This window comes from Dechloromonas sp. ZY10 (genome assembly GCF_041378895.1).
GTDB lineage: Bacteria > Pseudomonadota > Gammaproteobacteria > Burkholderiales > Rhodocyclaceae > Azonexus > Azonexus aquae.
On sequence record NZ_CP144212.1, the window covers coordinates 501,641 to 557,594 of the forward strand.

General features: G+C 65.2%; 52 protein-coding genes (2 of these 52 cut by a window edge). 22 read left to right on the forward strand and 30 right to left on the reverse strand.

The features are described from left to right. A protein-coding gene (locus VX159_RS02355) for a spermidine synthase (protein WP_371324386.1) crosses the window boundary here: on the forward strand, positions 1-53 show its final stretch. The gene continues 1,468 nt to the left of window position 1, outside the view; 53 of the gene's 1,521 nt are visible here — the last part of the coding sequence; its start codon lies off the left edge, out of view; the stop codon is at positions 51-53. Between the two features lie 95 nt (positions 54-148). Here VX159_RS02355 and VX159_RS02360 read toward each other — a convergent pair whose 3' ends face one another. The 6 genes from VX159_RS02360 to VX159_RS02385 form a co-directional block, all read right to left on the reverse strand. Continuing rightward, positions 149-1,477 carry a sigma-54-dependent transcriptional regulator gene (locus VX159_RS02360; RefSeq protein WP_371324387.1) on the reverse strand — a complete coding sequence of 443 codons (1,329 nt, stop codon included), beginning with the start codon at positions 1,475-1,477 and terminating at the stop codon, positions 149-151. Further along, positions 1,467-3,332 carry an ATP-binding protein gene (locus VX159_RS02365; protein ID WP_371324388.1) on the reverse strand — a complete coding sequence of 622 codons (1,866 nt, stop codon included), beginning with the start codon at positions 3,330-3,332 and terminating at the stop codon, positions 1,467-1,469. Before VX159_RS02365 ends, VX159_RS02360 begins: the two co-directional genes overlap by 11 nt. A 34-nt stretch (positions 3,333-3,366) precedes the next feature. Then, entirely contained in the window at positions 3,367-4,125 is a 759-nt protein-coding gene (locus tag VX159_RS02370) for a sulfite exporter TauE/SafE family protein (RefSeq protein ID WP_371324389.1), read from the reverse strand. Between the two features lie 221 nt (positions 4,126-4,346). After that, complete coding sequence (locus VX159_RS02375; RefSeq protein ID WP_371324390.1) at positions 4,347-5,651, reverse strand: dicarboxylate/amino acid:cation symporter; 1,305 nt, start codon at positions 5,649-5,651, stop codon at positions 4,347-4,349. Between the two features lie 49 nt (positions 5,652-5,700). Beyond that, positions 5,701-7,125 (reverse strand): aspartate ammonia-lyase, encoded by a 1,425-nt coding sequence (gene aspA / locus VX159_RS02380; RefSeq protein WP_371324391.1) that lies wholly within the window; start codon positions 7,123-7,125, stop codon positions 5,701-5,703. Between the two features lie 198 nt (positions 7,126-7,323). Then, positions 7,324-9,207, reverse strand: a complete 1,884-nt coding sequence (locus VX159_RS02385; RefSeq protein WP_371324392.1) for a methyl-accepting chemotaxis protein — start codon at positions 9,205-9,207, stop codon at positions 7,324-7,326. Positions 9,208-9,624: 417 nt separating this feature from the next. Between VX159_RS02385 and VX159_RS02390 the strand changes: the two genes are divergently transcribed. From VX159_RS02390 to VX159_RS02405, 4 genes are all read left to right on the forward strand, one after another. After that, positions 9,625-10,839, forward strand: a complete 1,215-nt coding sequence (locus VX159_RS02390) for an MFS transporter (RefSeq protein WP_371324393.1) — start codon at positions 9,625-9,627, stop codon at positions 10,837-10,839. Positions 10,840-10,845: 6 nt separating this feature from the next. Beyond that, positions 10,846-11,355 carry a single-stranded DNA-binding protein gene (gene ssb, locus VX159_RS02395; protein WP_371324394.1) on the forward strand — a complete coding sequence of 170 codons (510 nt, stop codon included), beginning with the start codon at positions 10,846-10,848 and terminating at the stop codon, positions 11,353-11,355. A gap of 184 nt (positions 11,356-11,539) precedes the next feature. Then, positions 11,540-12,388 carry an HDOD domain-containing protein gene (locus VX159_RS02400; RefSeq protein ID WP_371324395.1) on the forward strand — a complete coding sequence of 283 codons (849 nt, stop codon included), beginning with the start codon at positions 11,540-11,542 and terminating at the stop codon, positions 12,386-12,388. Between the two features lie 55 nt (positions 12,389-12,443). Continuing rightward, entirely contained in the window at positions 12,444-14,336 is a 1,893-nt protein-coding gene (locus tag VX159_RS02405; RefSeq protein ID WP_371324396.1) for a potassium transporter Kup, read from the forward strand. 54 nt (positions 14,337-14,390) lie between these two features. Here the strand turns inward: VX159_RS02405 and VX159_RS02410 are convergent, their stop codons facing one another. The 3 genes from VX159_RS02410 to VX159_RS02420 all read right to left on the reverse strand — a co-directional run bounded on the left by VX159_RS02410 (position 14,391) and on the right by VX159_RS02420 (position 17,720). Further along, entirely contained in the window at positions 14,391-16,013 is a 1,623-nt protein-coding gene (locus VX159_RS02410; RefSeq protein WP_371324397.1) for a methyl-accepting chemotaxis protein, read from the reverse strand. Positions 16,014-16,251: 238 nt separating this feature from the next. Then, a complete protein-coding gene (gene rfaE2, locus VX159_RS02415; RefSeq protein WP_371324398.1) occupies positions 16,252-16,740 on the reverse strand; it encodes a D-glycero-beta-D-manno-heptose 1-phosphate adenylyltransferase in 489 nt (162 codons plus the stop codon). Between the two features lie 47 nt (positions 16,741-16,787). Continuing rightward, positions 16,788-17,720 carry a MerR family transcriptional regulator gene (locus VX159_RS02420; RefSeq protein WP_371324399.1) on the reverse strand — a complete coding sequence of 311 codons (933 nt, stop codon included), beginning with the start codon at positions 17,718-17,720 and terminating at the stop codon, positions 16,788-16,790. Between the two features lie 110 nt (positions 17,721-17,830). Between VX159_RS02420 and VX159_RS02425 the strand changes: the two genes are divergently transcribed. The 10 genes from VX159_RS02425 (at position 17,831) to VX159_RS02470 (ending at position 27,953) form a co-directional block, all read left to right on the forward strand. Then, complete coding sequence (locus tag VX159_RS02425) at positions 17,831-18,412, forward strand: glutathione peroxidase (protein ID WP_371324400.1); 582 nt, start codon at positions 17,831-17,833, stop codon at positions 18,410-18,412. After that, on the forward strand, positions 18,409-19,746 hold the full coding sequence (locus VX159_RS02430; RefSeq protein ID WP_371324401.1) for an NAD(P)/FAD-dependent oxidoreductase: 1,338 nt from the start codon (positions 18,409-18,411) through the stop codon (positions 19,744-19,746). The genes VX159_RS02425 and VX159_RS02430 overlap by 4 nt, the downstream gene beginning before the upstream one ends. Further along, entirely contained in the window at positions 19,743-20,504 is a 762-nt protein-coding gene (locus VX159_RS02435) for a DUF1365 domain-containing protein (protein ID WP_371324402.1), read from the forward strand. The genes VX159_RS02430 and VX159_RS02435 overlap by 4 nt, the downstream gene beginning before the upstream one ends. Next, complete coding sequence (locus VX159_RS02440) at positions 20,504-21,688, forward strand: class I SAM-dependent methyltransferase (RefSeq protein ID WP_371324403.1); 1,185 nt, start codon at positions 20,504-20,506, stop codon at positions 21,686-21,688. The genes VX159_RS02435 and VX159_RS02440 overlap by 1 nt, the downstream gene beginning before the upstream one ends. Then, positions 21,657-22,271: a chalcone isomerase family protein gene (locus VX159_RS02445; RefSeq protein ID WP_371324404.1), complete on the forward strand. Its 615-nt coding sequence runs from the start codon at positions 21,657-21,659 to the stop codon at positions 22,269-22,271. Before VX159_RS02440 ends, VX159_RS02445 begins: the two co-directional genes overlap by 32 nt. A gap of 1 nt (position 22,272) precedes the next feature. Next, the gene (locus tag VX159_RS02450; protein ID WP_371324405.1) at positions 22,273-23,508 is read left to right on the forward strand and encodes an MFS transporter; all 1,236 of its coding nucleotides are present in this window, start codon (positions 22,273-22,275) and stop codon (positions 23,506-23,508) included. Further along, positions 23,505-24,038, forward strand: a complete 534-nt coding sequence (locus tag VX159_RS02455; protein WP_371324406.1) for a DUF3833 domain-containing protein — start codon at positions 23,505-23,507, stop codon at positions 24,036-24,038. The genes VX159_RS02450 and VX159_RS02455 overlap by 4 nt, the downstream gene beginning before the upstream one ends. After that, the gene (locus VX159_RS02460) at positions 24,035-24,796 is read left to right on the forward strand and encodes an SDR family NAD(P)-dependent oxidoreductase (protein ID WP_371324407.1); all 762 of its coding nucleotides are present in this window, start codon (positions 24,035-24,037) and stop codon (positions 24,794-24,796) included. The genes VX159_RS02455 and VX159_RS02460 overlap by 4 nt, the downstream gene beginning before the upstream one ends. A 1-nt stretch (position 24,797) precedes the next feature. Then, positions 24,798-25,223, forward strand: a complete 426-nt coding sequence (locus tag VX159_RS02465; RefSeq protein WP_371324408.1) for a nuclear transport factor 2 family protein — start codon at positions 24,798-24,800, stop codon at positions 25,221-25,223. An 81-nt stretch (positions 25,224-25,304) separates the two neighbouring features. Further along, positions 25,305-27,953, forward strand: coding sequence for an ATP-binding protein (locus VX159_RS02470; RefSeq protein ID WP_371324409.1), 2,649 nt, complete (start codon positions 25,305-25,307; stop codon positions 27,951-27,953). Here the strand turns inward: VX159_RS02470 and VX159_RS02475 are convergent. The 3 genes from VX159_RS02475 to VX159_RS02485 form a co-directional block, all read right to left on the reverse strand. Beyond that, the gene (locus VX159_RS02475) at positions 27,894-29,621 is read right to left on the reverse strand and encodes a putative bifunctional diguanylate cyclase/phosphodiesterase (RefSeq protein WP_371324410.1); all 1,728 of its coding nucleotides are present in this window, start codon (positions 29,619-29,621) and stop codon (positions 27,894-27,896) included. The two genes, VX159_RS02470 and VX159_RS02475, sit on opposite strands and share 60 nt — an antisense overlap. A 92-nt stretch (positions 29,622-29,713) precedes the next feature. Further along, complete coding sequence (locus tag VX159_RS02480) at positions 29,714-29,962, reverse strand: hypothetical protein (RefSeq protein WP_371324411.1); 249 nt, start codon at positions 29,960-29,962, stop codon at positions 29,714-29,716. A gap of 93 nt (positions 29,963-30,055) precedes the next feature. Further along, the gene (locus tag VX159_RS02485) at positions 30,056-30,532 is read right to left on the reverse strand and encodes an Lrp/AsnC family transcriptional regulator (protein ID WP_371324412.1); all 477 of its coding nucleotides are present in this window, start codon (positions 30,530-30,532) and stop codon (positions 30,056-30,058) included. 123 nt (positions 30,533-30,655) lie between these two features. Between VX159_RS02485 and leuA the strand changes: the two genes are divergently transcribed. Further along, positions 30,656-32,335 (forward strand): 2-isopropylmalate synthase, encoded by a 1,680-nt coding sequence (leuA, locus tag VX159_RS02490; RefSeq protein WP_371324413.1) that lies wholly within the window; start codon positions 30,656-30,658, stop codon positions 32,333-32,335. A gap of 205 nt (positions 32,336-32,540) precedes the next feature. On the opposite strand, the gene VX159_RS02495 is transcribed toward leuA, so the two are convergent. The 6 genes from VX159_RS02495 to VX159_RS02520 form a co-directional block, all read right to left on the reverse strand. Further along, on the reverse strand, positions 32,541-33,806 hold the full coding sequence (locus VX159_RS02495; RefSeq protein ID WP_371324414.1) for an ATP-binding protein: 1,266 nt from the start codon (positions 33,804-33,806) through the stop codon (positions 32,541-32,543). An 82-nt stretch (positions 33,807-33,888) separates the two neighbouring features. Then, positions 33,889-34,734, reverse strand: coding sequence for a class I SAM-dependent methyltransferase (locus VX159_RS02500; RefSeq protein WP_371324415.1), 846 nt, complete (start codon positions 34,732-34,734; stop codon positions 33,889-33,891). Beyond that, a complete protein-coding gene (locus tag VX159_RS02505; RefSeq protein ID WP_371324416.1) occupies positions 34,731-35,519 on the reverse strand; it encodes a DUF3025 domain-containing protein in 789 nt (262 codons plus the stop codon). The genes VX159_RS02500 and VX159_RS02505 overlap by 4 nt, the downstream gene beginning before the upstream one ends. Beyond that, on the reverse strand, positions 35,516-35,941 hold the full coding sequence (locus tag VX159_RS02510; protein WP_371324417.1) for a hypothetical protein: 426 nt from the start codon (positions 35,939-35,941) through the stop codon (positions 35,516-35,518). Before VX159_RS02510 ends, VX159_RS02505 begins: the two co-directional genes overlap by 4 nt. Positions 35,942-35,965: 24 nt before the next feature. Further along, on the reverse strand, positions 35,966-36,997 hold the full coding sequence (pyrC, locus tag VX159_RS02515) for a dihydroorotase (protein WP_371324418.1): 1,032 nt from the start codon (positions 36,995-36,997) through the stop codon (positions 35,966-35,968). A gap of 108 nt (positions 36,998-37,105) precedes the next feature. Next, positions 37,106-37,963 (reverse strand): formyltransferase family protein, encoded by an 858-nt coding sequence (locus VX159_RS02520; protein WP_371324419.1) that lies wholly within the window; start codon positions 37,961-37,963, stop codon positions 37,106-37,108. A gap of 247 nt (positions 37,964-38,210) precedes the next feature. Here VX159_RS02520 and VX159_RS02525 point away from each other — a divergent pair, with 247 nt between their 5' ends. After that, the gene (locus VX159_RS02525) at positions 38,211-40,271 is read left to right on the forward strand and encodes a TonB-dependent receptor (RefSeq protein WP_371324420.1); all 2,061 of its coding nucleotides are present in this window, start codon (positions 38,211-38,213) and stop codon (positions 40,269-40,271) included. 59 nt (positions 40,272-40,330) lie between these two features. Next, entirely contained in the window at positions 40,331-40,834 is a 504-nt protein-coding gene (locus VX159_RS02530; RefSeq protein ID WP_371324421.1) for a hypothetical protein, read from the forward strand. 12 nt (positions 40,835-40,846) lie between these two features. Here the strand turns inward: VX159_RS02530 and rsmI are convergent, their stop codons facing one another. Further along, entirely contained in the window at positions 40,847-41,686 is an 840-nt protein-coding gene (gene rsmI, locus VX159_RS02535; RefSeq protein WP_371324422.1) for a 16S rRNA (cytidine(1402)-2'-O)-methyltransferase, read from the reverse strand. A gap of 50 nt (positions 41,687-41,736) precedes the next feature. On the opposite strand from rsmI, the gene VX159_RS02540 reads away from it, so the two are divergent. From VX159_RS02540 to VX159_RS02555, 4 genes are read left to right on the forward strand one after another with little or no spacing between them, the layout of a single operon-like run. Beyond that, positions 41,737-42,099 (forward strand): YraN family protein, encoded by a 363-nt coding sequence (locus VX159_RS02540; RefSeq protein ID WP_371324423.1) that lies wholly within the window; start codon positions 41,737-41,739, stop codon positions 42,097-42,099. Between the two features lie 7 nt (positions 42,100-42,106). Then, a complete protein-coding gene (locus VX159_RS02545; protein WP_371324424.1) occupies positions 42,107-42,421 on the forward strand; it encodes an HIRAN domain-containing protein in 315 nt (104 codons plus the stop codon). 45 nt (positions 42,422-42,466) lie between these two features. Continuing rightward, on the forward strand, positions 42,467-43,057 hold the full coding sequence (locus VX159_RS02550; protein WP_290894398.1) for a phosphoheptose isomerase: 591 nt from the start codon (positions 42,467-42,469) through the stop codon (positions 43,055-43,057). After that, complete coding sequence (locus tag VX159_RS02555) at positions 43,057-43,704, forward strand: BON domain-containing protein (RefSeq protein ID WP_371324425.1); 648 nt, start codon at positions 43,057-43,059, stop codon at positions 43,702-43,704. The genes VX159_RS02550 and VX159_RS02555 overlap by 1 nt, the downstream gene beginning before the upstream one ends. A gap of 57 nt (positions 43,705-43,761) precedes the next feature. Here VX159_RS02555 and VX159_RS02560 read toward each other — a convergent pair whose 3' ends face one another. From VX159_RS02560 to VX159_RS02610, 11 genes are all read right to left on the reverse strand, one after another. Continuing rightward, on the reverse strand, positions 43,762-44,661 hold the full coding sequence (locus VX159_RS02560; protein ID WP_371324426.1) for a DMT family transporter: 900 nt from the start codon (positions 44,659-44,661) through the stop codon (positions 43,762-43,764). Beyond that, positions 44,658-45,371: an ABC transporter ATP-binding protein gene (locus VX159_RS02565; protein WP_371325482.1), complete on the reverse strand. Its 714-nt coding sequence runs from the start codon at positions 45,369-45,371 to the stop codon at positions 44,658-44,660. The genes VX159_RS02560 and VX159_RS02565 overlap by 4 nt, the downstream gene beginning before the upstream one ends. Continuing rightward, the gene (locus tag VX159_RS02570; protein WP_371325483.1) at positions 45,371-46,153 is read right to left on the reverse strand and encodes an ABC transporter ATP-binding protein; all 783 of its coding nucleotides are present in this window, start codon (positions 46,151-46,153) and stop codon (positions 45,371-45,373) included. The genes VX159_RS02565 and VX159_RS02570 overlap by 1 nt, the downstream gene beginning before the upstream one ends. A 40-nt stretch (positions 46,154-46,193) precedes the next feature. Continuing rightward, positions 46,194-47,492: a high-affinity branched-chain amino acid ABC transporter permease LivM gene (gene livM / locus VX159_RS02575; protein ID WP_371324427.1), complete on the reverse strand. Its 1,299-nt coding sequence runs from the start codon at positions 47,490-47,492 to the stop codon at positions 46,194-46,196. Continuing rightward, the gene (locus VX159_RS02580; protein WP_371324428.1) at positions 47,492-48,406 is read right to left on the reverse strand and encodes a branched-chain amino acid ABC transporter permease LivH; all 915 of its coding nucleotides are present in this window, start codon (positions 48,404-48,406) and stop codon (positions 47,492-47,494) included. Before VX159_RS02580 ends, livM begins: the two co-directional genes overlap by 1 nt. Before the next feature lie 61 nt (positions 48,407-48,467). Continuing rightward, entirely contained in the window at positions 48,468-51,632 is a 3,165-nt protein-coding gene (gene putA, locus VX159_RS02585) for a bifunctional proline dehydrogenase/L-glutamate gamma-semialdehyde dehydrogenase PutA (RefSeq protein WP_371324429.1), read from the reverse strand. Between the two features lie 104 nt (positions 51,633-51,736). Beyond that, on the reverse strand, positions 51,737-52,834 hold the full coding sequence (locus VX159_RS02590) for a branched-chain amino acid ABC transporter substrate-binding protein (protein ID WP_371324430.1): 1,098 nt from the start codon (positions 52,832-52,834) through the stop codon (positions 51,737-51,739). 16 nt (positions 52,835-52,850) lie between these two features. Then, the gene (locus VX159_RS02595; protein WP_371324431.1) at positions 52,851-53,531 is read right to left on the reverse strand and encodes a GntR family transcriptional regulator; all 681 of its coding nucleotides are present in this window, start codon (positions 53,529-53,531) and stop codon (positions 52,851-52,853) included. Between the two features lie 526 nt (positions 53,532-54,057). Further along, complete coding sequence (gene tpx / locus VX159_RS02600; RefSeq protein WP_371324432.1) at positions 54,058-54,558, reverse strand: thiol peroxidase; 501 nt, start codon at positions 54,556-54,558, stop codon at positions 54,058-54,060. 220 nt (positions 54,559-54,778) lie between these two features. After that, a complete protein-coding gene (locus VX159_RS02605; RefSeq protein ID WP_371324433.1) occupies positions 54,779-54,934 on the reverse strand; it encodes a hypothetical protein in 156 nt (51 codons plus the stop codon). Between the two features lie 71 nt (positions 54,935-55,005). Next, positions 55,006-55,954, reverse strand: the 3' portion of a protein-coding gene (locus VX159_RS02610; protein ID WP_371324434.1) for a catalase. 488 nt of this gene lie beyond the right edge of the window; 949 of the gene's 1,437 nt are visible here — the last part of the coding sequence; its start codon lies beyond the right edge, outside the window; it ends in the stop codon at positions 55,006-55,008.

Sequence of the window (55,954 nt, forward strand, 5' to 3'; positions counted from 1 at the left end):
AGAACATGATTACTGAATTCCGCTTCGGACGCGGCGCGGAAGAAGGGGAGTAGGGGGCCTGGCGGGAGCGCGGAGTGGGTGGTTTTTACTGCCGCCCACGGTCGACCGTGAATCGGGGTAAAAAACGGAGCGCCGCTTGCGGGGCCGCTTACTCCCCCAGCCCGTACTTGCGGATCTTGTCGTGTAGCGTGGTCTTGGCCACGGCCAGGGCTTCGGCGGTGCGGGCGAGGGTGCCGTGGCGGCGCAGCGCATCGGCGATCAGCGCGCGTTCGAAGGCTTCGACGGTTTCGGCGAGCGGGCGCGGGGCATCGCCCTGCGGCTGGCCGAAAGGCGGCGAGCCGGCTTCGATGCCGAGCACGCAGCGGTCGGCGACGTTGCGCAGTTCGCGCACATTGCCCGGCCACTGGTAGCCGACCAGTTGCTGCAGCCGGCCCGGCGTGGTCGCCGGTTCCGGGCGCTCGTGGCGGGCGGCGGCCTGTAGCAGAAAATGTTCGAACAGCAGCGGAATGTCTTCGCGGCGTTCGCGCAGCGGCGGCAACGGCAAGGTAGCGACCGAGAGCCGGTAATAGAGGTCGGCGCGGAATTTGCCCTGGTCGGCGAGGCCGAGCAGGTCTTCCTTGGTCGCCGCGACGATGCGGATGTCGATCGGAATGCTGGTGTTCGAGCCGAGCCGTTCCAGGGTTCTTTCCTGCAGCACGCGCAGCAGCTTGATCTGCATCGGCAGCGGCATGGTTTCGATTTCGTCGAGGAACAGGGTGCCGCCGTTGGCGTGCTCGATCTTGCCGATGCGGCGTTTGCCGGCGCCGGTGTAAGCGCCGGCTTCGTGGCCGAAAATCTCGCTGTCGAACAGGGTTTCCGGCAGGCCGCCGCAGTTGATGGCGACGAAATTGCCTTTACGGCGCGGGCTGGCGTCGTGCAGACAGCGGGCAACCAGTTCCTTGCCGGTGCCGGTTTCGCCGTGGATCAGCACGTCGGCGGCGCTGTTGGCCAGCGCGCCGATCAGGCCGCGCACACGGACCATGCCCGGCGAGTTGCCGATCAGCCGCGCGGCGACCAGGTCGCGTTGTTCCAGCTGCCGGCGCAGGGCGCGCACTTCGAGTACCAGCCGCCGTTTGTCCAGCGCGCGGCGGACGACGTCGACCAGTTCTTCCGGGGCAAAGGGCTTTTGCAGGAAATCGTAGGCGCCGTCCTTCATCGCCTGCACCGCCATCGAAATGTCGCCGTGGCCGGTGATCAGGATCACCGGCAGTTCCGGGTCGAGCGCCTGCAGTTCGCGTTGCAGGCTCATCCCGTCCTGGCCGGGCAGGCGGATGTCGCTGACCACGATGCCGGGGAAGTCGGCGCCGATCCGGCGGCGGCCCTGCTCGGCGCTGCCGGCGCAGTCGGTGGCGAAGCCTTCGAGTTGCAGCGCCTGCTCGCAGCCGAGCGCGACGTCGGGGTCGTCTTCGATGATCAGGATCTTCAGCTTATCGCTCATGGCGGGGGAGTTCCAGGGTGAAGACGGCGCCGCCGTCGGGATGGTTGGCGCCGTGCAGGCTGCCGCCGAAATCGCGGAGGATGCCGGCCGAGATCGCCAGGCCGAGGCCGAGGCCGTCGCCGGCCGGCTTGGTGGTGAAGAAGGGTTCGAACAGGTGTTGTTCGGCCTCGGCACTGAGGCCGGGGCCGTGGTCGCGGACGGCCAGGCGGATGCGGCCGGCGGCGCTGTCCCAGCTCAGTTCGATGCGTGGCGCGGCTTGCCCGGCCATCGCGTCGAGGGCGTTGCCGATCAGGTTGATCAGCACCTGTTCGAGGCGGTTGGCGTCGCATAGCGCGACCGGTTCATCGGCCGGGCAGCTGCGTTCGACCACCGCGCCGGCGCGGCGCAGCCGCGCTTCAAGCAGGCCCAGCGCATTATCGACGGCATGGCAGAGCGGCACCGGCGCCGACTGGCCGTCGGACTTGCGGGCGAAATTGCGCAACTGGCCGGTGATCCGGCCCATCCGGTCGACCAGGTCGGCGATGCGGCCGAGGTTGGTACGGGCGGTGTCGAGGTCGCCGCGTTCGAGGAAGCGGCCGGTATTGCCCGACAGCGTGCGCAGCGCCGCCAGCGGCTGGTTGAGTTCGTGCGCGATGCCGGTCGACAGCTGGCCGATCACCGCCAGCTTGCCGGCCTGCACCAGTTCGTCCTGGGCGGCGCGCAAGGTTCGTTCAGCGCGGATGCGTTCGGCGATTTCGTCTTGCAATTGCTGGTTGGCGGTGGACAGGTCGGCGGTGCGTTCCTCGACCTTGCGTTCGAGTTCGTCGTGCGCTTTCTGCAGCGCCTCGCGCGCCGCCAGCCGGTCGCGCAGGTGGCGGCGGCGTTCGTTGACGATGGCGCCGAGCATGCACAGGCAGGCGGCGGCAATCGCCGCCAGCGCGGCACGGCTCTGCGCCAGATCGTCGACCTGTTCGAGATGGGAAAACACCGTCAGCGTCCACGGCGTGCCCGGCAGCGGCCGCGATTGGGTCAAAAACCGCCCGACTACCGGGTAGACCGTGGCCATCTCCGGCCATTCGCGGGCGATCCGCACCAGCCGGGCGCCGTGGTCGAGCGCGGCGAGGTCCTTGATCCCCAGCGGCTGCAGCGCCCGGCGGTTGTATTGCTGGGTGTGGTCGAAGGCCTTGCGCGTCTCGTCGTCGAGCGGGCGCAGCGTGGTGAATTTCCAGTCGGCGACCGAGGAGAGGATCACCACCCCGTTCTCGTCGCCGACCAGGACCGGCGCTTCCACGGTCGACCAGGATTTTTCCAGACTTTCCAGCCCGACCTTGATCACCGCCACGCCGAGGATTTCGCCGTCGGCGGCCAGCGCCGACGAGAGGTAATAGCCGGGTTCGCCCCGGGTGGTGCCGATCCCGAAGAAGCGGCCGCTGCCGTTGGCCAGCGCGTCGCGGAAATAGGGCCGGAAGGAGAGATCCTCGCCGACGAAACTGTCCGGGCGCCGCCAGTTGCTGGACGCGCGGACCCGGCCGTCGCGGTCGATGACGTAGATCGACAAGGTGCCGGCACGCTCGTTGAGCTGTTCGAGAAAGGCATTGACTCCGGTGGCGGTCTGCGCCTGCGGCCGGGTCAGCAGACGCAGCACTTCCGGTTGCAGGCTCAGGGTGCCGGGGAGAAAAGCGTACTTGCCGATTTCCCGTTCCAGGCTGGCCGAATACAGCTCCAGCCGGTGCATCCCGGTCGCCTGCAGGTCGGCCAGCCCGAGCCGCTGCGCGAAGCGGTAGGCGACGCTGCCGGCGAGCAGCATCAGCAGCAGGCTGGCAATCAAGACCGAGAGCGGGCGCAGGTTGGGGCGCAGGGAGCGAAAGCGGGACATAGTGCGCGGGCGCGAGGAAGGTGGGACGATGGTATCAGGCCAGCAGGTCGAGCAGTTGCTTGCCGATCAGGACCACGACGACGCCGAGGAAGGCCTTGCGGATGAAGCCGGCACCGTGCTTGAGCGCAAGCTGGGTGCCGATCACCGAGCCGGCCAGATTGCAGACCGCCATGACCAGGCCGATTTCCCAGAGGATGGGGCCGTGGCTGGCGAAGAAGCCGATCGCCGAGAGATTGGTGGCGAAATTGATCACTTTGGCGCTGGCCGAGCCCTGGACGAAATCCATCCCGAACAGGCGGATGAAACCAAAGATCAGGAAGCTGCCGGTGCCGGGGCCGAAGAAGCCATCGTAGACGCCGATGATGCCGCCGAACAGTGCGCCCTTCCAGCGGTCGCCGGCGTGTAGCGGGCGGGTGACCTGCTGGCCGAGGTCCTTCTTCATGAAGGTATAGACCGCGACCGCGATCATCAGCACGATCACCAGCGGCCGCATTGCCTCGCGTGAAATCCACGCGACCAGCGCCGCGCCGCCCCAGGCGCCGAGCAGCGCCATCACCGTCGCCGGCAGCACCACGACCCAGGGAATCCGCACCGAACGGGCGTAGCGCCACAGCGCGGCGCCGGTGCCGGCGATGCTCGACAGTTTGTTGGTGCCGAACAAGGTCGGGATCGCCGTTTGCGGAAACTGTGCCAGCAGCGCCGGAATCTGGATCAGGCCGCCGCCGCCGACCACGGCGTCGACCATGCCGGCAAAGAAGGCGGCGGGAATCAGGAGGTACCAATCGAAGGACATGGGGGCTCTAGCGGTTAGCTGTCAGTGGTTAGGGTGGGGAAGGGGCTGGCGGTAGCCGGCATTTTTGAGGATTTTCGCGGTCGACCGTGAAAATCCTCAAAAATGCTTGCCACAGGGCAAAAAAACGGCCCGGCGCTTGCGCGCCAGGCCGGGCAAAGTCGGTGCGGCCAGAGGGATTCAAAGCCGTACCGCGGAGGAGATAAAGTTACGGCCGGGAGGGCTCAGGCGGCCTGGGTGGCTGGCAGGTCTTCCGGCACCGGCAAGGCTTCGTCGGCCTCGGCCAGTTCCGGATCGACCGGATCAATCGCGCCTTCCCACTTGGCGACCACCGAGGTGGCGATGGCGTTGCCGAGCACGTTGGTCACGGTGCGGCCCATGTCGAGGAAGTGGTCGATGCCGAGCACGAGCAGGATGCCGGCTTCGGGCAGGTTGAACATCGGCAGCACGGCGGCAACGACCACCAGCGACGAGCGCGGCACGCCGGCGATGCCCTTGGAGGAGACCATCAGCACCAGCAGCATGGTGATCTGCGCGGTCAGGCTCATCGGGATGTCGTAGGCCTGGGCGATGAACAGCGCCAGGAAGGTGGTGTACATCATCGAGCCGTCAAGGTTGAAGGAGTAGCCGAGCGGCAGCACGAAGCCGGTGACGCGGGTCTTGATGCCGAACTTTTCCAGTTGTTCCATCAGCTTCGGGTACACCGATTCGCTGCTCGCGGTCGAAAAACCGACCAGCATCGGGCCGCGCACCAGCTTGAGCAGGCGGAAGATGTCCTTGCCCAGCACCAGGTAGCCGGCGCCGATCAGCACCGCCCACAGCACGGCCAGCGCGATGTAGAAGCTGAGCATGAACTTGCCGAAGATCGCCAGCATGCCGAGACCGTTGGTGGTGATCGCACCGGCAACGGCGCCGAAGACGCCGAACGGGGCGAAGCGCATCACGTAGTCGGTGACCTTGAGCATCACGTGCACCACTTCGTCCATGGTGTTGACCAGCGAGCGCGCGGTCTGGTTGTGCAGGTGGCCGAGGGCGAGACCGAAGAAGACGGCGAAGACCAGGATCTGCAGGATTTCATTGGCCGCCATCGCTTCCATGATGCTCTTGGGGAAGACGTGGGTGATGAAATCCTTGAGGTTGAGCGCGCTGGTCTTGAGGTTGAGACCGGCGGCCGATTCGGGCAGCGGCACGCTCAGGGCTTCGCCGGGCTTGAGCAGATTGGCGAAGACCAGACCGATCAGCAGCGAGCAGAACGAGGCGCCGATGAACCAGCCGATGGCGCGGCCGCCGATGCGGCCGACGGCCTTGGAGTCGCCCATGTTGGCGAGGCCGGCAACCAGGGTGGCGAAGACCAGCGGGGCGATGATCATCTTGATCAAGCGCAGGAAGATGTCGGTCAGGATGCCGAAATAGCTGGCGATTTCCTTGGCCGCTGCCGGCGTCGGCGCCAGCGTGTTGCAGGCGTAGCCGACGATGATGCCGAGGACCAGCGCGATACCGATCCAGGTAGTCAGGCGATTCATTTTCATCTCAATTTTCCTTCGTGATTGAACTCTGCGTTGTTGTCGGTTTTTGCCTTCAGCGGGCGTTGACCGTGCTCAGGCGCTGCGGCTTGGTCAGCACTTCCGGTTGCAGCACGGCGGCCAGTTGTTCGCCGCTCATCAGGCCGCGTTCGAGGACGATTTCGGCAACACCCCGGCCGCTGCGGAAGGCTTCGGCGGCGACTTCGGTGGCGTTGGCGTAGCCGATGTAGGGGTTGAGCGCGGTGACGATGCCGATCGATTGTTCGACCGATTCGCGCAGCCGTTCGCGGTTGGCGGTGATGCCGGCGACGCAGTGGTCGGCGAGCACGCGGCAGCCGTTGGACAGGTGGAGCACGCTCTTGAACAGGCTGTGGGCGATGATCGGCTCGAAGGCGTTCAACTGCAGCTGGCCGGCTTCAGCGGCGAAGGTGACGGTGGCGTCGTTGCCGATCACTTCGAAGGCGATCTGGTTCATTACTTCCGGAATCACCGGATTGACCTTGCCCGGCATGATCGACGAGCCGGCCTGACGCGGCGGCAGGTTGATCTCGCCCAAGCCGGCGCGCGGGCCGGAGGAGAGCAGGCGCAGATCGTTGCAGACCTTGGACAGCTTGACCGCGACCCGCTTGAGGACGCCGGAGAGTTGCACGAAGCTGCCGCAATCCTGCGTCGCTTCGATCAGGTTGGGGGCGGTGACCACCGGCACGCCGCTGATTTCGGCGAGGCGGCGGCAGACCAGCGCCGCGTAGTCGGGGTCGGCGTTGATGCCGGTGCCGATAGCGGTAGCGCCGAGGTTGATTTCGCGGATCAGCAGCGCGGCTTCCTTGAGCCGTTCCTCGTCTTCGCCGAGCATCACCGCGTAGGTCGAGAATTCCTGGCCGAGGGTCATCGGCACCGCGTCCTGCAGCTGGGTGCGACCCATCTTGAGTACGTCGGCGAATTCGTCGGCCTTGCGTTCGAAGGCCTTGCGCAGGTAGGCCATGGCGTCGACCAGGCGGAAGATGCCGACATAGGTGGCGAGCTTGAGCGCGGTCGGGTACACGTCGTTGGTCGACTGGCTCATGTTGACGTGTTCGTTCGGGTGCAGCGCCTTGTAGTCGCCGCGCTCCTTGCCCAGCAGTTCGAGGGCGCGGTTGGCGATCACCTCGTTGGCGTTCATGTTGGTCGAGGTGCCGGCACCGCCCTGGATCACATCGACCACGAACTGCTCATGCCACTGGCCGTCGATCACTTCGCGGCAGGCGCCGACGATGGCCTCGGCGCGCGTCGCGTCGAGCAGGCCGAGCTGCAGGTTGGCCTGGGCAGCGGCCTTCTTGATCTGGGCCAGGGCGCGGATCAGGTCGGGGTAGACCGAGATCGCGATCCCGGTGATCGGGAAGTTCTCCAGTGCGCGCAGGGTGTGCACCCCGTAGTAGGCCGCGCTCGGGACATCGCGGTCGCCGAGCAGGTCGTGTTCGCTGCGGAAAGTTGCTTTGTTCATTTTTGTCTCCTTGGTGCGGTCGGGCGGCGGTGCGCCCGATGGTTTTTCTATTGCAGGTCGCGTGCCAGCCCGGTGGGTTATTTAACTGATTGAAAAAATTGTATTTTTTTCCTTTGGTCGGGGGTCGGGCGACGGCTTTCCGAAAATCTGCCCGATGCGCTGTTCGGTTTTCCGAACGGCGGTAGTGGCTGGCCGGGGTCAGCTGTGCAGGCGGAAGCGGGCGTTCAGTGCATTGAGCTCGCTGGCCAGCCGGCTGAGTTCGCCGATGGCATCGCGGGCGTTGCCGATCGCCTGATCGTTGGCGCGGGCAAGGCGGCTGCCGGTTGCGGCGACCGTGGCCATGTCGTTGGCGGCGCCGCTCTGTTCGCGGGTGGCGCTGGCAATGTCGCGGATCGTCGCGACGACGCCGGCGACTTCGCTGCGAATGCCGTCAATCCGGCCGGCAACCGTGTGCGAGGCCGCGATTCCGGCGCTGACCGACGCTTGTGTCTGGGCCATGCCGGCCAGCGCCGACTGGATTTCGCGGTCGGTGGCATCGATCAGGCTGCCGATCTCGACGGTGGCCTTGGCCGAGCGCTCGGCGAGCTTGCGCACTTCGTCGGCGACGACGGCAAAACCGCGCCCCTGCTCGCCGGCACGGGCGGCCTCGATGGCGGCGTTGAGCGCGAGCAGGTTGGTCTGGTCGGCGATTTCGCGGATCACGCCGATGATGTCGTTCATCGCGTGCGAGCGGCTGCCAAGGGTGTTGAGCGTGGTATCGAGGCGACCGACCGCGAGCGAAATTTCCGCAATGTCGCTGGCCAGGTCGCCGACGGCGCAGGCCGAGCCACGCGAGATTTCGTCGGCCTGCCGCGCCAGTTGTTCGCCGCTGGCGGCGTTGTCGGCAATCTGGCCGATGCTGACGGTCAGTTGCTCGATACTGGCGGCGCTGCGACTGGCCGCGTCGCGCTGCTCGGCTGCGGCTTGCGCGACTTGCCCGGTGGTGGCTTTGAGCGCGGCCAGTTCGCGGTCGAGGCGGGCGGCCTGACTGCGGGCTTCGGCAAAGAGGTCGTGCAGGCTGGCGACAAAGCGGTTGAAGGCGGCGGCAGTCTGGCCAACCTCGTCATTGTTGTGTGCGGGCAGTCGGCGGGTCAGGTCGGCTTCGCCGGCGGCGATCTCGGTCAGCGCGTCGCGCAAGGTGGTCAGGCCGCCGAGCAGCCGGCGCAGCACGTAGGCGGCCAAGGCAACGCCGAGGCCAGCGCAGGCAAGGCCGGCCAGCCATTGCTGGAGCAGTAGCGCGTGCAGCGGCGCCAGCACTTCCGCCTGGTCGATGACGCAGGCGAGTACCCAATCCGAACCGGGGATCGCGGTCGCGGCGAAGTAGCTGGCGCGGCCGTCGAGCGTCAGTTCGCGCACGGGGGCGTCGTTGCCGGCCAGCGCCAGCAGTTCCGGGGTGAGGCCGGGGATGACTTCGCCGACCGGGCGCAAGCTGGCATCGCTCTGTGGGTGGGCGACGATGCGGCCGTCACGGGTAGCGAGAAAGGCATAGCCGCCGCGCAGTCGCATGTCGCGGACGCTGGCGCTGACTTCGCCAAGCAGGATGTCGCCGGCAGCGACGCCGACGATGCGGCCGTCGCGGCGGATCGGGCTGGCGACGGTGATGCCGAGTTTCTGCGCGCTGGAAAAGAGATAGGGCGCGGTAACGCTGGTTTCCTGGCGTTCACTGGCCAGCCGGTACCACGGGCGGGCGGTCGGGTCGTAGCCGGCCGGCGGGCGCTTGGCGGCGAGGTGGTAATGTATCTGCCGGTCGGCAAAACCGGCAAAGGTCTGGTCGAAAAGGCCAGCCTGTTGTGCCTGCTGCAGACCGGCCTGCAACTCGTCGCCGGCGCCGAGGCGGGTGCCCAGCGCATCGATTGCCGCCCGACGCTGGCCCAGCCATTGGGCCAGTGCCTGGCGGTTGCCGGCAATGCTGGCCAGCAGTTCCTGTTCGATGCCGCGGCGGATTTCAGTATGCAGGCGGTGATAGGAGAGGATTGACTGGATGGCGATGACGCTGCCAACCAGCGCGGCAATACACAGCAGCAGGCGGGTTTTGAGGGACATGGAGGCTCCGGGGGCGGGGGCGTTTTCCGGGGTTGGCGGCGTGGACCGTGTTCCGGGGGGGGGGCGGGAGCGTTTCCGATTGCATCTGGCGTGCCAGCGAGAGGGCCGCCGGAGGTTTTTTATTTTGTTGATTTTTAAGGGCTATTTTTTCTGGCGTGGCAGATGGGGACGGTTTTCCGGATGGTTCGGGGGAAAGCTTGTCCGAAAAACCGGCGCCTGGACGGGGCGGAACTTTTGTGAGCTGGCCGGGTCAGTCGCCCCTGTCCGACCTTTGCGGCGGCGGATCGCTAGCGCCCTTCGGCCAACCGTGGCGGACTGTCAGCGGGTGTTCACGTTAATATTCCCGGCTTCGCTGCATTGCAGCACTCAACCCGATTGTTGCCCGGCATCGCTGCCGGGCCTGCCCGATTCCTGCCCATGTCCGCCTCATCCGACCGCATGAGTCCGCAGGAGCGCCGCGTTGGCGCTTCGCTGGCTTCCATCTTCGCCCTGCGCATGCTGGGGCTGTTCCTGATCCTGCCGGTGTTTTCGCTCTACGCAAAGGACGTTCCCGGGGGCGATAACCTGACCCTGGTCGGTTTTGCGCTCGGCGCTTATGGCCTGACTCAGGCGGTCTTCCAGATTCCCTACGGGATCGCTTCCGACTACTGGGGGCGCAAGCCGGTGATCATTGCCGGCCTGCTGCTGTTCGCCTTTGGCAGCTTCGTTGCGGCCTGGGCGCCGGATCTGCACTGGGTGATCGTCGGGCGCGTCCTGCAGGGCGCCGGTGCGATTTCTGCGGCAGTGACCGCGCTTGCCGCCGATCTGACCCGCGAGGAGCACCGGACCAAGGTGATGGCGATGATCGGTTCGTCGATCGGCCTGGTCTTCGCACTGTCGCTGGTCGGTGCGCCGCTGCTGTATGGCTGGATCGGCATGGGCGGTCTGTTCGTACTGACCGGGGTGCTGGCGCTGGCGGCGATTGTCCTGCTACTCAAGGCCGTGCCGGTGGTGCCGCGGCCGCATGGCCATCTGCGCCTGCCCTTGCGGCGGGTGCTGGCGGATCGTGATCTGCTACGGCTGAACCTCGGCATTTTTACCCTGCACCTGATCCAGATGGCGATGTTCGTGGTTTTGCCGCACGCTCTGGTCAGCCATGGCGGACTGGCGCCGGCGGCGCATTGGCAGGTGTACCTGCCGGCGGTACTGGTTTCATTTGCGGTGATGGTGCCGGCGATCATCGCCGCCGAGCGGCGCGACAAGATGCGGCCGATCTTCCTTGCCGCCGTTGGGTTGCTGTGTGTCGTCCAGTGCGGCCTCTATCTGGCCGGAGGCAGTTTGTGGACGCTGGGGCTGTGGTTGCTGCTCTTTTTCGTTGCCTTCAACGTACTCGAAGCGACGCTGCCCTCGCTGGTCTCGCGAACCGCGCCGCCCGAGGCCAAGGGCGCCGCGCTCGGGGTCTATAATACGACGCAGGCATGCGGCCTGTTCCTTGGCGGCACGCTTGGTGGCTACCTGGCGCAACATTTCGGCGATAATGCGGTTTTTTCCGTCTGTGCCGGCCTCGCCCTGTTGTGGCTGCTGGTGGCGGCATCAATGAATTTTCCGTCACGGCGCCCGGCGACCGTGGCAGCATCCAATCTTCAGGAGTAAAGACCCATGGCATCGGTCAACAAGGTCATTCTCGTCGGCAATCTCGGTGCCGACCCGGAAACCCGCTACACCGCGAGCGGCGACGCAATCTGCAACATCCGTCTGGCGACCACCGATAGCTGGAAAGACAAGAACACCGGCGAAAAGCGCGAAATGACCGAATGGCATCGCGTCGTCTTCTACCGTCGCTTGGCCGAAATTGCCGGCCAGTATCTGAAGAAGGGTTCGTCGGTGTATATCGAAGGCCGGATCAAGACCCGCAAGTGGCAGGACAAGGACGGCCAGGATCGTTACACCACCGAAATCGAAGCCACCGAAATGCAGATGCTCGGCGGTCGTCAGGGCATGGGCGCACCGGCGCAGCAAGGCGGCGCTGGCGGTTATGGCGGCGGCAGCGGTGGCGGTGGTTACGGTGGCGGCGGCTACGACAACGAGCCGGCCGACTACTCGCCGGCCCCGCCGAAGAACCGGCCGAAGCCTTCGTTTGACGACCTCGGCGACGACATTCCGTTCTGAGCCTCTGCTGCAGTCTCTTCAGCCCCGGTTTGCCACCGGGGTTTTGTTTGGCATAAGCGGTTGTTTTTTCTCGCCGAGTGCCGTGATCGGGCAGTCTTCGCTGCGGGCCGCCTGGTGGTTTCGCGCTAGAATAGCGCCGGTTTCAGATTGTCTCTCCGCCGGGACACGACACAAGGCTCTGCGCATGTCCAACGCCATCACCTTCAAGATTCTCGAAGATATCGCCCGCGATCTGTCCGGCGACGAGATTTCGTTTCCGACTTTTCTCGACATCACCTTTCAGGTGCGGACTGCGCTCAAGGACCCCAACCTGAACGTCGAACAGCTGGCCAAGCTGGTCGGGGCCGAGCCCTTGATGAGCGCGAAAATCATCCGGATGGCCAATTCGGTGATGATGAATCCGTCAGGCCGCGAGATTGCCGATGTCAAGACCGCCATTGTCCGGGTTGGCATGGAGGCCGTGCGTACTGTTTCTTTCGCGGTCGCGATGGACCAGTTGCTGAAGTCCAAGCACATGGTTCCCTTCGAATCCCTGTCGCGCAAGCTGTGGGAGCACACCGCCCACGTTGCCGCCTTGTGCCGGGTGCTGGCCCGCAAGCTGGCCCGGATCAACGGCGACGAGGCGATGTTTGCCGGCCTGGTGCACGATCTCGGGGTGTTCTACCTGATGTCGCGGGCGGCCAATTTCCCCGAGTTGATCGACGACAAGCCCGAGTTGTATGCACTGTTGGTCGATTGGCACGAGAATATCGGGCATGCGCTGCTTTCCGCCCTCGGCTCGCCCGAGCAGGTGCTTAAGGCGGTGCAGGAGCACGAAACCGAGCGCGAGCTGCGCGAGGTCAAGACCTTGTCCGACGTGCTCTATGTCGCCAACAAGATCGCCAACCTGACCTCGTCGTGGCGCGATCCGGAATTCGACGCCGGTGTCGATACATCGATTCTCGGCAGCCTGTTCGACCAGGCGGCGCTGAATGAAATCGTCGCCGAGTCGGAAGAGGAAGTTTTGTCCCTGAAGGCCGCACTGGGGGCCTGAGTACCTTGTGCCGCGACCGTCGGACCACCGTCGCCAGGGATTCCAGAGGTAGATTATGAGCAGTCATCATTCAGCCGGCGAGGTGACCGGCAAGCGTCTTGCCGTTCTCGCGCTGGCCGCACTCGGCGTGGTTTATGGCGACATCGGCACCAGTCCCTTGTACGCGATGAAGGAAGTGTTTGCCGGCAACCACCCGATTCCGGTGACCGAGGCCAATATCTTCGGCAGCTTGTCACTGTTTTTCTGGGCGCTGATCGTGGTGGTTTCGGTCAAGTACGTCAGCTTCATCATGCGGGCCGATAATCGTGGCGAGGGCGGAATCATGGCGCTGATCGCGCTGGCCCTGCACAGCGCTCGCGGCAAGCCACGCCAGGCCCGGGCCATCATGCTGGTCGGCGTGCTCGGTGCCGCGATGTTCTACGGCGACGGAATGGTGACGCCGGCGATTTCGGTGCTCTCGGCAGTCGAGGGGCTGGAAGTCGCCGCGCCCGGTCTCAAGCCCTTTGTGATTCCGCTGACCCTGGTGGTCCTGCTCGCCCTGTTCGCCGTGCAGCGGCACGGCACGGCGATGATGGGGGCGGCGTTCGGGCCGGTGATGCTGATCTGGTTTTCGACGCTGGCGGCGCTCGGCTTGTACAACATTGTTCAGCACCCGGAGATTCTGATGGCTGCCAACCCCTGGTACGGCATCGAATTCCTGCTGGCCAACAAGGCAATGGCGCTGGTGGCGATGGGCAATGTGGTGCTGGCGGTGACCGGGGCCGAAGCCCTGTATGCCGATATGGGGCATTTCGGCCAGAAGCCGATTTCACGTGCCTGGTTTGCTTTCGTGCTGCCGGCGCTGGTTCTGAACTATTTCGGTCAGGGGGCGTTGATCCTGGCTGAGCCGGAGGCCGCACAGAATCCCTTCTTCCTGTCGGCGCCCGACTGGGCGCTCTATCCGCTGGTTGGACTGGCTACGCTGGCCACCGTGATCGCCTCGCAGGCGGTGATTTCGGGGGCCTTCTCGGTGACCCGGCAGGCGATGCAGCTGGGCTTCGTGCCGCGCATGGAGGTGCAGCACACCTCCGAAAAGGAGGCCGGGCAAATCTATTTGCCGGCGGTGAACTGGGGGCTGATGCTGGCGGTGATGATCCTCGTGCTTGGCTTCAAGTCATCGAACAATCTGGCGGCCGCTTATGGCATCGCGGTGACCGGCGATATGGTGATCACTTCGTTGTTGGCAACGGTGGTGGTCGCCAAGTTCTGGAAATGGGGCTGGCTCAAGGCCGGTTTGCTGTTTTCCTGCTTTCTCTCGGTCGAACTGGTGTTCCTCGCCGCCAATATCCTGAAAATTCCTGATGGCGGCTGGTTCCCGCTGGTGGCCGGAGTGTTCGTCTTCGTTCTGATGACGACCTGGAAGCGTGGTCGCGAGTTGCTGGCCGAACGCCTGGCCGGTGAAAAGCTGGTCTTGCCGATTTTTCTCGAATCGCTGGCCTCGTCGATGCCGACCCGGGTGGCCGGGACGGCGGTATTCCTGAATGCCGATCCGACCGGCGTGCCGCATGCGCTGTTGCACAACCTGATGCACAACAAGGTCCTGCACGAACGCGTGGTGCTGGTTTCGGTGCAGTTTTTCGATGTTCCTTACGTCCCCGACATCGACCGGGTCGAGGTGCGTCCCTTGCGCGAGGCGTTCTGGAGCGTCGTGATCCAGTATGGTTTCAAGGATGAGCCGAACGTGCCGGAGGCGCTGGCGCGTTGTGCCGAAGCCGGTCTGGCGCTGGAGCAACTCGATACCTCCTACTTCATCGGCCGTGAAACGCTGATTCCGCGCTTCGGCTCAGGGATGGCCTTTTGGCGGGAAAAGCTGTTTGTCGCGATGTTCCGCAATGCGGGCTCGGCGACCGATTTCTTCCAGATTCCCAGTAACCGGGTGGTCGAACTCGGTACGCAGGTCGTTCTGTAAGCGGTGGGGAGTGCGGCCGTCGCTTCCGGCAACGGCCGCTGTTGCCGCCTCGCTTCAGGTGCGGAAGCGGCTGGCCAGGGTCCGCAGGTCGCCGGCCAGTGTCTGCAGATGCCGGGCGGCATCTGCGGCCTGACCGACGGCAGCGCTGTTTTCCTCGCTCATTTGTGCAATCCGTTCGACGCTGCCGGCGATGCTGGTGCTGGCACTGCGTTGCTCTTCGATGGCCGAGGCGATGTCGGCCACGGCATGCACAACCCGGCCCGAGCCATCGCGAATCTGGCTGATCGAATCGCCGGCGTTGCGCGCCAGTTCGACGCCGCGTTCGACAATCGCCGTACGGGTTTCGATGTCGCTTTGCGCATGCTGGGCATCGAGCTGGATTTTTTCGATCATGCCCCGGATTTCCTCGGTCGATAGCGTCGTGCGCTCGGCCAGCTTGCGCACCTCGTCGGCGACAACGGCGAAACCGCGCCCCTGTTCGCCGGCCCGGGCGGCCTCGATGGCGGCGTTGAGCGCGAGCAGGTTGGTCTGGTCGGCGACCTCCTTGATCACCGAAACAACATTCGAAATCGCATGCGAACTTTCGCTGAGCGAGCGCATGGTGGCGCTGGCCCGCTCGTTGGAGCCGGCGATCTCGTGCATTTCATGGACCAGGCTGGCGATGACTTCGCTACCGCTGTCGGTCAGGCGCCCGGCGTCTCCGGAGAGGCGTTCGGCATCGCCAGCGTAGTCGGCGACCTGGCCGATGCTGACGGTCATTTCCTCAACCGAAGCGGCCATCGACGAGGCCGATTCGGATTGTTCCTGTGTCGCTTGCGACACTTGCTGCGCGGTTGCGGCGAGTCCGCTGGCGGCTTCGCCGAGTTCGTTCGACTTGGCTTGCAGCGCGGCGACGATCTGACCAAGGTCTGACTGCATCCGCTGCAATGCCTGTAGCAGTTCCGCGACTTCGTCGCGGCCGCTGGCCTGCAAGGGCTGGGTCAGGTCACCCGAAGCAATCCGGCCCGCTGCGGCAACGGCTTCGCGGATCGGTGCGACTACCGAGCGGGTAATGCTCCAGGCCAGCAGCAGCGAGAGCAGGATGGCCACTGTGCCTAGGAGCAGAATCAGATGGTGAGTCGTTGTGGCGGTCTGCCCGGCTTGCGTGCCTGCTTCCCGCATCAATCTGGTCTGGAAGGCGATGACCGCTTCGATCGATTTGCGGAAGGCAATCTCCTTGGGGCGGACCTCTTCGAGCAGGAAGCGCCGCGCCTCATCGCGCTGCCCGCTTTCAATCAGCTCGATGGCGCGGGTATTGGCATTGGCGAAGGGGGTCATGGCGTCATTTATCCCCTGCATCAGGCGTTTGCCTTCATCGCTGCGGATCGAATTTTGCAATTCGTCGCGCAATTCCCGCGCCCGCTTGCGGGCTGCCATGATCGATTCCTTCTGCTCCGCGATTTCACTCGCCTTGTCCATCAGCAGCATGTTGCGCAGGTGGCGGGACACCGAGTTCCCTTGCTCGATCAGTTCGTTGGCTTTGACTGTTTTGGGGAATCGGTCATTAACGGCCCGGTCGATTTCAAAATTGATCTCGCCGACGCGCAGATAGGCGGTTCCGGCAATGATCAGCAGCAATACCAGGATTGCGGCGAAGCCGGTGCCCAGACGGACTCCGATCTTGAGATTGGACAGCATGATTCCCCCCCTGTTTCGAATGGGCCGCGCCTGGTTGTTATTGCGGCAATTGGCCTCCACGCCTCTTACAGGGGATTCTATTACTAAAGTAGTATATTTTGAAGGGGTGATACTTCTGGCCTGCAGGCCCGGGGGGGGGGCTCGCAAGATAGTGTTTTCGCGGCCTTCCGGAGCCGGCACGCAGGGCGCGAGACGCCCGGCCGCTCGATGCAGCCGCAGGGCTCCGGGGCGGCAGGGCTTACAGGCGGCGAATCTTTTCCAGCAGTGCGGTGGTCGATTTTTCGTGCAGGAAGGGGATCGAATGGACGCTGCCACCCCAACTGCGGACTTCGCCGCAGCCAACGATCTTGTCTACCGGCCAGTCGCCGCCCTTGACCAGGATTTCCGGGCGACAGTCGAGGATGCGCTGGAGCGGGGTGTCTTCGTCGAACCAGGTGACCAGCGCGACGCATTCGAGCGCGGCCATCACCGCCAGGCGGTCGGCCAGTGAGTTGACCGGCCGGTCATCGCCTTTACCCAGGCGCTTGACCGAGGCATCGCTGTTGAGCGCGACGACCAGGCTGCGGCCGAGTGCGGCGGCTTGTGCCAGATAGGTGACATGACCCCGGTGCAGGATGTCGAAACAGCCATTGGTGAATACCAGTGGACGGGCGAGGGCAGCCGCTTTCACGGTCAACTCGGCAGGCGGGCAAATCTTGTTTTCGAATCCGGGCAGGGGGTAGTCCATCGCGCTCTCCGTCGGGCGGCTCATTGGGGCCAAGAGGTCAAAGGCCGCTATTGTAAGTCTCCGTCGCTACCGCCGCTTACCTGCTGTTGCAGGCGGTGCCAGCTGGCGAGGGCGCTGCCGGCATCGGCCAGGTCGGGCAGCAGCTGGATGCCGGCGCTGCTGCTCAGGCGCTGGACGCCGGCACCGCCGGCCCAGAGTGTGATCGTTTCCGGCAACTGCTGGCGCAGTTGCTGCAGCAAGGGGGCGATCTGGCGTCCCGGGTAGGCCTGCGAGAACGATAGCGCGACGATGTCTGCCCGATGGGCGGTGGCGGCGCGGACGATGTCGCCGACCGGCATCTGGGTGCCGAGCGGAATGCATTCGGCGCCGTCGAGCGTGAGCAGGGCTTCGGCCATCAACAGGCCGAGTGCGTGCAGTTCGTCGGGCGGTGTGGTGAGCAGGATGCGCGGTCTTCCGTCGCGCCCGCGCAGGCTGCCGATGGCCTGGCGCAGCACCCGCTTGGCCTGCTCGGTGAACAAATGCTCCTCGAACACCTGCAGTTCTCCGCGCTCCCAGGCTGCGCCGACCTCGCGGGTCAGAGGGGCGATGCTGTCCTGGACAAAACGGGCCAGTCCGTCGCGGGTCAGGCGTTGCTGCAAGGCCTGGGCCAGGGCGGCCGTGTCGTGTTGCCGGAGCAATGCGAGCAGGCTGCCGATCTCGCTGTCCGGCGCCAGTGACAGGGGTTGGCCGCTGCGCCGCGGGGTCAGTGCCTGCAATGCGGATTCGTCGAGCGAGAGCAGTTTTCCGGGGCGATGTCCTTGATCGAGCAGGCGTTTTACCAGGCGCAGTCGCTCGACCTGGGGGGCTGGGTAGCTGCGCTCGCCATGGGCATCGCGTTCCGGAGCAGGGAAACCGTAGCGCCTTTCCCACATCCGCAGGACGTCTTTGGAAAGCCCGGTTTCGCGTTCGACAGCCGCGATGTTGTAGTGCGGGGTATTCATTATTTGTCCTGTACAAATGTTGAACAAAAGCGTTGACAGGCCGGTTGTTGCTGACTATCTTACGAACAAAGATTCATTTTGTCTAGGACAAAAAAGGTAAGGAGCTTCACATGTTCACGCAAATCAGACGCTGGCTGGGGCTTGCCGGATTGCTTTCGCTGGCTGCCGTGCCAGCAGCTGCGGCCGGGCAGTGCCCACCGCTGCTCAATCACGTCTTTCCGCGCTTGCAGGATGGCAAGCCTTATTCGCTGTGCGATCTGCGCGACAAGGTGATTCTGGTGGTCAATACCGCCAGCTACTGCGGCTTTACCGGCCAGTACGACGCGCTGGAAAAACTGCATGAGCGTATGGCGCCGCGCGGACTGGTGGTGCTTGGCTTTCCTTCCAACGACTTTGGCGAGCAGGAACCCGGGAGCGACCGCGAAATCGCCGAATTCTGCAGGCTGACCTACGGCGTCGAATTTCCGATGCTGGCCAAGTCGACCGTGAAAGGCGCTCAAGCCAACGCTTTTTATCGGCAGCTGGCCGATCTGACCGGCAGCAAGCCGCGCTGGAATTTCCACAAATACCTGATCAATCGCGGGGCGACCCAGGTGGCGGCCTTCGGCAGCCTGACCAAGCCCGACGATCCGGCCTTGCTGGCCAAGCTCGAAGCCTTTTTGGCGACGCCGCCGGCGGGAGAACGGCGATGACCGCGCGCGACGATTTTCTTCCCCCGGCAGGTCGACAGAGGATTGCCGTGGTCGGCAGCGGGATTTCCGGGCTGGTGGCGGCGTGGCTGCTGCAAACCCGGTACGAGGTGACGCTATTCGAGGCCGATACCCGTTGCGGCGGTCACAGCCACACGGTCGACGTCAGCCTGGAGGGTAAAACCCATCCGGTCGATACCGGTTTTCTGGTCTTCAACGAGCGCACTTATCCCAACCTGATCGCCCTGTTCGCGCTGCTCGGGATCGACAGCGTGCCGACCGAAATGTCCTTTGCGGTGCGCCTGCAACAACCCGATCTGGAGTGGGCCGGGACCAGCCTGGCGACGGTCTTCGGTCAGCCGCGCAACCTGCTGCGCCCGGCTTTCTGGCGGATGCTGGCCGAACTGCTGCGCTTCAACCGCGAAAGCCAGGTCTGGCTGGCGGCCAATCCGGCCGCCGCCGGCATCAGCCTGGGCGACTACCTGCAGGCCGGCGGCTATGGCGCGGCCTTCCGCGACTGGTATCTGCTGCCGATGGCGGCGGCGATCTGGTCGAGCCCGACCGGCCAGATACTGGCCATGCCTTTGGCTACCTTCGTCCGCTTCTGCCGCAACCACGGTCTGCTGCAGTTGCTCGACCGGCCGCAGTGGCGGACCGTGCTGGGCGGCTCGCGGACTTACGTCGAACGTATCGTCGGGCAACTGGCCGATGTCCGTTGCGCCTGCCCGGTGCGCCGGGTCCAGCCGTGCGCCGATGGCGGCGTCCAGGTTGAGCACGCGCAGGGCAGCGAACGTTTCGATCAGGTCATCCTTGCCTGTCATAGCGATCAGTCGCTGGCGCTGCTCGGCGAGGCTGCCGATGCCGGGCAGCGCGAGGTCCTCGCTGCGGTCCGCTATCAGCCTAACCGCGCCGTCCTGCATTGCGATCCGGCCTTGCTGCCACGGCGGCCTGCCCTGTGGTCGGCCTGGAATTATCTGGCCGGCGAAGGTGCCCCGGGGCAGGCGCCGGTCGGCGTTTCCTACCTGATCAACCGGCTGCAGCCCTTGCCCTTTGCGACGCCGGTGGTGGTGACCCTGAACCCGCCGCAGGAACCGGCAGCAGAGCGGGTGATCGCCGAGTTTGCTTACGACCATCCCCTGTTCGACGCGCCGGCGATTGCCGCGCAAGCCCGGCTGCCGGCAGTGCAGGGGCGGCGCGGCATCTGGCTGGCGGGGGCCTGGGGCGGCTACGGCTTCCACGAGGACGGCCTCAAGTCGGCGCTGGCGGTGGTCAATGCGCTCGGCGTCGAGGCGCCCTGGCAAGGCGGCGTCCGCCAGCCAGCCGAGGCACTGGCATGAACGGGGGGCCGCAACTCTTGCTCGGGCAGGTGATGCACCGGCGCCTGCGGCCGGTGCTGCACCACTTCGTCTACCCGGTGTTTTTCGTCCGCCTGCCTTTGCGCCGGCTGAGCGAGGCAAATTGCACCTTGTTCACGGTCGACCGTGGCAATTTGCTCAGTTTCCGCCAGCGCGACCACGGCCCGCGTGACGGCAGCCCCTTGCTGCCGTGGATCGAGGCCCGCCTGCGCGAGGCAGGCTTGCCGCACGATGGTGACATCGTGTTGCAGACCTTTCCCCGTCTGTGCGGCTTTGTCTTCAACCCGGTCAGTTTCTGGTACTGCCACGCGCCCGGCGGCGAACTGATCGCCGTGCTGGCCGAAGTCAACAACACCTTCGGCGAGTATCACCACTACCTGCTGCATGCCGACGGCCGGCCGCTGACCGCCGCTGCCGAGCCGCAGGCGGTCAAGGCCTTGCATGTTTCCCCCTTCAACCGGGTCTGCGGCGGTTATCGCTTCCGCTTTCGTGACCGCGCCGACCGGGTTGCGGTCCGGATCGACTACGACGACGCCGCCGGCGAGTTGTTGCAGACCGCGCTCAGCGGTCGTGCCGTCGGTTGGTCGAGCGGTCGGCTGCTGCGGGCGGTGCTGCGCATGCCGCTGCTCACCCTCGGCGTCGTCTGGCGCATTCACTGGCAGGCCCTGCGCCTGTGGCTGAAGGGCGTTCCCTTTATCGGCGCACGGTCGCCGGCACCATCCTGCGAGGAGTCACGTTGATGAACCAAACCCTGATCCTGCGCGGCAACGAGCCGCTGGCCCGCGATACGCGGCAAGTCTTCGAGCTGCTGCAGCACCTGCGCGGCGGCTTGCTGGAAGTGGCCCTGCCCGACGGTTCGCGGGCGGTGTTCGGCGATGGCGAAGGGCCCGGCCTGGTCCTCGAAGTGCGCGACCAGGCTTTATTCAGCCGGGTGCTGGCACGTGGCGACATCGGGCTGGCCGAGAGCTATCTCGATGGCGACTGGCAGTGCGCCGACCTGGTCGGGCTGCTCAGTTTGCTGGCGCGCAACCGCGAGGTCCTCCGGCGCGCCATCTACGGTGCCTGGTGGCCTTTGCTGCGGGCGCGCCTGCGCCACTTGCTTAATCGCAACAGCCGCCAGGGTAGCCGGCGCAACATCGTCGCTCACTACGATCTGGGCAACGATTTCTACGCACTCTGGCTTGATCCGACCATGAGCTATTCCTCGGCTCTGTTTGCCGACCCGCGGGCGACGCTGGCGGAAGCTCAGGCGGCCAAGTACAAGCGCATCCTCGATCGTCTGGCGCCGCAGGCCGGCCAGACGGTGCTGGAGATTGGCTGCGGCTGGGGGGGCTTTGCCGAGCACGCGGTGGCCCGGGGGCTGCAACTGACCGGGCTGACCTTGTCGCCGGCGCAACTGGCTTGGGCGCAGCGGCGGGTCCCGGGCGCTGATTTGCGCTTGCAGGACTACCGCGACGAGCAGGGGCGTTACGATCACATCGTCTCGATCGAGATGTTCGAGGCGGTTGGTGAGCGCTACTGGCCGACCTATTTCGGCCAGCTGGCGGCTTGTCTCAAGCCGGGTGGCCGGGCCGTGGTCCAGAGCATCGTGATTCGTGACGACCTCTTTGCCAGCTACCGGCGCGGTACCGATTTCATCCAGCAATATGTGTTCCCCGGTGGCATGCTGCCGTCGCCTTCGGCCTTCGGTCGGGCGGCGGTCCGCCAGGGGCTGCGGGTGGGTGGCGAATTTTCCTTCGGGCTGGATTACGCGCGCACGCTGGCGGCCTGGCGGCAGGCTTTCGAGAGCCGGTGGCCGGAAGTTGCCGAGCTGGGGTTCGACGAGCATTTCCGTCGCTTGTGGCGGCTTTATCTGGCTTATTGCGAGGCCGGTTTCCGTGCCGGGAACATCGATGTCGTCCAATTTGAACTGGCGCATCGTTGACCTGGTTGCGCCGGGCGCCCGCCAGCCCGGTGGTCACGGTCAACCGCCGAATCCGGCCAAAATGCCGGTGCTCGACGCAGCCCGACGACGCTACTTGCTGGCGTTCGCAGGCCTGCCTCTGGCCGCCTTTGCCGACCCGGTGCTGGAATCCCCGTGGCCGGGCCTACGCCGTTGGGGGCAGGGCGAATTCAGCCGTTTCGGTTTTCGAATCTACCGGGCCACGTTGTGGGCTGGTGACGACCTGCGGCGGCCACCGCTGGCCTTGCGTCTGGATTATCACCGGGCGATCCGCAGCAGCCAGATTGTCGATGCCAGCTTGCGCGAGATGCGCACCCTTGGGACCAGCGAAGTTGCGCTGGAACGCTGGGGGGCGCGCCTCGCCGCGTTGCTGCCGGATGTTCGGCCAGGCGATTACATCGTCGGGGTGCACCGCGGTGATGCGGCCTGGTTTGCTCACAACGGCCGTTTTCTTGGCGAAATCGCCGAAGCCGCCTTTGCCGACGCATTCTTTGCCATCTGGCTCGACCCGCGGACCAGCGAACCCGGTTTGCGCCAGGCTTTGCTAGGCTCCGCAGGTGGTTGAGATGGAGCGCCGCGAGACCCTGGCTTACGGGCTGCTCGGCTTGCCGCTGGCCTTTGCTGCCCTGCCGCTGTATGTCCATCTGCCGCCGCTTTATGCCAGTCTCGGCGTCGATCTGGCGTGGTTGGGGGCAATCCTGCTGCTGAGCCGCCTGCTCGATGCCGCAGTTGATCCCTGGCTCGGACGGCTGGCCGACCGCTGGTCGCGTCCGCGCTTGCTGGCGCTAGCCTTGCCGCTGCTGGCGCTCGGCTTTGCCGGGCTGACCCGGCCCCCGGCCGGGGCTGGCGGGGGGTGGTTGCTGCTATGGCTGCTGCCCACTTACCTCGGATTTTCTGCGGCGACGCTGGCCTATCAGGCATGGGGCGCAGCGCTCGGGGTTACTCCGGGGCAGCGTACCCGGTTGACGGCAGCACGCGAAGGCTGGGGGCTGTTAGGGATTTTGCTTGCGGCGGTGTTGCCCGCCTGGTGGCAGGGGCAAGGGGCAGCGATTGCCGAGTCCTTGCAGCCACTGGGCTGGATGCTGCCCCCTTTGCTGTTGCTGGCAGCATGGCCCTTGTATCGCCTGGGACAGCGGCGGCACGGTAGCTGGCAACATCCCGTGCTGCCGCCGGTGAGTGGCAATTGGGCATCCCTGCGTGCCGATCCGGCGATCTGGCGCTTGCTCTCGGTATTTGCGGTCAATGGCCTGGCCTCGGCCTTGCCGGCCACGCTGTTCCTGTTTTTCGTGGCCGATGTCCTGCAGCGGCCAGCCAGCGGCGGGGCTTTGCTGGGACTCTATTTTCTCGCCGGAGCCTTGTCGCTGCCGCTCTGGGTTCGCCTGGCCGCCATGCATGGCCGGGTTGCCGCCTGGGCTGCCGGCATGCTGCTGGCGCTGCTCGCCTTTGCCGGCGCAGTCTGGCTCGGCCCCGGCGATCTGGTGCCTTTTGCCCTGATCTGCCTGGCTTCGGGACTGGCGCTCGGGGCGGATCTGGCCTTGCCTGCGGCACTTCTTGCCGACTTGAGCGAACGTCTAGGGCAGAGCGGACGTTGCTTCGGGGTGTGGAATCTGGTGGCCAAGCTCAATCTGGCGCTGGCCGCCGGGCTGGCCTTGCCCTTGCTGGCGGTTGCCGGCTATGTCCCGGGGCAGCCGCAGGGAACGGCGGCGCTGGTCCTGGCCTACGCCGTGTTGCCCTTGCTGTGCAAACTGCTGGCGCTGGCGTTGTTGTGGCGCTGGCGCCCGATTCTGGAGGAAGTCCGATGAAAAAGACCATCGCCATGCTGGCTTGTCTATGTCTCGGGGCCTGTGCCTCGCCCGGCGTCGAGCCTTACCGTAGCGAACAGCCTGCGCTCGAATTGCCGCGCTATTTCAACGGCACGCTCGACGGCTGGGGGATGTTCCAGGACCGTTCCGGCGTGGTCAAAAAGCGCTTTCACGTGGTCATCGAGGCGCGCTGGCAAGGCGAGGTCGGGACGCTCGACGAGCATTTTCGCTGGTCCGACGGTTCGACCTCGCGCCGGGTATGGACCCTGAGCCGCCAGCCTGACGGCTCGTGGCGGGGCCGCGCCGACGATGTGGTCGGCGAAGCCTTGGGTGAGGTCGCGGGCAATGCGCTACGCTGGCGTTACGTGCTGGCGCTGCCGGTTGATGGCCGGGTCTGGGAAGTCGATTTTGACGACTGGATGTTCCTGATTGACGAACGCACCTTGCTTAACCGCTCCTTCATGTCCAAGTGGGGCTTCCGCTTGGGCGAGGTCAGCCTCAGCTTCACCCGGCGCGAGGCCGGACAATGAATCCCCGGATCGTCGACTGGCGCGGCCGCCGGGTCTGGCTGCTCGGCGCATCGACTGGAATCGGTGCGGCGCTGGCTCGCGAATTGCACCGGCGCGGTGCCCGGCTGGCCTTGTCGGCCCGCTCCTCGGCGCAGTTGGCCGAACTGGCGGCGGCCTTGCCTGGCGCCACGGCCTGGCCTTGCGATGCCAGCGACCCGGCGGCGCTGGCAGAGGTCGCCAGCGGCTTGCAGCGGCAGTGGGGCGAACTCGATCTGGCGGTGTACCTGGCCGGCGATTACCGTCCGATGCGGGTCGCCGACTTCGATGTCGAGCAGGCCTTGCGCCTGCTCGACATCAACTATGCCGGGGCGTTGCGCTTCACCGCAGCCGTCCTGCCCCGCCTGGCACCGACCGGCGGGATCGCGCTGTTTGCCAGTGTCGCCGGCTATCGCGCGCTCCCTAAGGCACTAGCTTATGGGCCGGCGAAGGCGGCGCTGATTCATTTTGCCGAGGGCTTGCATCTGGAACTGGCACCGCAGGGGCGGGGAGTGTGGCTGGTTAACCCCGGGTTTGTGGCGACCCGGCTGACCGCCGGCAACGATTTTCCGATGCCGGCTTTGCTGACTCCGGAACAGGCCGCCTTGTTCACGGTCGACGGGCTGGCTGGTGGAAAATTCGAAATTGCTTACCCGCAGCGGTTCACGGGCTGGCTGAAACTGCTGCGGCAGTTGCCATATCGCCTGTATTTTCCGCTGGTGCGCCGTTTGACCGGAGGCTGAGATGCAATTCCTGCAGGATTTGATCGATTTTTACGAAACCCTGAGCCCCGAATCGCTGCCGCGCCTGGCCGAGTTTTATGCCCCAGATGCCCGGTTCAAGGATCCGTTCAACGATGTTCAGGGTTTGCCGGCAATCATCGGCATCTTCCGGCACATGTATGCCCAGGTCGATGCGCCGCGTTTTCATGTCCTTGAGCGCTTTGTCGGGGACGATCAGGCAATGCTGCTCTGGGAGTTTTCGTGGCAGCCGCGTAGCGCCTGGGGCGGGGGCGGCCGCTGGTCCTTCCGGGGCTCGACGCATTTGCGCCTGACGGCCGGGCGGGTCAGCGAACATCGCGACTACTGGGATCCGGGCGAGGAACTGTTACTCAAACTGCCCATTCTGGGCTGTTTGTGGCGCGGGTTCCGTCGCCTACTTGCCGCCTGAGTCTGCCTCTGGCAATGGCTTTCGGTAAAATCCTGGGTGCGGCCAGGGTTTTCCTGCCGCATTCCAGGGAGCAACAACGCGATGCCGCAGGGCCGTCTTCATCTTTCGCTGCGCTGGTTGGTGCCAGTGATCTTCGGCGTCGGCCTCCTGCTTTCTTACTTGCTGGTGCAGGCCTATCGGGAGCGGACGCTGCAGGCCGAGGCTACTGCCGGCAATCTGGTCGAGGTACTCGAAGCGCGGCTGGACAGCGCCCTGCGCCGGACCCAGGCGACCCTGGTGGCGCTTGCCGCCGAAGTGCCACTCGCCGCGCTCAGCCGTCAGCAGCAGCCAGCACAGGCAGCGGCGATGCAGAGGCGACTGGCGGCATTGGCTGCGCATTTTCCAGAAATCACCGGCTTGCGGCTGATCGATCGCGAGGGAAATGTGCTGTATGCCTCGGAGGGCGAATTCCTCAGCCCCAATGCCTATGTCAGCACTGTCGGGCGCAGCTACTTCGAATCGCTGCGGGCCAATCCGGCAACTCCGATCTTTTTCTCGGAGGTGGCGATTGGCAAGATCAGCAAGCGGCCGCAATTGTTTGTCGCGGTACCGATCCGCGAGGCAGGCGGGCAGTTTGCCGGGGTTGCTCTGGCACCGCTCGAACTGGGGCATCTGCAGGCCTTGTTCCGTTCGCTCGATCTCGGCCCCAACGGGGTGGTGACCTGGCGGCGCAGCGACGATGCGCGTCTGGTATTGCGACTGCCAGAGCGCCCCAACACCGTTAATCAGGCGGTACATAACAATCCTCTGCATCAGCGGATTGAGGCCGGTGAGTTGCGTGGCTCGATCCGCTTTCAGGCTGCCATCGACAAACAGGACCGGATTTATGCCTACAAGCGGGTCGGCAGCTACCCCTTTTATGTGGCGGTTGGCCTGGCCGCTGAGGATTTTCTCGCTGAATGGTGGACTCTGCTGCGGGTGACTGTCGGTGGCAGCCTGCTGGCCTTGTCGTTGCTGGTCGCAGTACTTTGGCGACTGGCGCGTTCCGAGGCGCGCGAGCAGGTGGCAAACGTCGAGCGCGATGTCAGTGCCCAGCGTTTCCAGCGCCTGCTTGATGCGCTGGGCGAGGGGATTTGCGGTTTGGATCAGGAGGCGCAATGCACCTTCTGCAACCCAACTGCCCGGCGGATGCTCGGACTCAGTCCTGATGCGCCGGTGGCGGCGGTGACCTCGCTGCGCTTCTTGGAAATCGACAGTGGTCGCGAAGTGGTTTTCCGGGAGCGCATCGGCGCCGCATTGCGGGCTGGCGAGGCTTGGCCGGAACAGGAGTTGTGGGTCGAAACCTGCGACGGCCGGCGCCTGCCGCTGCGGGTCAGGATGTATCCCTTGCGTAGCGATGTCGACGATGGTGGCGGTGTGCTGGTGCTGACCGACATGACCGAGGTTCGCCGAGCCCGCGAGGTGCAGGCGCATTATCGCGAGGAACTGGAGGCGACCGTGGCGCGGCGCACCGAGGAATTGCAACTGGCCAAGCAGGCCGCCGAGCAGGCGAGTGTGGCCAAAAGCGCGTTTCTGGCCAACATGAGTCACGAAATCCGTACCCCGCTCAACGCAATTGCCGGGATGGCCCACCTGATCCGGCGCGGTGGCTTGTCGCCGCAGCAGGAAACACAGCTGACCAAGCTGCAGGCGGCAGGCGAGCACTTGCTCAATATTCTCAATGCAATTCTCGACCTGTCAAAAATTGAGTCGGGAAAATTCACCCTAGAACATGCCCCGTTTGCGCTGGCCGACGTTTTTGCCGATATCGAGGGGTTGATGCAGGGGCGGGCCCAAGCCAAGGGGATTGCCCTGCATTGCCATTTGCCGGGGGCGTTGCCGCTGCAGTTGCTGGGCGACCGCACCCGTTTGCAGCAGGCGCTGCTCAATTTCGTGGTCAATGCGGTGAAGTTCACCGAGCATGGGGAAGTGGCGCTCGGCGTCAGTTTGCTGGAGCAGACGGCAACCCGGGTCAGGCTGCGTTTCGAGGTCCGCGATACGGGGATCGGTATTGATCCGGCGGCCTTGCCGCGACTGTTCGGCGCTTTTGAGCAGGCTGACCGGAGTACTTCGCGCAAGTATGGCGGGACCGGGCTGGGTCTGGCGATCGCCCGCAAGTTGGCCGAATTGATGGGCGGTGAGGTTGGCGTCAGCAGTCGCCCTGGCGAAGGGTCGGTGTTTTGGCTGACGGCGGCTTTCGATCTGCCCTTGCCGTTTGAAACATTGCTGCCTGTGCCCGAGCCGGCGACTGAAAGCCTGGATGGCTGCCAGCCCGGAGGTGAAATCCTGCTGGTCGAGGATGAGGTGATCAATCGGGAGATCGGGTTGTGCTTGCTGGAAGATGCCGGTTTTCGTGTCACGGCAGTTGAGAATGGGCTGCAGGCGGTGGCTTTGGCGGCAGTCCGCCGGTTCGATCTGATCCTGATGGATTTGCAGATGCCCGAACTCGATGGCCTCGAAGCGACGGCCAGAATACGCGCCACCGAAGAGGGGCGTCGGGTGCCCATCGTGGCCCTGACTGCCAATGCCTTTGCCGAGGACCGGGCCCGTTGCCTGGCCGCCGGGATGGTCGATTTCATCAGCAAGCCTTTTCAGCCGGAAACCCTGTTGAACTGCCTGCACCGCCATCTGGCGAGTGGCGGCAAGGGGGCTTCAGTGGTCGAGGCGGGCGTTCCAGCGGCTGACGAAGGCAACCACCTCGCTTGCCGGTAGCGGCTTGCTGTAGAGAAAACCTTGCAGTAAATCGCAGCCGATCGAGTGCAGGTAGTCGCGCTGGGCTTCAGTTTCGACCCCTTCGGCCACCAGATCGAGGCCGAGATTGTGGCCGAGCACTATGGTTGCGGAGCAAATCGCCGCATCGTTGGTGTCGGACTCGATGTCCTTGACGAAGCTGCGGTCGAGTTTGAGCCGATGGATCGGCAAATGCTTCAGGTAAGACAGCGATGAGTAACCGGTGCCGAAATCGTCGATGGCCAGTACGATGCCCATGTCCTTGAGTTGCTCGAGGATGCGGATGGTCGCTTCCGGATTCTGCATCGCCGTACTTTCGGTGATTTCAAGTTCGAGTTCCGAGGCTTCCAGATCGTAGCAGGCCAGGGCGCCACGGATCACCACCGGCAATTGTTCGTGCCGTAGTTGCTGGGTTGACAGATTGACTGCCACCCGCAGGTTGCGCAGACCGGCGGCCTTGAAATCGCGCAGTTTGCGGCAGGCCTCCCAGAAGACCCAGTCGCCGAGCGGTCGGATCAGCCCGGTTTCTTCAGCGATCTGGATGAAAATCGTCGGCGGGATGGCGCCGAGTTCCGGGTGGTCCCAGCGGGCCAGGGCCTCCAGCCCGGTGATCCGGCCGCTGGCGAGGTCTACTTGCGGCTGGAAGTGCAGGCAGAATTGAGGCGCAATCTGCAGCGTGGTTTCTTCAAGTGCCGTGCGCAATGCGGTTTCGAAGCGCAGGCGCTCGTGGGCTGCGGCGTTCATGGTCGGGGTAAAGAACTGGAAGTTGTTCCGTCCCTGGGCCTTGGCGTGGTACATCGCCGAGTCGGCGTGCTTGAGCAGGGTGTCCGGGTCGTTGCCGTCGTTGGGAAAGAGGCAGACGCCGATGCTCGGGGTCGAGTAGAGCAGGTGGCTTTCCAGTTCGTAGGGCTCGGCTAGCGCTCGCGCCAGCTTGCTGGTGATGGCGGCGACCGACTGGGCGTGCTCGATATCGTGCAGGATCACGACAAATTCATCTCCGCCGAGGCGGGCCACCGTGTCGCTGGCCCGGACATGTTCCCGCAGGCGGTCGGCGATGCGGATCAGTAACTGGTCGCCGACATGGTGGCCGAGTGTGTCGTTGACCTGTTTGAAGTTATCCATGTCGATCAGCATCAGCGCAAACTGGTGGCCGGAGCGACGGGCAGCCGTGAGCACCCGTTCCATTTGTGCGTCGAGCGAACTGCGGTTGGCCAGCCCGGTCAGCGGGTCGTGGTGCGCCATGTAGTACATGCGCTCGACCGCTTCCTTGCCGCTGCTGATGTCGGAAAAACTGCCCACGTAGTGGGTGATGGCGCCACCTGTATCGTAAATGGCGGTGACGCTGAGCCATTTGGGGTAGGTCCGGCCGTCCTTGCGGCGGTCCCAGACTTCGCCCTGCCAGTGTCCTTCGATGCTCAGGGAACGATACATGGCCTCGTAGGTTTCGCTGGGGGTTTGTCCCGAGGCCAGCATCCGCGGATTGCGTCCGGCAACCTCTTCCAGTGTGTAGCCGGTCATGCGGACAAATGCCGGATTCACGTCGATGATGTTGCTGTCGGCATCGGCAATCATCACCGCTTCATTGACGCATTCGAAGGCGCAGGCGCGTAATGCCTGGAGTGTGACGGGTAATTCCGGCGACTGGGTCATGGCGGGCTGGGAGGGTGACGTGAACCGACTCTACTCCTGTCATCCTGCCCGTGCCTGGCCGCCACGTCAAATTTACCGGCCGGTCGTTCGCTTCAGCCGGTCGGCCGGGGCGAGTCCTGGTGGCGGCGCGAAAAATGGGCAAAGTCGGCCTGCCGCCGAGCCAGCTCACGGTTGATCCGGCTTTGCTCCTGGCCAAAGGCATCGCGGCTCTGGCGGCTGGCAGCGGCGGCCTCGATGCTGCGCAGGCAGCGCCAGCGTTCGCCATGGCGGGTGGGAAATAGCCGCATTTCGGATTGCGGGTGATGGACGCGGCAGCAGTAGCAGTATTGCATTTCCGGCATGGCGGTCTCCTGTCCAGAAGGGCGGTCTCCGGAGCAGCATGCCGTCCGGAGGTTACCGTGCGATGACAGCTTACTCCGGCTACCCGGTCGGCATCAAGGGAGGGGCAGGGCCGTCTGGTTGACGACCTGGCGGAGGACGAAGCTGGAGTGCACTCCGGTGACGCCCTTGATCCGGGTAATCCTCTTGAGTAGGAGTTCGTGATAGGCATCCATGTCGCGGACTACCACCTTGAGCAGGTAGTCGGATTGCTGGCCGGTGATCAGCAGGCATTCGAGGACTTCGGGAATGGTGCTGATTTCCGACTCGAAATGATCAAAGCGTTCGGGAGTGTGGCGATCCATCGAGATGCCGATCAGCGCCATCAGGGTCAAGCCCAGCTTGCGGGCATCGACCAGGGCGCGATAACCGGCAATGTAGCCGCTGGCTTCGAGGGCCTTGACCCGACGCAGGCACGGCGATTGGGACAGCCCGATCTGCTCGGCGAGTTCCTGGTTGCTGAGACGCCCGTCCCGTTGCAGGAGCTGGAGAATTTGCCGGTCGTAACGGTCTAGAGGTTGAATATTGCTCATCTTGTTTATTTGGTGGAAATTTGTTGCTAATTATTTTGCTTTTTGGGTTGAAAACGCAAGCAAATGGCGGTTGCTCGTCATTAGAATTCACTCCATCGCAAATTTTTAGTTCAGGAGCCCAAGATGAACCCGCAAGCTACCGGCAAGTACGTCCCTTTTCCGCCTGTTCCGTTGGTTGACCGTGAATGGCCGGGGCGAGTGATTGCGCAGGCACCGGTCTGGATGAGCACCGATCTGCGCGACGGCAACCAGGCCTTGTTCGAGCCGATGAACATCGATAAGAAAATGCGGATGTTCAAGACCCTGTGCGAGATCGGCTTCAAGGAAATCGAGGTCGCCTTTCCGTCGGCATCGCAGACCGAGTTCGACTTTGTCCGCCAATTGATCGAGGAAGGGCACATCCCCGACGGCGTCACCATCGAGGTGTTGACCCAGGCTCGCGAACATCTGATCCGCCGTACCTTCGAGTCGCTCAAGGGCGCCAAGCGGGCCATCGTCCACGTCTATAACGCAACCTGCAAGACCTTCCGCGAAACCGTGTTCAACATGAGCAAGGCCGAGGTGGTCAACATGGCGACCGATGCCGTGCGCCTGATCCGGACCCTCGCCGACGAGATGCCGGAAACCGAGATCGTTCTCGAATACAGCCCGGAATTGTTTACCGCGACCGAACTCGAATTCGCCAAGGAAGTGTGCGACGCGGTGACCGAAGTCTGGGGCGCGACGCCACAGCGTAAGGTGATCCTCAACTTGCCGACCACGGTCGAGATCGCCACGCCCAATATTTATGCCGACCAGATCGAATGGATGCACAAGAATCTGGCCCGCCGCGACAGCGTGTTGATCAGCCTCCACCCGCACAACGACCGTGGTACTGCCGTCGCAGCTGCCGAACTCGGCCTGATGGCCGGTGCCGATCGGGTTGAAGGTTGCCTGTTCGGTAACGGCGAGCGGACCGGCAACGTCGATCTGGTCACCCTCGCGCTCAACATGTTCACCCAAGGCGTCGATCCGCAACTCGATTTCTCGGACATCAACGCCGTTGCGCGGACTTACGAACACTGTACCCAGCTCCCGGTCCATCCGCGCCACCCATACGTCGGGGACCTCGTATTCACGGCCTTCTCAGGCTCCCACCAGGATGCCATCAAGAAGGGGTTTGCCGCGCAAAAGGCGGACGAGCTTTGGACAGTGCCCTACTTGCCGATTGATCCGGCCGATGTCGGGCGCAGCTACGAATCGGTGATCCGGGTCAATAGCCAGTCGGGCAAGGGCGGCATCGCCTACCTGCTCGAAACCGAATACGGCATTGCCATGCCGCGCCGGATGCAGGTCGAGTTCTCGTCGGTGGTGCAGCAGCATACCGACCAGCATGGCGGGGAAATGAGCGCGGCCGCTTTGTGGTCCTTGTTCAGCACCACCTTTATTACGCCGCCAGGGCCGGTGCGCTACCGCGAGCATCACCTGTTCGAGCAGGATGGGCGCCAGGGTATCCGGCTGGTGGTCGAAATCGACGGGGTGGCCCATGTGCTTAGCGGCCAGGGCAATGGGCCGATCGATGCTACGGTCCACGCCTTGCAGCAGGCCAATATCGTGCTTGAGGTGCGCAATTACGAGGAACGTTCGCTCGGTGCCGGCGGCGAAGCCAAGGCCTGCGCCATCCTCGAAATCGCCATGCCGGGCGTCAGCGGTGAACGGCACGGCGTTGCCATTGATGCCAATATCGTTACCGCATCGGTTCTGGCGATGCTGGCGGGAGTCAATCGCCAATTGGTGGCGCAGGCGGTGCGCAGGGCCGCCTGAGTTTGATCAACCGGTCGTTGCTGCGGCAGCGACCGGTTTTGCCCCCTGATATTTGCGCAAGGTGCGGACCGAGCGGTATCGAGATCGGCTTTCCAGTCCTTGCAATTGTCGGGCGAAGTGGCGGAGCGAACGGACAACAAGGCTGGCAACCAGACGCTCTGGAGCCAGCATCAGTCGTTCTGCGGCGGGAACAGGGGCGCTCGTCTCAGTCGGCGTCTGGCAATTCGGCAGGAATCCGCAGCAGGAAGCAACTGCCCTGGCCGCCGGTACTGCCTTCAAGAGACAACTCACCGCCCAGCAGGCGAGCCTGCGCACGTGCCAGCGAGAGTCCGAGGCCGAGACCACCGTGCCGGCGTTGCTCGTAGTCCTCCACCTGGCGGAACTGTTCGAAGATGCTCTCCTCTTGGCCGGGCGGGATACCCGGGCCATTGTCGATTATCCGGAGCAACAGGTCGCCGGCGGCGGCATCGGCTTCGAGCGCGACCTTGCCGCCGGGTTTGTCCATGTAGCGGATGGCGTTATCGATCAGCGCGCCGAGGCAGGATTTGAGTCGGGTGCCGTCGGTTTTCAGTGTGCCGGGTATCTTGGGGGATTGGCGCAGCGACAGTTCAATGCCGCGTTCTGCTGCGGCTGCCGCATGTTCGCGGATGACCGATTCAAACAATTCGCCGCTGGCGTGCGGAAAAATCATGATGCGGGCTTTGCCGGAACCGATCTCGACCATCTGCAACATGCTGTCGAGCAAGTGCAGCAGGTTCTTGCCGCTGGCATTGATTTCCTCTGCGTACTCGCCAACCTCTTCGCTGCCGGGGTCCATGCCGATCAGCTCGGAGAAGCCGTTGATTGCGTTCAGCGGGGTCATCAACTCGTGCGAAACCATGGCAATGAAGTCGGACTTGAGCTGACTCAGTTCCTCTGCCCGTCGCAGGCCGTCGGCAAGTTGCCGGTTGGCTTCGGCGAGTTCGGCGGTGCGCGCCGCGACCTTGACTTCCAGTGCCTGATTGGCGGTTTGCAGGGCGATTTCGGCTTGCTTTTGCGCGCTGACGTCCTGCAGGGTTTCGACGGCGCCAATGATTTCGCCAGCGTTGTTGTGGATCGGGGCAGCAGTAAAGAACAGCCAGCGACCGCCGGGGCCCAGGTGCGGGAAGAAATCGCAAGCCTCGAAGGCGCCGGGGATGATCGCCGAGCGCGACAGGCCTTTGCCGCCATAGAGCCGGTCGGCGATCTCGTCAATGCGGCCGTCGATGATCAGGTCGGCCATGGTCGGGCGCGGCGATGGGTAGAACGGCGACCACTGGCGGTCGGTTCCGAGTACGCTGTCGGCCGGGACGCCGAGGACTTCGGCACAGCCGCGATTCCACAGCATGACCCGGTGCTGAAGATCGATGACAAAGGTTGCCACCGGGCTGGCATCGAGAATCCTTGCCAGATCGGTGGGCAGCGGCTGGTTTGGGGCTGACGGGGAATTCATGCGCGTACTCCTTGCTGGTTCCGGTGCATGTTTTTATTCCATTGTAACGCCGGGCCTCCGCCCTGCGGTGGCTCAAGCGGCCTTAATTGCTGCCCTTGAGCGACTTCAGCGCATAGATGTCGAAGCGGCTGGAACTGCCTTCGAGGCTGTGGCTGGGGGCGCGGCCGGCGACGGCCGGTGCCTTGCGCGGGCGCTTGACCACCACCCGGTGGCTGGCCAGTGCCAAGGCGGCGGCGAGCAGTTCCGGCGCGTCGTCATCGTTGCCGGCGAGCGGTTTGAACAGGCGCATTTCCTTTTTGACCAGGGCGCTCTTGTCGCGCTGCGGGAACATCGGGTCGAGGTAGATGACTTGCGGGCGGTCAGCGGCTTCGGCGCTGGCGGCCAGGGCGCGCAGCGTGGCGATGGCATCGGCCGGCTGCAAATGCATGCGCGCGACAATCGCGCCGACCTCGGGGTCGCTGGCGGCGCGGGCCAGGCCGTCGGCGAGCAGGGCAGCGATGATCGGCTGGCGTTCGAGCAGCGTCAGCTCGCAGCCGAGGCTGGCGAGCACGAAGGCATCGCGCCCGAGGCCAGCGGTCGCGTCGAGGATGCGCGGGCGGATGCCGGGCTGGATGCCGACCGCCTTGGCGATCATCTGGCCGTTGCCGCCGCCGAACTGGCGACGATGGGCGACGGCGCCGCCGGTGAAGTCGATGCGCAGCGGACCGGGGGCGTCGGGGCCGAGGTCGACGAATTGCAGCCCGTCGGGGCCGAGCTGCAGCGCGAAAAATGCCGGAATCGCCGCGTCGACCGTGGAAAAGGGCAGTTGCAGCCGCTCTGCCAGCTGCTGCGCCACCGTGCTTAGCGCGGGGTCGAGGGCTTCGGCGCGGATCGGATGTTGCGGCGTTGCAGTGGCCGGGGCCGCCGGGGAAGAAGAACGGCGGCTCATACGCCGACCGCCTGGCGGCGGCCCGGGCGGAACTGCCAGGTATCGTCGTAATAGGCCGGGTCGGCGTTGTCCGGGGTCAGGCCGGGAATGCCGAGCAGCGGCAGCGGCTGCAGGTCGCGCGGGCGCAGCGGCGTTGCTCCGGCGAAGTCCTGCTCGATCCGTGCCGCCAGGCGGCGGTCGAGTTCGGGCTGCTGTTGTTCGGTGGGCAAGGCGAGAAAATCCGGTTCGATCTCGAACAGCAGGCCTTTGGCGGTCAGGCCGCGAAACGGCGCGAGCAATTGTTCGTAGGTCGCGTGGCCGAAAACGACGAAACGCATGCAGGTTTCGACTTCGGCGCGGCGGGTGACGAACAACTCCTTCCAGGCAAAGGCGCGCAGCAGTTCAAGCAACTCGGGGCGGGTGGACAGGATGACGATGCCGCACTCGTCGAAGTGCGTCAGCCCGTCGCGGACCATGCCGCGCCCGTCAGCCTGCGTCGGGCGGAAGGCGGCGACGTGGCTGCGGGTGATCGCCAGCTTGGTCAGCGGAAAAGCCAGCCAGACCAGGCCGTTGAAGAAGTCGTGCCAGTTGTCCGGGCGGGTTTCGACCTGGCCGCTCTCCCAGATCCGGCATTCGTAGGCGCGGCCGTCGGCGACCGGCGGTGCAAAGCGGATCGTTTGCCCGGTCTCGGTGGTGACCGGGAACGCCTCGGCCAGTGCGGCCAGCGCGAGGCTGTCGGGGGCTTCGGGCAGGCGTTCCAGCCAGGGACGCAAAGGCGCAAAGAGCGGCGAAGCGTAGAGACTCACTTGCGTTTCTTTTCTTCGTCGTCTTCCTTGACGAAGACCAGCTTGTCGTTCTTGACCCGGAAGGTGCCGATCAGCGTGATCTCGACATCGTCCGGCTCACCGTCCATCTTGGCCCAGCCCTCGCAGGTCTGGGTCTCGGTCGCGTACATCCGCTTGCCGGCACGGACGATGAAGGCGCCGGAGGGCACGCGGTAAATTTCGACCTTGGTATTGGCGGTGCCGGGGCCGATGCTGTGGCGGCGCAGGCAGTCCGGCATGCGCGCGACGGCCAGCGAGAGGTTGACCGTCTTGTCCCAGAACAGCGGCTGTTCGCGGATCAGCGACAGCGAATGTTCGGCGCCGTTGATCTCGTAAGTGGCGCCATCGTTGACGCAGGCAGTCAGCAGCGGGGCAAACAGCAGGGGCAACAGCCAATGGCGCATCGCGTTCTCCTTGGGGCGCTGGGCTTAGCGCAGTTTCCAGCGCAGGGTTTCGCCGGCGCGCAGCGGCACGATCTCGTCACCGGGCAGATAGGGGTAGCTCGCCGGCACCTGCCAGTCTTCCTTGACCAGGGTGATTTTGCCCGGGTTGCGCGTTAGACCGTACCAGTCCGGGCCGTTGAAGCTGGCAAAGGCTTCCAGTTGGTCGAGCGCGCCGACCGCCTCGAAGGCTTCGGCGTACAACTCGATCGCGGCGTAGGCGGTGTAGCAGCCGGCGCAACCGCAGGCGGCTTCCTTGGCCGATTTGGAGTGGGGTGCCGAATCGGTGCCGAGGAAGAATTTCGGATTGCCCGAAGTCGCGGCAGCGACCAGCGCCTCGCGGTGGGTTTCGCGCTTCAAAACCGGCAGGCAGTACCAATGCGGGCGGACACCGCCCTGGAAGATGGCGTTGCGGTTGTAGAGCAGATGGTGGGCGGTGATCGTCGCGGCCACGGTCGACGGCGCTGCGGCAACAAATTCGGCGGCATCTTTGGTGGTGATGTGCTCCATCACCACCTTAAGCTTGGGAAAGCGCTGGGTCAGCGGCAGCAGCACGGTGTCGATGAAAACTTTTTCGCGGTCGAAAAGGTCGATCTGCGGATCGGTGACTTCGCCATGCACCAGCAGCGGCAGGCCAACACGTTCCATTTCGGCGAGCGTGTCGTAAGCCTTTTCGATGGCGGTGAGGCCAGCGTCGGAATTGGTCGTGGCGCCGGCCGGATAGAGCTTGACCGCCTTGACGAAGCCGGAGGCGGCAGCCTTGGCGATTTCGCTGGCCGGGGTGTTGTCGGTCAGGTACAGCGTCATCAGCGGCTCGAAATTCAGGCCGGCAGGGATCGCGGCCAGGATGCGCTCGCGGTAGGCAGCGGCCTGCTCGACGGTGGTCACCGGCGGCTTGAGGTTGGGCATCACGATGGCGCGGCCGAACTGGGCGGCAGTATGGCCGATCACGGCTTCCAGGGCAGCGCCGTCGCGCAGGTGCAGATGCCAGTCGTCGGGGCGGGTAAGCGTCAGTTGCATAATGGTGTTTCCTAGCGAGATGGTCGCAATTTTAGCAGTCGCGGCGGTTGACCGTGTGGGCGAACGCGCCGGCGGGGCCGGGCGCCCATCGGCGCGGTGACGGGCTGGTCAGCGGCGCAGGTTGCCGGTGATCGCATCCGCGTGCAGCAGGCTCCACTCGACGATGCCGAGGTAGCCGTCGGGCACCGCGACCACCATTCGCAGCGCATCGACATGGACCAGCGCGCCCGGCCGGTGTTCGTGCCACTCGTGCCAGCCGACAGCGCGGCGGACCTGAATCTGCTGGCCATTGATCGTCGCCGAACATTCGATGCTGCCGAAGGCGCGCAACTGGCATTGCAGTTCAGCCAGCGGCCGGTTGAAATCAAGCTCGCGCTCGGCCTCGGTCCATAGCGGGAAATATTCGCCATCCGCCTGCGGCTTGGCCGCCGCCCAGGCACCCGGGAAATCGTCGGCAATCTCGCCGGCAAGCTGCGCCATCTGCATCTGCACCTTGAGGTCGAGGCTGTCGCGGCACTCGTCGAAGGCTAGTTGAAAGCGGCGGGTTTTCAGGAGCGGGCCGGCGTCGAACTCGGGATCGAGGCGGTGGCAACTGACGCCCCATTCGGTTTCACCGCGCAGGATCGCCGCGACCAGCGGATCGGGGCCACGGCCGAGCGGCAGCGGCGAGGGGTGGAAATTGATCGCTGCCGGCAAATAGGGCTGCCAGTCGCCGATCCGCCAGCGGTAGCTGGCAACCACCAGAAGTTCGCAGCCGTCGTCGCCGAGTTGGGCCAGATCGCGTTCGTTGAGCCGTGACAGTTGCAGCGGCAGGCCTTGCTGCGTGGCCTTGGCGATGGTCGCGCGGTTGTCGTGCAGGCGCTGGTCGACCGGCGCGCTGAAAATTTTGACCGCTTCCCAGCCACGGGCCAGGAGCGCGTCGAGAACGCCGAGGTAGCGGTCGCTCAAGGTGATGGCGAATTTCATGCGGGGCTCAAGGGTTGAGTGGAGAGGAAAAGTCAGCCTGCCGACTTTCTACCATGCCGAGCCGGAGTTGCAAGCGGGGCGCGTGGCGAGAGGAAAATGATTTTCGTCAAAATAAGAATTGTTCTCATGTATTAGAATGCTGATATTGGCGGGCCGCGATCCGTGTCTCCGCCGGTGCCGTCTTCCCTTTTTTCCCTTTCCGGTCAGCCAGCCACCGCCAGCCAGCCGCATCGTTTGGAGTTCGTCCATGACTTTGCCCCGACTGCGCCCGCTGGCGTTGTGCCTGGCTGCGCTGTTTTCCGCTGCGCACGCCGCTGAAACCTCGCTCAATCCGATCAACGTGACGGCCAAGGGCTATGCCGCCGGCGACCTGGAAACCCCGCTCAGTACCGGCGTGCTCACGCGCGACGAGCTCGACCGGCGCGGCGGCCAGAACCTCGGCGATGCCTTGCGCGGCGAGCCGGGGATCGCCATCGCCGCCGACAGCGCGCAGGGCCAGAATCCGGTGCTGCGCGGCCTGGGCAAGGACAGCCTGGTGCTGCTGGTCGACGGCGTGCGCTTCAACTCGGCGCAGCCAGCCGGGGCCATCGCTTCGTTCATGACCCTCGGCCTGGCCGAGCGGGTCGAAGTGGTCAAGGGCGGCGCTTCGGTGCTCTACGGGACCGGCGCGATCGGCGGTGCGATCAACGTGCTTCTGCCGCAGGCGCGGTTCACCCCCGGTGTCGGGCTGGCCGCAGCGGCCGCGTTCGATAGTGCCAGCCAGGGCACACGCGGTACGGCGGTGTTCAACGGCGCCAGCGGCGACCACGCGCTGATGCTCGGCACCTCGCTGGCCCGCATCGACGATTACCGCGCGCCGGAAGGCAAGGTCGCGCGCACCGGCTACGACTCCGACAGCGTGATCGGCCAGTACCGTTTCCGCATCGACGGGCAGCAGCAGTTGCGCGTCTCGGCGCAAATCCATCGCGACGAGAACGTCTGGTATCCCGGCTCGACGCGGATGCACCCGAGCAACCCGGCGCGCAACAGCACCACCGTTCATTCGCCGACGCAGGAGCGCCGCCTGCTCGAACTCGGCTGGCAGAAAAAGGGCGACGGCGGGCAGCCGCTGAATCTCGACGTTCGCGTCTATCGCCAGGAAATGGAGCGCAGCATCTATTCCTGGGCCAACTGGCTGGGCCGCGACATCGTCACCAACAACGTCACCTTCCGTACCGACGGGCTCGACGCACGCGGCGACTGGCTGGCGGACCCCAATCACCTGTTCTCGTTCGGCGTCAATGCCTGGGAAATGCGCGCCAACCCCGACCGCTGGATGGCCGGCGCGCCGACCTTTGCCAGCTTCGCGGCGAACAATCCGTTCCAGAACGCCAGCGTCAAGGCGCTCGGCGTTTACCTGCAGGACGACATGCGTTTCGGCCCGCTCAACCTGCTCGCCGGCCTGCGCTACGACACGGTCAAAAGCAGCGCCGACAGCATGAACAACGGCGCCCGGACAGGCGGCCTGGACAACAGCGACAGCGCCTGGTCGGGCAGCCTCGCCGCGATCTACGAAGTAGCGCCGCTGCTGCGCCCCTACGCCAGCTACGCCCGCGCCTTCCGCGCGCCGGGGATGCGCGAGCGCTACGAATCCGGCCTGCGCGGCGACGGCTATTACTACGCCGGCAGCCCCGAGGTCGAGGCCGAAAAGGCCGACCAGTACGAAATCGGGATCAAGGGCAGCAACGAGCGCTTCGACTATCGCGTTGCCGCCTATTACCAGCAGATTGACCACTACCTGACCGGCCAGATACTGACTGGCGCGGCGGCCAGTGCGGCCTGCGGCGCGGCCAACGCCGGCAACTGCAAGAAGACCGTCAACCTCGGCGCGGCGACGATCAAGGGGCTGGAAGCCAGCCTGCGCTGGCAGGTGGCGCGCGGCCACTGGTTGAGCGCCGGCTATTCGCGCGTGCGCGGCGAAAACAAGGATCTGGGCGAAGCGCTATTCCAGATGCCGGCTGACGAGTTGTCGCTGGGCTGGCGCGGCGCGCTCGGCGCCGGTGTCAGCGGCGACTTCACGCTGCGCCTGGTCGACCGCCAGGAGCGGGTGGCAACCCGCTTCACCCGCGGTGCCGAAAATCCGACCGCCGGCTTCGCTACCGCCGACTTCGGTGTCAATTGGGCTTACGCCAAGGATCAGAGCCTGCGCCTGGCAGTACGCAATCTGGCCGACAAGAAGTATTACGAGCATCTGAGCGACGGGTTGTCCGGCCAGGAAATCCGTTCGCCCGGCCGCTCGCTGCAACTGCTGTGGCGCGGCAACTTCTGAGCGACGCCCGGCCACATCAACCGGCCCGCCCGACGGCGGGCCATTTTCTGGAATCGACGATGTCGTATCTTTCGCTTTTTCCCTCGTTTTCACGGTCGACCGTGAACATTGCCCTATTTGCGCTGCTGGCGCAGCCGGCCGTCGGCTTGCCCGACGAACACCCGCACGGCAGCGGTGAGGATCGCCGCCAGCTGCTCACCCTGAGCGCCGGCGAGAAACATTTCCTGCTCTCGGAAATGCGTCATTTCCTCGCCGTTACCCAGCGCATCCTGGCTGCCGGCCTGCGCGGCGAGATGCAGGAGGTGGCTGCCGCCGCCGCCTCGGCCGGGCTCAAGGCCCACCGCGCCGACCTGGCTGACCCCAATTCGCCGCTGCAGGGCATCCGGCGCAAAGCCCCGGCCGCCTTTTTCCCGCTCGGCAAGGCAACGCACGAAGCCTTCGACGAGATCGCCGAAGTTGCGACAGCCATCGGCGACAAGGACGCGGTCAACCGCCTGCTGGCCGACAATCTGCAGCGCTGCGTCGCCTGCCACGCCAATTACCGCGTTGGCGACGGGCACTGAGTCGGCTCGGGATCAGCTCTTCCTGAGTGCCAGCGCCAGGTCGTAGAGCGCGTTCTTGCTGGCGCCGCTGATCGCGGCGGCGAGCTTGGCCGCCTGTTTGACCGGCAGGCCATCGGCGAGCAGCAGCTTGAGCACCCGCTCGCCCTCGCTGTCGTCGCCGCCGGCTGGCGCGCCCGAAACGATCAGCACGAACTCGCCGCGCTGGCGGTTGCTGTCGGCCTTGAGCCAGTCGAGTGCTTCGGCGAGCGGGCCGCTGTGGATGCTCTCGAAGAGCTTGGTCAGTTCGCGCGCGATCACCAGCGTGCGCTCGCCGAGCAGTTCGGCGAGGTCGCCGACGGTGTCGAGCACCCGGTGCGGGGCTTCGTAAAAGACCAATGCTGCCGGCGTCGCGCGCAGGCTTTCGATGGCTTGCCGGCGCTGCCCGGCCTTGCTCGGCAGGAAGCCGTAGAACAGGAAATGTTCGTCACCGAGACCGGACGCCGATAGCGCGGTGGTCGCCGCGCACGGGCCGGGCAACGGCACCACCCGGCCGCCGGCCGCGCGCACCGCAGCGACGACGCGGGCGCCGGGGTCGGAGATGCCGGGGGTGCCGGCGTCGGAAATCAGCGCCACCGATTCGCCGGCCTGCAGCTTGTCGATGATCCGCTGTGCCGCTTCGTGCTCGTTGTGCTGGTGTGCCGGCAGCAGCCGCCCCGGGGCGCCCAGTTGCTTGAGCAGCGGGCCGCTGTGGCGGGTGTCCTCGGCGGCGATCCAGGGCACCGCGCGCAGCACCTCCTCGGCGCGGCGGGTGAGGTCGGCGAGGTTCCCCAGCGGGGTCGGGACGACATACAATGCGGGTGATTCCATTGTCATTAATTCCGGCGGTGCCACGGACAGCGGGGAGCGTCGGGGGCGGAGGCAAAATGCGAAGAAGCGGCAACGATACCACCGTCGCCAAGGGGCGCGAAGCCGAAACGGCGGCGGCCCGACTGCTGGAAAAAGCCGGTCTGCGCATCGTCGACCGTAATTTTCGCGTGCGCGGCGGCGAAATCGACCTGATCGCCCGCGACGGTGCCACGCTGGTTTTTGTCGAGGTGCGGGCGCGCAGCGGCAGCGGGTTTGGCGGCGCGGCGGCGAGCATCGATGCGGCCAAGCAACAGCGGCTGCTGCTTGCTGCGCGGCATTATCTCGCCCGTCACGGCGAGTGCGATTGCCGCTTCGATTGCCTGCTCTACGAAGCCGGCCACTGGCGCTGGCTGCGCGGCGCCTTCGCGGCCGATGGCTGAGGCGGCGATGGCAGAGGTGGCCTTCCTGATCCTGCGCTGCCCTTTGGCCGGCAGCCAATACCATGGATTGGCCGAAGTCGGGCTGCGGATGGCGCCGGGCGACTACCTGGAGTTGCAGCGCGAGCCGGAAAATCGCCACGATCCGGCGGCGATTCGCGTGCTTTGGCAGGGCCGGCAGATCGGCTATTTGCCGCGGGCGCTGAATCCGCCGCTGGCCGCTGCACTCGACGACGGAATCGCGCTGCATGCCCGTGTCACGGCCTTGCGTCTGGCGGCGACGCCGTGGGAACGGGTGGAACTCTCAGTCTATGCGCCGCTCTGAGGTAAAATCGACCTTCTTTTATTCACCCGCCAAGGGAAGCATTTCATGGATCTGATTGCCCGCGTTGCCGAGAATTTCGAGGATAGCGCCCGTACCAAGCTCGAAGCCGTCGACCTGCTTGCTGCTCCGGTTGCCGCCGCCATCGAGACCCTGACCCAAAGCCTGCTCAACGGCGGCAAGATCCTCGCCTGCGGCAACGGCGGCTCGGCCGCCGACGCGCAGCACTTTGCGGCCGAGCTGGTCGGCCGCTTTGAAGCCGAACGCGGTGAGCTGGCGGCGATTGCGTTGACCACCGACACTTCGATCCTGACTGCAGTCGCCAACGACTACGCTTTCAGCCAGATCTTTGCCCGCCAGGTGCGCGCCCTCGGCCATGCCGGCGACGTGCTGCTGGCGATCTCGACCTCGGGCAATTCCGGCAACGTGATCGAGGCGATCAACGCCGCCCACGAACACGAGATGCGGGTGATCGCGCTGACCGGCCGCGACGGCGGCCAGATCGGCGAACTGCTGCGCGACGACGACATCCACCTGTGCGTGCCGGCGCAACGCACCGCGCGCATCCAGGAAACCCACCTGCTGATCATTCACTGCCTGTGCGACGGGATCGACGCACTGCTGCTCGGAGTCGAGTAATGAACAAGCCCCGCCTGACCCTCGCCGCAACTGCGCTGGCGCTGACCCTGCCGCTGCTGCAGGGCTGTTTCCCGGCGATCGTCGCCGGCACCGCCGCTGGGGTGATGAGCGCCCACGACCGCCGCAGCACCGGCACCCAGGCTGATGACGAAAGCCTGGAGTGGAAGGCCGGCGAAGCCATCCCGGCCCGCTTCCGCAGCGCCGCGCACGTCAATGCCACCGCCTACAACCGGCGCCTGCTGCTGACCGGCGAGGTTGCCAGCGACGAGGCGCGGATGGAAATCGAAGCTGCCGTGCGCGCGGTGCAGGGCGTCCGCGAGGTGTTCAACGAATTGGTGGTGGCGGCGCCAAGCAGCCTGACCGTGCGCAGCCGCGACAGCTTCGTCACCTCCAAGGTCAAGGCCCGGCTGGTCGATTCGCAGAAGATTTCGGCCAACCACATCAAGGTGGTGACCGAGAACGGCTACACCTACCTGATGGGGGTGGTGACCGACTACGAAGCCAAGGTAGCGGTGCAGGTGGCGCGGACCACCGACGGCGTCAGGAAGGTGGTCAATGTGCTTGAGGTCCTGTCCGACGCCGAGATTCGCCGGCTGGACCTGGCCCCGGCCGGGGCGCAGCGCCCGGCACCGGTCGAAAGCCGTTAAACCCGGCGATTTTGCCGTTTTGCCACGGTCGACCGTGGCAAAACGGCATTTTTGCTTTCAGCGCTCGCGTTCGCCACGCGCGGCAAGGTAAATGCCGCCGAGCAACAGGCTGAAGCCGGCAAACTGCAGCGGACCGAAACCCTCGCCGAAAAAGACGTAAGCCATCAGCGCGCTGCCGACCGGTTCGCCGAGCGTGACCACCGCGATGAAGGTGGCTGAGACGTGGCGCAGCGACCAGTTGTAAGCGGTATGGCCAAGCAGTTGCGGCCCCAGCGCCATCCCGGCCATCGCCCACCAGGCGCCGCTGCTCAAGGTGTCGAAGCGGAGACCGGTCAACTGCACGGCGGCGAGCAGGAAGAGCGCGGCAACGCCATAGGCGATCCAGATATAGGCAGTCAGCGGCAAGCCGGCGCGCAGGCGGCGGCCGAGCAGCAGATAGGCGGAAAAACACCAGCTGCCGACCAGCGCCAGCGCATTGCCGAGCAGCGGCTGGCTGCCGGGGGCGGCGTTGGCGCTGTCGCTCCAGAAAATCAGCAGGCTGCCCAGCAGCGATAGCGCGATCCCGCCCTGCATGGCCCGGTTGGGCCGTTCGCCCCAGAAAAGCAGACCGGCGAGACCGATCCACAGCGGGTTGGTGGTGACCAGCGCGGTGCTGGAAGCCACCGAGGTGTATTCCAGCGAGCTGATCCAGGTCGCGAAGTGCAGCGCCAGGCAGCCGCCGGCCGCCAGTCCCAGCGCCAGTTGGCGGCGGCTCAGCTGGCGCAATGCGCTGCCGCCAAACCACAGCGCCAGCGGCGTCACCACCAGCGCCGCCAAGCCGAGGCGGACGCAGGCGACGAGCAGCGATGGCGCGCCTTCACCCTGGGCCAGCCTGGCCAGGATCGCACCGAAAGAAATCGCCGTCAGGCCGCAGCCGAGGACGACAAACGGCAGCCAGCGTGGTGGCGGCGCGCTCACCCGTGGCCGCCTTCGAGATAGGCGGCACGGACCTCGGGGCTGGCCAGTAACTCCTGACCGCTACCGGAAAGCACGATCTCGCCGTGTTGCAGCACGTAGCCCCGGTGGGCGACGCGCAGTGCGTGGTGGGCGTTCTGCTCGACCAGCAAGATGGTCATCCCGTGTTCGCGGTTGAGGTCGCGGATGATCTGGAAAATCCGCTTGATATACAGCGGCGCCAGCCCCAGCGACGGTTCGTCGAGCAGCAGCAGCTGCGGCCGGCTCATCAACGCGCGGGCAATCGCCAGCATTTGCTGTTCGCCGCCGGACAAGGTGCCGGCGCGTTGCAAGCGACGCTCGCCGAGGATCGGGAAGAGTTCGATCATGCGCGCGACGTCGGCCTCGAAGTTGGCCGGGTCGGCCAGCACCGCACCCATCTGCAGGTTTTCCAGCACGCTCATGCGCGGGAAGATCCGCCGCCCTTCCGGCACCAGCGCGATGCCGCGATGCGGCACCTGGTGCGTCGGCAGCGCCGTGATGTCCTCGCCGTCGAAAACGATGCGTCCGGCCGAAGCCCGTGGGGCGCCGAACAGCGTCATCATCAGCGTCGACTTGCCGGCCCCGTTGGCGCCGATCAGGGTCACGATCTCGCCGGCGGCGACTTCCAGGTCAATCCCGCGCAGGGCGTGGATATGTCCGTAATGGGCATGCACGCCCGAGAGTTTGAGCATCATGCCGCGACCTCCGTCTCTTCTTCGTCTTCGCCGAGGTAGGCCTTGATCACCTGCGGATCGTTCTGGATCTGCAGCGGTGTGCCTTCGGCGATCTTGCGCCCGTAGTTGATCACCGCGATATGGTCGGATACCTTCATCACCACACTCATGTCGTGTTCGATCAGCATGATCGCAATGCCGCGCTCGCGCGACAGGTGCAGCAGCAACTCGTTGAGCTCGGCCGACTCTTTGGGATTGAGGCCGGCTGCCGGCTCGTCGAGGCAGAGCAGGATCGGCTCGACGCACAAGGCGCGGGCAATCTCGATCCGCCGCTGGGTGCCGTAGGGCAGGGCACCGGCCGGGGTGTCGGCGAATTGCTGCAGGCCCAGGCGTTGCAGCCAGGTGGCGGCACGGCTGATCGCCGCCTCTTCGGCGCGACGGTAGCCGGGCAGCCCGAAGAGGCCGGCCAGCGAGAAACGCGAGGCCTGTTGCAGGCGGTTGTGCTGCGCGACGACCAGGTTTTCCAGCACCGTCATCTTGGGAAACAGGCGGATATTCTGGAAGGTACGGACCACCCCGGCGTCGCGGGCAACGCGGTGCGAGGGCAGGGTCTGCAGGTGGATTTCGCCATGCTGCGGGTGCTGCAGGCAGACATCGCCCTCGCTCGGGGTGTAAAAGCCGGTCAGGCAGTTGAATAAGGTGGTCTTGCCGGCGCCGTTGGGGCCGATGATCGCAGTAATCCGGTTGGCCGGAACTTGCAGCGACAGATTGTCGATGGCCGTCAGGCCGCCGAAGCGCATGCTCAACTTGCGCACGTCGAGCAGGGTGGGGGTGCGGGCATCAGTCACGGGCAGTCTCCTTGGCGCCAACACCGAGGCGCAGGGTCGGCTGGCGTGCGGCGAGCAGGCCGCCCGGCTTCCAGACCATGATCAGGATCATCGCCAGGCCAAAGGCGAGCATCCGGTATTCGGAAAAATTGCGCCCGAATTCGGGCAGCAGCACCAGCACCGAGGCCGCCAGGACGACGCCGAGCTGGCTGCCCATGCCGCCAAGCACGACAATCGCCAGAATGATCGCCGACTCGGTGAACACGAAGCTCTCCGGCGAGATGAAACCCTGGCGGGCGGCAAAGAAGACCCCGGCGAAGCCGCCCAGCATCGCGCCCAGCGCAAAGGCCGAAAGCTTGACGTTGGTGACGTTGATCCCGAGCGCCTTGCAGGCGATTTCGTCTTCGCGCAGCGCCTCCCAGGCACGGCCGACCGGCAGCTTGCGCAGGCGCAGCACGAGCAGGTTGGTGAGCAGGGCGAGGACCAGGATCAGGTAGTAAAGGAAGATGATCCGGTGCATCGGCGAAAACTCCAGCCCGAAAAAGCTGGCGAAGGTCTGGCTTTCCTCGTCGCCGCCGGCCTTGAACGGCAGGCCGAAAAAGCTCGGGCGGGGAATCGAGGCGATGCCGTTGGGGCCGCCCGACAATTCGGTCCAGTTCACCAGCACGATGCGGATGATTTCGCCGAAACCGAGGGTGACAATCGCCAGATAATCGCCACGCAGGCGCAAGGTCGGCCAGCCGAGCAGGATGCCGAAAGCAGCAGCGGCCAGTCCGGCGAGCGGCAGCGCCTCCCAGAAGCCCCAGCCGAACTGGGTAGCCAGGATCGCGTAGGTGTAGGCGCCGACGGCATAGAAGGCGACATAGCCGAGGTCGAGCAGGCCGGCGAGACCGACCACCACGTTCAGGCCCCAGCCGAGCATGACGTAGATCAGCACGGTGGTGGCGGTGTCGACCACGTAGCGGTCTTCGAGGAAGAACAGCGGCAGCACGACCGCGACCCCGAGCAGCAACCAGGCCAGCTTGCCCAGCCAGCCATGACGGTTGGTCGGCGCGCTCGCTGCCTGGTGGCGGCGTTTGGCCTGAACACGGTCAACGGCCCAGCGCAGGCAAAAACGCCCGAGCGCGCTGGCGACGACAAAGAGCAGCAATTCCGGCCAGCGGGTAAGCACGACCAGGGCGCCGCCCTGGTCCTGGGTGGTCAGGCCGATCAGCGGAATGCCGAGGATCAGGGCGACCAGCGCGGCGGCCCCGGCATCCTTGAGGCGTTCGGCCAGGCTGGGCGGATGGGCGATGGCAAAAGGAGCGGACATCAGACTTTCTCCACTTCTGGGCGGCCGAGCAGGCCGCTGGGGCGGAACATCAGGACCAGAATCAGGATGCCGAAGGTGGCCACATCCTTGTATTCAGCCCACAGATAGGCGCCCCAGAAGGCTTCGATCAGGCCGATGATCAGGCCGCCGAGCATCGCGCCAGGCAGCGAGCCGATGCCGCCGAGCACGGCAGCGGTGAAGGCCTTGATCCCGGCGACGAAGCCGATGAAAAAATCGACCACGCCGTAGTAGACCGTGACCATCACCCCGGCGACAGCGGCGAGCGCAGCGCCGAGCATGAAGGTCGAGGAAATCACGCGGTCGACGTTGATCCCGAGCAGCGCGGTCATCGTCCGGTCCTGCTCGCAGGCCCGCTGCTGGCGGCCGAAGGAGGTGCGGGTGATCAGCCAGGTAAAGGCCAGCATCAGGCCGACGGTGACGACGATGACCAGCAGCTGGGTCCAGGCCAGATGCACGGCATCGCCGCCGCTGCCGAACAGCGTGATGCCGCCTTCGATCACCGGCGGGATCGGTTTGACCCGGGCACCCTGGGTGACCTGCACCAGGTTTTGCAGGAAGATCGACATGCCGATGGCTGAAATCAGCGGCGCCAGGCGCGGCGCGCCGCGCAGCGGCCGGTAGGCGGTCCGTTCGACGGCCCAGCCGTAGGCGGTGGTGAAAAAGAGGGTGACCAGCAGCACGAAGAGCAGGGCCAGCGGCACCGACGAAACTCCGGCGGCTGCCAGCAGCGTGAACGCGGTGACGGCGATGAAGGCGCTGATCATGTAAATGTCGCCGTGGGCGAAATTGATCATCCCGATGATGCCGTACACCATCGTGTAGCCAATCGCGATCAGCCCGTACAGCGAGCCGAGTGTCAGCCCGTTGATCAGTTGTTGAAAAAAGAGGGTCATGCTTACTCCCGGAGCTACTCCCGGCGCCCCGCCCGGCGGGCAGGGCACACGGTGACGACGGTTACTGGGCTTCGTCCATCGACATCAGGCTGGCGTTGCCGCCGGCGGCCGTGGTGTCGATTGAGATCGTGCGTTCGCTGGCGAAGCGCAGCAGGTAGTGCGGGCCGCCGGCCTTGGGGCCGGTTCCGGACAGCCCTTCGCCGCCGAAAGGCTGGACCCCGACCACGGCACCGATGATGTTGCGATTGACGTAGGTGTTGCCGACGTGCAGACGCTCGGTGATGAAGGCGACGGTTTCGTCGATCCGGCTGTGGATGCCGAGGGTCAGGCCATAGCCGGTGGCGGCGATGCTGTCGCACAGTTCGCCGAGCCGGTCGGAGCGCCAGCGGACGACGTGCAGGATCGGCCCGAAGACTTCGCGCTGCAGGCGGCCGATGCTGTCGATTTCGTAAGCCTGCGGAGCAAAGAAACTGCCGTCGGGACAGTGGGCCGGCAGCGCACAGACGTGAATCTCGCGGGCGTCGGCAGCCAGGCTGCGGGCGTGCGCTTCGAGTCCGGCACAAGCTTCGGCGTCGATCACCGGGCCGACGTCGGTGCGGATGTCGCTCGGGTCGCCGATCACCAGTTCCTGCATCGCCCCCTTGAGCATCGCACAGACCTTGTCGGCGATGTCTTCCTGCACACAGAGGACGCGCAGTGCCGAGCAGCGTTGCCCGGCCGAGTTGAAGGCCGAGGCAACGACATCGCGCACCAGTTGCTCGGGCAGTGCCGAGGAGTCGGCAATCAGCGCGTTCTGGCCGCCGGTTTCGGCGATCAGCGGCACAATCGGGCCGTCCTTGGCGGCCAGCGCGCGGGCGATATGGCGGGCGACTTCGGTCGAGCCGGTGAAAGCCACGCCACCACAATGCGGGTCGGCCACCAGGGCCGCGCCGACGGCGCCGGCACCGGGGACGAAATGCAGCACATCGGCCGGAATCCCGGCTTCATGCAGCAGTTGCACCGCCAGGGCGCCGATCAAGGGCGTCTGCTCGGCCGGCTTGGCGACGACACAGTTGCCGGCGGCGAGCGCAGCGGCAATCTGGCCAACGAAGATCGCCAGCGGGAAGTTCCACGGGCTGATGCAGACGAAAACGCCGCGCCCGTGCAGGCTGAGGAGATTTTTCTCGCCGGTTGGGCCGGGCAGTTCCAGTGGCGCCGAGAAGCGGTTGCGGCCTTCCTTGGCGTAGTAATGGCAGAAGTCGATGGCTTCGCGGACTTCGGCAACGGCATCGCCCTGGGTGCGGCCACCTTCGCGGACGATCAGCGCAACCAGTTCAGGCATCCGCTCCTGTAGCAGGCGTCCGGCGCGGTCGAGCGCAGCGGCCCGGGTCGAAACCGGGGTCTTCTCCCAGCGGCGGTAAGCAGCGGCGGCCTGACGCATCGCTTCGGCGGCCTGCTCCGGGCTGGCGTCGACGCAGTGACCGAGCAGTTCAGCCCGGTTGGCCGGCGCGTACAGTGCCTGCTCCGGGCCGCTGAGGATGGCACCGCCCACCATGGGGGCAGCGCGATAGGTTTGCTGCCGGCTGGCGGCCAGGGCGGCGGCGAGGTCGTTGATGGTTTTCTGATCGAACATGTCCAGTCCTTCACTATTGGGGCGTTCGTCGCCAGCCGCGCGATACAGTTGAACGGGCAGCGGAATGCGTGGGTGGCGAAGGCCGGCGGGGCCGGCGGCAAAGGCAGCGACTTTTTCGCAGGGATCGACGAGCAGGTCGTCAATCGGCAGGTCGGCGTCGGCGATACGGTTTACAAACGACGAGTTGGCGCCGTTTTCAAGCAGGCGGCGAACCAGATAGGCGAGCAGGTCTTCGTGCGTACCGACCGGGGCATAGACCCGGCAGGCGATGTTCCAGCAGTCGGGGCCGACGATCTGGTCGTAGAGTTCTTCGCCCATGCCGTGCAGGCGCTGGTATTCCCAGTCGTGGCCGGCGCCGGATTCGGCGGCAATCTGGGCCACCGCCGCCAGGGTCTGGGCATTGTGGGTGGCAAAGGCCGGGTAGAAGGCTTCCCGGTCGGCCAGCAGGCGGCGGGCGCAGGCCAGATAGGAAACGTCGGTCGACTGCTTGCGGGTGAATACCGGGTAATCGCTCAGGCCGCGCTCTTGGGCCATCTTGATTTCGGCGTCCCAGTAGGCGCCCTTGACCAGACGTACCATCAGCCGGCGCTGGGCACGGCGGGCCAGGTCGGCGAGCCAGTCGAGGGTGGGCAGGGCGCGCTTCATGTACGCCTGGACGGCGAGTCCCAAGCCGTCCCAGCCGGCCAGTTCGGGGTCGAGCGCGAGGGCTTCGATCAGGTCGAGCGAGATTTCGAGGCGGTCGGCTTCTTCGGCGTCGATGGTGAAGCCGATGTTGTGCTGCTTGGCGAGCAGGGCCAGCTTCTTCACCGTCGGCAGCAGTTCGCGCAGCACCCGCTGGTGCTGGCTGGCCTCGTAGCGCGGATGCAGCGCCGAGAGCTTGACCGAAATCGACGGGGCTTCCAGTGGCGGCAGCCCGTTCGCGGCCTGACCGATGGCGGCGATGGCGCGGGCGTAAGATTCGTAATAGCGGAGCGCATCCTCGCTGGTGCGGGCGGCTTCGCCAAGCATGTCATAAGAGTGGCGGTAACCGTGCTTTTCGGCGCTGCGCGCGCGCTCCAGCGCCTCGCCGATGTTGCGGCCCATCACGAACTGCTTGCCGAGAATACGCATGGCGGTCAGCGTCGCCTGCCGGATCACCGGCTCGCCGATCCGGGAAACCAGCTTGCCGAGCGTGCCGCCGGGGTGCTTGTCTTCGTCGCCGAGGTTGATGATGCGGCCGGTCAGCATCAGGGCCCAGGTTGAGGCGTTGACGAACAGGCTGTGCGAGGCGCCGAGCTTTTCGGCCCATTCGGTGGCGCCGATCTTGTCCTTGATCAGGCGGTCGACGGTTTCTGCATCGGGAATCCGCAGCAGGGCTTCGGCCATGCACATCAGCACGATGCCTTCGCGCGACGAGAGGTCGTAAGTATTGAGAAAGGCGTCGATGCCGGTGGTCTTGTTGCGCTCGGCACGAACCCGGGCGACCAGGGGGCGGGCGCGTTCGAGAATCTGGTATTGCCCGGCCGGCGTGAAGCGGGCGAGGCGCAGCAGCTCCTGTACGACTTCGTCTTCATCGGCCCGGTGGCGGGCGCGAATGCGGGCACGCAGTGTGGCGCTGGATTGCAGTTCGGTCATGGTGTCACCTACGGTGATGGGCCGGGCCCTCTTGTGGATGGTCCGGCAAACCTCCGGCCGGCTGGGTGCGGCCAGCCGGAGGCGGAAGCGGGTTGGTTCGACGCTTACTTGGCGTAGTCGTACTTGCCGCCTTGCCACTTATAGACGGCAAAGCCTGGCGCCTTGTTGTCGCCCTTGGCGTCAAACGCCAGCTTGCCGATCACGGTGTCGAAGCTGCCCTTGGCCAGGGTTTTCTGCACATCCGCCTGCTTCGCGCTCTTGGCCTGGTTGGCGGCATCGGCAAACAGCTGCATCGCGGCGTAGGCGTACATTACGTAGCCTTCCGGCTCGACCTTGGCCTCGCGGAACTTCTTGACCACGGCCTCGGCCGCCGGGTTCTTGCGCGGATCGGGAGCGAAGGTGAAGTAGACGTTGTCGGCGGCAGCGCCGGCAGCGGTGATCAGTTCCGAGTTGGTCATCGTGTCGCCCCCGACAATCGCCAGCTTGAGGCCGGCTTGCTGGGCCTGGCGCAGGATCAGCGCAACTTCGGTGTGGTAACCGCCGTAGGCCAGGACTTCGACGCCGGCACCCTTGAGTTTGGTGATCAGCGCCGAGTAATCCTTCTCGCCGGCAGTGATCGATTCGCGCAGCGCGGGCTTGGCGCCCTTGCCATTCATCGCCTTGGCGATTTCGTCGGCAAGGCCCTTGCCGTAGGCCGACTTGTCGTCGACCACGGCAACCTTCTTGCCCTTGAACTGGTCGGCGATGAAGCTGCCGGCGACCAGGCCCTGTTGATCGTCGCGGCCCATGATGCGGAACAGGTTCTTGAGGCCGCGCTCGGTCACTTGCGGGTTGGTCGATACCGTTGCCATCGGGATGCCGGCTTCGGCATAGACGTCGGAGGCCGGGATGGTCGAGCTGGAGCACCAGTGGCCGTGCATGAAGACGATCTTCTTGTTGACCATGGTGTTGGCGACCGAAACCGCCTGCTTGGGGTCGCAGGCATCGTCGCCGACTTCGAGCACCAGCTTCTGACCGAGCACGCCGCCCTTGGCGTTGATGTCGGCGACCGCCATTTCGGCGCCCTTGCGGATCTGGTCACCGGCCGAGGCGTATTGCCCGGTCATCGGACCGGCAATGGCAACCTTGAGGTCAGCGTGGGCAACGCTGGCAAAAGCGGCGAGGGAAAAGGCCGCAGCCAGGGTGTGGATGGTTTTGTTCATGGATTTTCTCCAATGGTTAGTGATCGCGATGATCTTTGAGGTATTTCACCAGCGACGTGCCCGCATCGAGTACATGGGCACGCGTGAGTTCGGCGGCCGCCCGGCCGTCGCGGCGGGCAAAGGCAGCGACAATGGCACGGTGTTCGGCCTGGGTTTTGGGCATTTCCGGGGTCATCGCCAGCAAGGCGCGAACATAGCGTTCGACCTTGTCGTACAAAGCCCGGATTTCCGCCATCAGGATCGGGCGGCCGGCATCGGCGTACAGCGCCGAATGCAACTGCCAGTTGAGTTCGCCCCAATGGCGGGCTTCGGTGGCCTGGCCGAGGGCATCAAGCGCCGCATTGGCGGCCGCCAGATTGGCCTCGCTGATGCGCGGTGCCGCCAGTTCGGCGGCGCGCGCCTCAAGCATGGCGCGGATATCGAGGTATTCCATGATTTCCTCGCTCGACAGCGAGGCCACCAAGGCGCCGCGATTGCGGATGAAGGTCACCAGCCCCTCGGCTTCCAGCCGCTTCAAGGCTTCGCGCACTGGAATCTTGCTTACCGCAAACCGGGCAGCGATTTCGTCCTGGCGCAGGATTTCGCCGACCGGCAGCACCCCGTCGACAATCGCGTCACGCAGGGTCTCGGCAATCCGGTCGGAGACTGACAGGCGTTCAAGCGGAGGAATATTGAGCAGGTCCAACGAGGTCGTCATGGGCGTGGAGTCTTGGTATTTCGTAGATCGTATACGATTTATATTATTGCTGTTTTCTCAGGAAATCAATTCACTTATTTGCAATGCTGGTTAATGGGGCTTGCTTGCGCAGGGGGGGGCGGATGCCGGTGTTGTATCCGAGGCTTCCAGTGAACCGCATGGAGGGATGCGCCGCAAGCGGGGTAATCCCTGAGGCGGCCGAGTGCAGTCAGCGATCCGGCTGTGCTCCGGCCCGGGGGCGGATCAATATGCTCGATGCGGCTGAATAGGTCGTGACCAGGATGGCGGGCGGTTGAGGGGGGGCTGCGAGCCAGCCAAACCGAATCTGATTGGCGAGGGAGAAGAGGGACCCTGCTGTTGTGCTTCGAGCAGGTGTCATCCGGTCGAGCATTGCAGGGCAGATGGTTTTCGCAGTCCAGTCAGCGGCGGCAGTGGTGGAATGAAAAATCCCCGTGCGACCTCAGGGGCGGACGGGGAGTGGGCGGGCCCGGGGGGCGTAAGCGACCCCGGGTGGCAGGGCAGGGGCTTACAGCACCGCCAGCGCGGCGGCGTAGTTCGGTTCGTTCTTGATTTCGCCGACCAGTTCGCTGTGCAGTACGACGTTGTTTGCGTCGAGCACGACCACGGCGCGAGCGCTGACGCCGGCGAGCGGGCCGGCGGCGATGGCGACGCCGTAGTTTTCGAGGAATTCACGACCGCGCATGGTCGACAGCGTGACCACGTTGGCCAGGCCTTCGGCGCCGCAGAAACGGGCCTGGGCGAAAGGCAGGTCAGCCGAGATGCAGAGCACGACAGTGTTGGGCAGAGCGCTGGCCTGGGCGTTGAACTGGCGGACCGAGGTGGCGCAGGTCGGGGTGTCGATGCTCGGGAAGATGTTGAGGATCTTGCGCTGGCCGGCGTAGTTGGCCAGCGTGACGTCGGCAAGATCCTTGCCGACCAGCGAGAAGGCGGGGGCGCTTTCGCCCGGTTGCGGGAAATGGCCGTTGACGGGGATGGCGTTGCCGCCGAGGGTGACGCTTTGGCTCATGCTGGGCTCCAAAAAATGAAATTAACGGGCAGCGGGGCTGCCGACCGGGGCTCAGACGCTGGCGGAGTTGGCAAGTTCCGTTTGTTTGTCATTAAGGAAGCCTGGTCGCGCCGGTTATCCGGCCAACTGCGGCGCTTGGCAGGTAGCGGAACAGACAAATCACGGTCGACGCGGAAAAAGGCCATTTTTGCCCCGGCCCGGCGTCGACCGTGAACATCGCCTAAACCGCCCGTAGCGGAAAGACTTTGCGTCCGCCGGCCGGGGCGGCGGCGAACTCGCACAGCGCGCAATCGACGTGCTTGCCCTTGCTCTTGCCGGCCTGGCGCTTGGGGCAGTGCTTGCACGGCGGATCGCTACGACAGCATTTCTTGGCCATGTGGTTTCCTCGGCGGATGGGTTCCGGCACGCGGGCAGCGTCCCCGATGGGCGCTGCCCGCTGGTTGCCGCTTAGTCGAGACCGAGCGCCTTCGCGACCCCGGCGCCGTAGGCCGGGTCGGCTTGGCGGCAGTGCTCGATGTGGCGGCGCTTGATCGCTTCCGGCGCATCGCCCATGGCGCGGGCGGTGTTCTCAAACAGGCGCTGCTGCTCGTCCGCCGCCATCAGGCGGAAGAGATCGCCGGCCTGCGAGAAGTAGTCCGTGTCCTCGCGGTGGTTCCAGTGATCGGCCATGCCGGCAAGCGACAGCGGCGGCTCGCGGTAATCCGGCTGCTCTTGCCACTGGCCCTCGCTGTTCGGCTCATAGCCGATGCGCGCGCCGTGGTTGCCGTCGATGCGCATCGCGCCGTCGCGGTGGTAGCTGTGGAAGGGGCACTTCGGGGCATTCACCGGGATCTGGTGGTGATTGACGCCGAGCCGGTAGCGCTGCGCATCGCCGTAGGAGAACAGCCGCGCCTGCAACATCTTGTCCGGCGAAAAGGAAATGCCGGGGACGACGGCGGCCGGGTTGAAGGCCGACTGCTCGACTTCGGCAAAGAAGTTCTCCGGGTTGCGGTTCAGCTCCATCACCCCGACCTCGATCAAGGGGTAGTCCTTGTGCGGCCAGACCTTGGTCAGATCGAAGGGGTTGTACGGCACCTTCGCCGCGTCATCCTCGGGCATCACCTGGACGTAAAGCGTCCATTTCGGGAAATCGCCGTGATCAATCGCGTCGAGCAGGTCGCGCTGGTGCGATTCGCGGTCGCGGCCGATGATTTCGGTGGCTTCGGCATCGGTCAGGTTCTTGATTCCCTGCTGGGTGCGGAAATGGAACTTGACCCAGTAACGCTCGTTGGTGGCGTTGATGAAGCTGAAGGTGTGCGAGCCGAAGCCGTGCATGTGGCGGTAGCTGGCCGGGATGCCGCGGTCGGACATGACGATGGTGATCTGATGCAAGGCTTCCGGCAGCGAGGTCCAGAAG

Coding starts and splice junctions, on each gene's coding strand:
- VX159_RS02360 (WP_371324387.1), bottom strand. CDS start 1,477: ATGAGCGATAAGCTGAAGATCCTGATCATCGAAGACGACCCCGACGTC.
- VX159_RS02365 (WP_371324388.1), bottom strand. CDS start 3,332: ATGTCCCGCTTTCGCTCCCTGCGCCCCAACCTGCGCCCGCTCTCGGTC.
- VX159_RS02370 (WP_371324389.1), bottom strand. CDS start 4,125: ATGTCCTTCGATTGGTACCTCCTGATTCCCGCCGCCTTCTTTGCCGGC.
- VX159_RS02375 (WP_371324390.1), bottom strand. CDS start 5,651: ATGAAAATGAATCGCCTGACTACCTGGATCGGTATCGCGCTGGTCCTC.
- aspA (WP_371324391.1), bottom strand. CDS start 7,125: ATGAACAAAGCAACTTTCCGCAGCGAACACGACCTGCTCGGCGACCGC.
- VX159_RS02385 (WP_371324392.1), bottom strand. CDS start 9,207: ATGTCCCTCAAAACCCGCCTGCTGCTGTGTATTGCCGCGCTGGTTGGC.
- VX159_RS02390 (WP_371324393.1), top strand. CDS start 9,625: ATGTCCGCCTCATCCGACCGCATGAGTCCGCAGGAGCGCCGCGTTGGC.
- ssb (WP_371324394.1), top strand. CDS start 10,846: ATGGCATCGGTCAACAAGGTCATTCTCGTCGGCAATCTCGGTGCCGAC.
- VX159_RS02400 (WP_371324395.1), top strand. CDS start 11,540: ATGTCCAACGCCATCACCTTCAAGATTCTCGAAGATATCGCCCGCGAT.
- VX159_RS02405 (WP_371324396.1), top strand. CDS start 12,444: ATGAGCAGTCATCATTCAGCCGGCGAGGTGACCGGCAAGCGTCTTGCC.
- VX159_RS02410 (WP_371324397.1), bottom strand. CDS start 16,013: ATGCTGTCCAATCTCAAGATCGGAGTCCGTCTGGGCACCGGCTTCGCC.
- rfaE2 (WP_371324398.1), bottom strand. CDS start 16,740: ATGGACTACCCCCTGCCCGGATTCGAAAACAAGATTTGCCCGCCTGCC.
- VX159_RS02420 (WP_371324399.1), bottom strand. CDS start 17,720: ATGAATACCCCGCACTACAACATCGCGGCTGTCGAACGCGAAACCGGG.
- VX159_RS02425 (WP_371324400.1), top strand. CDS start 17,831: ATGTTCACGCAAATCAGACGCTGGCTGGGGCTTGCCGGATTGCTTTCG.
- VX159_RS02430 (WP_371324401.1), top strand. CDS start 18,409: ATGACCGCGCGCGACGATTTTCTTCCCCCGGCAGGTCGACAGAGGATT.
- VX159_RS02435 (WP_371324402.1), top strand. CDS start 19,743: ATGAACGGGGGGCCGCAACTCTTGCTCGGGCAGGTGATGCACCGGCGC.
- VX159_RS02440 (WP_371324403.1), top strand. CDS start 20,504: ATGAACCAAACCCTGATCCTGCGCGGCAACGAGCCGCTGGCCCGCGAT.
- VX159_RS02445 (WP_371324404.1), top strand. CDS start 21,657: ATGTCGTCCAATTTGAACTGGCGCATCGTTGACCTGGTTGCGCCGGGC.
- VX159_RS02450 (WP_371324405.1), top strand. CDS start 22,273: ATGGAGCGCCGCGAGACCCTGGCTTACGGGCTGCTCGGCTTGCCGCTG.
- VX159_RS02455 (WP_371324406.1), top strand. CDS start 23,505: ATGAAAAAGACCATCGCCATGCTGGCTTGTCTATGTCTCGGGGCCTGT.
- VX159_RS02460 (WP_371324407.1), top strand. CDS start 24,035: ATGAATCCCCGGATCGTCGACTGGCGCGGCCGCCGGGTCTGGCTGCTC.
- VX159_RS02465 (WP_371324408.1), top strand. CDS start 24,798: ATGCAATTCCTGCAGGATTTGATCGATTTTTACGAAACCCTGAGCCCC.
- VX159_RS02470 (WP_371324409.1), top strand. CDS start 25,305: ATGCCGCAGGGCCGTCTTCATCTTTCGCTGCGCTGGTTGGTGCCAGTG.
- VX159_RS02475 (WP_371324410.1), bottom strand. CDS start 29,621: ATGACCCAGTCGCCGGAATTACCCGTCACACTCCAGGCATTACGCGCC.
- VX159_RS02480 (WP_371324411.1), bottom strand. CDS start 29,962: ATGCCGGAAATGCAATACTGCTACTGCTGCCGCGTCCATCACCCGCAA.
- VX159_RS02485 (WP_371324412.1), bottom strand. CDS start 30,532: ATGAGCAATATTCAACCTCTAGACCGTTACGACCGGCAAATTCTCCAG.
- leuA (WP_371324413.1), top strand. CDS start 30,656: ATGAACCCGCAAGCTACCGGCAAGTACGTCCCTTTTCCGCCTGTTCCG.
- VX159_RS02495 (WP_371324414.1), bottom strand. CDS start 33,806: ATGAATTCCCCGTCAGCCCCAAACCAGCCGCTGCCCACCGATCTGGCA.
- VX159_RS02500 (WP_371324415.1), bottom strand. CDS start 34,734: ATGAGCCGCCGTTCTTCTTCCCCGGCGGCCCCGGCCACTGCAACGCCG.
- VX159_RS02510 (WP_371324417.1), bottom strand. CDS start 35,941: ATGCGCCATTGGCTGTTGCCCCTGCTGTTTGCCCCGCTGCTGACTGCC.
- pyrC (WP_371324418.1), bottom strand. CDS start 36,997: ATGCAACTGACGCTTACCCGCCCCGACGACTGGCATCTGCACCTGCGC.
- VX159_RS02520 (WP_371324419.1), bottom strand. CDS start 37,963: ATGAAATTCGCCATCACCTTGAGCGACCGCTACCTCGGCGTTCTCGAC.
- VX159_RS02525 (WP_371324420.1), top strand. CDS start 38,211: ATGACTTTGCCCCGACTGCGCCCGCTGGCGTTGTGCCTGGCTGCGCTG.
- VX159_RS02530 (WP_371324421.1), top strand. CDS start 40,331: ATGTCGTATCTTTCGCTTTTTCCCTCGTTTTCACGGTCGACCGTGAAC.
- rsmI (WP_371324422.1), bottom strand. CDS start 41,686: ATGACAATGGAATCACCCGCATTGTATGTCGTCCCGACCCCGCTGGGG.
- VX159_RS02540 (WP_371324423.1), top strand. CDS start 41,737: ATGCGAAGAAGCGGCAACGATACCACCGTCGCCAAGGGGCGCGAAGCC.
- VX159_RS02545 (WP_371324424.1), top strand. CDS start 42,107: ATGGCAGAGGTGGCCTTCCTGATCCTGCGCTGCCCTTTGGCCGGCAGC.
- VX159_RS02550 (WP_290894398.1), top strand. CDS start 42,467: ATGGATCTGATTGCCCGCGTTGCCGAGAATTTCGAGGATAGCGCCCGT.
- VX159_RS02555 (WP_371324425.1), top strand. CDS start 43,057: ATGAACAAGCCCCGCCTGACCCTCGCCGCAACTGCGCTGGCGCTGACC.
- VX159_RS02565 (WP_371325482.1), bottom strand. CDS start 45,371: ATGCTCAAACTCTCGGGCGTGCATGCCCATTACGGACATATCCACGCC.
- VX159_RS02570 (WP_371325483.1), bottom strand. CDS start 46,153: ATGCGCTTCGGCGGCCTGACGGCCATCGACAATCTGTCGCTGCAAGTT.
- livM (WP_371324427.1), bottom strand. CDS start 47,492: ATGTCCGCTCCTTTTGCCATCGCCCATCCGCCCAGCCTGGCCGAACGC.
- VX159_RS02580 (WP_371324428.1), bottom strand. CDS start 48,406: ATGACCCTCTTTTTTCAACAACTGATCAACGGGCTGACACTCGGCTCG.
- putA (WP_371324429.1), bottom strand. CDS start 51,632: ATGACCGAACTGCAATCCAGCGCCACACTGCGTGCCCGCATTCGCGCC.
- VX159_RS02590 (WP_371324430.1), bottom strand. CDS start 52,834: ATGAACAAAACCATCCACACCCTGGCTGCGGCCTTTTCCCTCGCCGCT.
- VX159_RS02595 (WP_371324431.1), bottom strand. CDS start 53,531: ATGACGACCTCGTTGGACCTGCTCAATATTCCTCCGCTTGAACGCCTG.
- tpx (WP_371324432.1), bottom strand. CDS start 54,558: ATGAGCCAAAGCGTCACCCTCGGCGGCAACGCCATCCCCGTCAACGGC.
- VX159_RS02605 (WP_371324433.1), bottom strand. CDS start 54,934: ATGGCCAAGAAATGCTGTCGTAGCGATCCGCCGTGCAAGCACTGCCCC.